General features: G+C 44.7%; 57 protein-coding genes and 1 riboswitch (2 of these 58 only partly in view). Of the genes, 51 read left to right on the top strand and 6 right to left on the bottom strand.

All coding sequences use genetic code 11. The features are described 5' to 3' along the window. The 16 genes from MKY73_RS16075 to MKY73_RS16000 form a co-directional block, all read left to right on the top strand. A protein-coding gene (locus MKY73_RS16075) for an ABC transporter permease (RefSeq protein WP_017688654.1) crosses the window boundary here: on the top strand, positions 1 to 196 show its 3' end. The gene continues 722 nt to the left of window position 1, outside the view; 196 of the gene's 918 nt are visible here — the last part of the coding sequence; its start codon lies beyond the left edge, outside the window; the stop codon is at positions 194 to 196. 16 nt (positions 197 to 212) lie between these two features. Continuing rightward, positions 213 to 1,142: an ABC transporter permease gene (locus MKY73_RS16070; protein ID WP_339302590.1), complete on the top strand. Its 930-nt coding sequence runs from the start codon at positions 213 to 215 to the stop codon at positions 1,140 to 1,142. Positions 1,143 to 1,163: 21 nt separating this feature from the next. Further along, complete coding sequence (locus tag MKY73_RS16065; RefSeq protein WP_339302589.1) at positions 1,164 to 3,182, top strand: S9 family peptidase; 2,019 nt, start codon at positions 1,164 to 1,166, stop codon at positions 3,180 to 3,182. Next, entirely contained in the window at positions 3,179 to 3,658 is a 480-nt protein-coding gene (locus tag MKY73_RS16060) for a hypothetical protein (protein ID WP_339302588.1), read from the top strand. The genes MKY73_RS16065 and MKY73_RS16060 overlap by 4 nt, the downstream gene beginning before the upstream one ends. A 165-nt stretch (positions 3,659 to 3,823) precedes the next feature. Continuing rightward, the gene (locus MKY73_RS16055) at positions 3,824 to 4,186 is read left to right on the top strand and encodes an Asp23/Gls24 family envelope stress response protein (RefSeq protein ID WP_339302587.1); all 363 of its coding nucleotides are present in this window, start codon (positions 3,824 to 3,826) and stop codon (positions 4,184 to 4,186) included. Between the two features lie 32 nt (positions 4,187 to 4,218). Further along, the gene (locus tag MKY73_RS16050) at positions 4,219 to 4,827 is read left to right on the top strand and encodes a GNAT family N-acetyltransferase (protein WP_339302586.1); all 609 of its coding nucleotides are present in this window, start codon (positions 4,219 to 4,221) and stop codon (positions 4,825 to 4,827) included. Positions 4,828 to 5,073: 246 nt separating this feature from the next. Next, positions 5,074 to 5,679 (top strand): pentapeptide repeat-containing protein, encoded by a 606-nt coding sequence (locus MKY73_RS16045; protein WP_339242423.1) that lies wholly within the window; start codon positions 5,074 to 5,076, stop codon positions 5,677 to 5,679. 59 nt (positions 5,680 to 5,738) lie between these two features. Continuing rightward, positions 5,739 to 6,275: a GNAT family N-acetyltransferase gene (locus tag MKY73_RS16040; protein WP_339302585.1), complete on the top strand. Its 537-nt coding sequence runs from the start codon at positions 5,739 to 5,741 to the stop codon at positions 6,273 to 6,275. 385 nt (positions 6,276 to 6,660) lie between these two features. Then, on the top strand, positions 6,661 to 8,139 hold the full coding sequence (abc-f, locus tag MKY73_RS16035; protein ID WP_339302584.1) for an ABC-F type ribosomal protection protein: 1,479 nt from the start codon (positions 6,661 to 6,663) through the stop codon (positions 8,137 to 8,139). Between the two features lie 217 nt (positions 8,140 to 8,356). Next, positions 8,357 to 8,923, top strand: a complete 567-nt coding sequence (locus tag MKY73_RS16030) for a helix-turn-helix domain-containing protein (protein WP_339302583.1) — start codon at positions 8,357 to 8,359, stop codon at positions 8,921 to 8,923. A 353-nt stretch (positions 8,924 to 9,276) separates the two neighbouring features. Next, positions 9,277 to 10,431, top strand: a complete 1,155-nt coding sequence (locus MKY73_RS16025) for a glycosyltransferase (protein WP_150367354.1) — start codon at positions 9,277 to 9,279, stop codon at positions 10,429 to 10,431. A gap of 37 nt (positions 10,432 to 10,468) precedes the next feature. Then, entirely contained in the window at positions 10,469 to 11,776 is a 1,308-nt protein-coding gene (locus tag MKY73_RS16020) for an aminotransferase class III-fold pyridoxal phosphate-dependent enzyme (protein ID WP_339302582.1), read from the top strand. 41 nt (positions 11,777 to 11,817) lie between these two features. Next, positions 11,818 to 12,849, top strand: coding sequence for an alcohol dehydrogenase catalytic domain-containing protein (locus MKY73_RS16015; RefSeq protein WP_339302580.1), 1,032 nt, complete (start codon positions 11,818 to 11,820; stop codon positions 12,847 to 12,849). Between the two features lie 92 nt (positions 12,850 to 12,941). Beyond that, on the top strand, positions 12,942 to 14,186 hold the full coding sequence (locus tag MKY73_RS16010) for an MFS transporter (protein WP_339302579.1): 1,245 nt from the start codon (positions 12,942 to 12,944) through the stop codon (positions 14,184 to 14,186). 79 nt (positions 14,187 to 14,265) lie between these two features. After that, on the top strand, positions 14,266 to 14,859 hold the full coding sequence (locus tag MKY73_RS16005) for a DUF1349 domain-containing protein (protein ID WP_339242439.1): 594 nt from the start codon (positions 14,266 to 14,268) through the stop codon (positions 14,857 to 14,859). 39 nt (positions 14,860 to 14,898) lie between these two features. Then, positions 14,899 to 15,540: an HAD family hydrolase gene (locus tag MKY73_RS16000; RefSeq protein WP_339302578.1), complete on the top strand. Its 642-nt coding sequence runs from the start codon at positions 14,899 to 14,901 to the stop codon at positions 15,538 to 15,540. Here MKY73_RS16000 and MKY73_RS15995 read toward each other — a convergent pair. Beyond that, positions 15,537 to 16,352 carry an AraC family transcriptional regulator gene (locus MKY73_RS15995; RefSeq protein ID WP_339302577.1) on the bottom strand — a complete coding sequence of 272 codons (816 nt, stop codon included), beginning with the start codon at positions 16,350 to 16,352 and terminating at the stop codon, positions 15,537 to 15,539. The genes MKY73_RS16000 and MKY73_RS15995 overlap by 4 nt on opposite strands. Positions 16,353 to 16,645: 293 nt before the next feature. Between MKY73_RS15995 and MKY73_RS15990 the strand changes: the two genes are divergently transcribed. Next, positions 16,646 to 17,788: an FAD-binding oxidoreductase gene (locus tag MKY73_RS15990; protein WP_339302576.1), complete on the top strand. Its 1,143-nt coding sequence runs from the start codon at positions 16,646 to 16,648 to the stop codon at positions 17,786 to 17,788. Beyond that, a complete protein-coding gene (locus MKY73_RS15985) occupies positions 17,785 to 18,072 on the top strand; it encodes a hypothetical protein (protein ID WP_339302575.1) in 288 nt (95 codons plus the stop codon). Before MKY73_RS15990 ends, MKY73_RS15985 begins: the two co-directional genes overlap by 4 nt. A gap of 137 nt (positions 18,073 to 18,209) precedes the next feature. Here MKY73_RS15985 and MKY73_RS15980 read toward each other — a convergent pair whose 3' ends face one another. Then, complete coding sequence (locus tag MKY73_RS15980; protein WP_339308624.1) at positions 18,210 to 19,649, bottom strand: DHA2 family efflux MFS transporter permease subunit; 1,440 nt, start codon at positions 19,647 to 19,649, stop codon at positions 18,210 to 18,212. A gap of 281 nt (positions 19,650 to 19,930) precedes the next feature. Between MKY73_RS15980 and MKY73_RS15975 the strand changes: the two genes are divergently transcribed. From MKY73_RS15975 to MKY73_RS15860, 24 genes are all read left to right on the top strand, one after another. Next, a complete protein-coding gene (locus MKY73_RS15975; protein WP_339302574.1) occupies positions 19,931 to 20,536 on the top strand; it encodes a TetR/AcrR family transcriptional regulator C-terminal domain-containing protein in 606 nt (201 codons plus the stop codon). A 91-nt stretch (positions 20,537 to 20,627) separates the two neighbouring features. Beyond that, on the top strand, positions 20,628 to 21,161 hold the full coding sequence (locus MKY73_RS15970; protein WP_339302573.1) for a GNAT family N-acetyltransferase: 534 nt from the start codon (positions 20,628 to 20,630) through the stop codon (positions 21,159 to 21,161). Between the two features lie 69 nt (positions 21,162 to 21,230). Then, positions 21,231 to 21,905, top strand: coding sequence for a response regulator transcription factor (locus MKY73_RS15965; protein WP_339302572.1), 675 nt, complete (start codon positions 21,231 to 21,233; stop codon positions 21,903 to 21,905). Then, complete coding sequence (locus tag MKY73_RS15960) at positions 21,902 to 23,272, top strand: HAMP domain-containing sensor histidine kinase (RefSeq protein WP_339302571.1); 1,371 nt, start codon at positions 21,902 to 21,904, stop codon at positions 23,270 to 23,272. Before MKY73_RS15965 ends, MKY73_RS15960 begins: the two co-directional genes overlap by 4 nt. Before the next feature lie 217 nt (positions 23,273 to 23,489). After that, the gene (locus MKY73_RS15955) at positions 23,490 to 24,479 is read left to right on the top strand and encodes an alpha/beta hydrolase (protein WP_339302569.1); all 990 of its coding nucleotides are present in this window, start codon (positions 23,490 to 23,492) and stop codon (positions 24,477 to 24,479) included. A gap of 165 nt (positions 24,480 to 24,644) precedes the next feature. Next, positions 24,645 to 25,628, top strand: a complete 984-nt coding sequence (locus MKY73_RS15950) for an alpha/beta hydrolase (RefSeq protein ID WP_339302568.1) — start codon at positions 24,645 to 24,647, stop codon at positions 25,626 to 25,628. Between the two features lie 140 nt (positions 25,629 to 25,768). Then, positions 25,769 to 27,223 (top strand): alpha/beta fold hydrolase, encoded by a 1,455-nt coding sequence (locus tag MKY73_RS15945; protein WP_339302567.1) that lies wholly within the window; start codon positions 25,769 to 25,771, stop codon positions 27,221 to 27,223. Positions 27,224 to 27,246: 23 nt separating this feature from the next. Next, a complete protein-coding gene (locus MKY73_RS15940) occupies positions 27,247 to 29,334 on the top strand; it encodes a serine hydrolase domain-containing protein (protein ID WP_339302566.1) in 2,088 nt (695 codons plus the stop codon). A gap of 223 nt (positions 29,335 to 29,557) precedes the next feature. After that, positions 29,558 to 29,935 carry a hypothetical protein gene (locus MKY73_RS15935; RefSeq protein WP_339302565.1) on the top strand — a complete coding sequence of 126 codons (378 nt, stop codon included), beginning with the start codon at positions 29,558 to 29,560 and terminating at the stop codon, positions 29,933 to 29,935. A 2-nt stretch (positions 29,936 to 29,937) separates the two neighbouring features. Further along, the gene (locus MKY73_RS15930; protein WP_339302564.1) at positions 29,938 to 31,656 is read left to right on the top strand and encodes an ABC transporter ATP-binding protein; all 1,719 of its coding nucleotides are present in this window, start codon (positions 29,938 to 29,940) and stop codon (positions 31,654 to 31,656) included. 424 nt (positions 31,657 to 32,080) lie between these two features. After that, on the top strand, positions 32,081 to 32,503 hold the full coding sequence (locus MKY73_RS15925; protein ID WP_339302563.1) for a MarR family winged helix-turn-helix transcriptional regulator: 423 nt from the start codon (positions 32,081 to 32,083) through the stop codon (positions 32,501 to 32,503). Further along, positions 32,500 to 33,579 carry a low specificity L-threonine aldolase gene (locus tag MKY73_RS15920; protein WP_339302562.1) on the top strand — a complete coding sequence of 360 codons (1,080 nt, stop codon included), beginning with the start codon at positions 32,500 to 32,502 and terminating at the stop codon, positions 33,577 to 33,579. Before MKY73_RS15925 ends, MKY73_RS15920 begins: the two co-directional genes overlap by 4 nt. A gap of 139 nt (positions 33,580 to 33,718) precedes the next feature. Further along, complete coding sequence (locus tag MKY73_RS15915) at positions 33,719 to 34,483, top strand: class I SAM-dependent methyltransferase (RefSeq protein ID WP_339302561.1); 765 nt, start codon at positions 33,719 to 33,721, stop codon at positions 34,481 to 34,483. 11 nt (positions 34,484 to 34,494) lie between these two features. Continuing rightward, positions 34,495 to 35,124: a pentapeptide repeat-containing protein gene (locus tag MKY73_RS15910; RefSeq protein WP_339302560.1), complete on the top strand. Its 630-nt coding sequence runs from the start codon at positions 34,495 to 34,497 to the stop codon at positions 35,122 to 35,124. Positions 35,125 to 35,195: 71 nt separating this feature from the next. Beyond that, positions 35,196 to 35,296, top strand: a riboswitch (guanidine-I (ykkC/yxkD leader). A gap of 103 nt (positions 35,297 to 35,399) precedes the next feature. Further along, complete coding sequence (locus tag MKY73_RS15905; RefSeq protein ID WP_339302559.1) at positions 35,400 to 35,738, top strand: multidrug efflux SMR transporter; 339 nt, start codon at positions 35,400 to 35,402, stop codon at positions 35,736 to 35,738. Next, positions 35,738 to 36,052, top strand: coding sequence for a multidrug efflux SMR transporter (locus MKY73_RS15900; RefSeq protein ID WP_339302558.1), 315 nt, complete (start codon positions 35,738 to 35,740; stop codon positions 36,050 to 36,052). Before MKY73_RS15905 ends, MKY73_RS15900 begins: the two co-directional genes overlap by 1 nt. A gap of 116 nt (positions 36,053 to 36,168) precedes the next feature. Continuing rightward, entirely contained in the window at positions 36,169 to 37,596 is a 1,428-nt protein-coding gene (locus MKY73_RS15895; protein WP_339302557.1) for a DEAD/DEAH box helicase, read from the top strand. 136 nt (positions 37,597 to 37,732) lie between these two features. Then, entirely contained in the window at positions 37,733 to 38,089 is a 357-nt protein-coding gene (locus MKY73_RS15890; RefSeq protein WP_339302555.1) for an MmcQ/YjbR family DNA-binding protein, read from the top strand. Positions 38,090 to 38,145: 56 nt separating this feature from the next. Beyond that, positions 38,146 to 38,835 carry a hypothetical protein gene (locus MKY73_RS15885; protein ID WP_339261034.1) on the top strand — a complete coding sequence of 230 codons (690 nt, stop codon included), beginning with the start codon at positions 38,146 to 38,148 and terminating at the stop codon, positions 38,833 to 38,835. A gap of 171 nt (positions 38,836 to 39,006) precedes the next feature. Continuing rightward, on the top strand, positions 39,007 to 39,891 hold the full coding sequence (locus tag MKY73_RS15880; RefSeq protein ID WP_339302554.1) for an alpha/beta hydrolase: 885 nt from the start codon (positions 39,007 to 39,009) through the stop codon (positions 39,889 to 39,891). Positions 39,892 to 40,157: 266 nt separating this feature from the next. After that, positions 40,158 to 41,315 carry a type III polyketide synthase gene (locus tag MKY73_RS15875; protein ID WP_339302553.1) on the top strand — a complete coding sequence of 386 codons (1,158 nt, stop codon included), beginning with the start codon at positions 40,158 to 40,160 and terminating at the stop codon, positions 41,313 to 41,315. Beyond that, entirely contained in the window at positions 41,302 to 42,021 is a 720-nt protein-coding gene (locus MKY73_RS15870) for a methyltransferase domain-containing protein (RefSeq protein ID WP_339242496.1), read from the top strand. Before MKY73_RS15875 ends, MKY73_RS15870 begins: the two co-directional genes overlap by 14 nt. A 6-nt stretch (positions 42,022 to 42,027) precedes the next feature. Next, positions 42,028 to 43,176 (top strand): NAD(P)/FAD-dependent oxidoreductase, encoded by a 1,149-nt coding sequence (locus MKY73_RS15865; RefSeq protein ID WP_339302552.1) that lies wholly within the window; start codon positions 42,028 to 42,030, stop codon positions 43,174 to 43,176. Positions 43,177 to 43,355: 179 nt separating this feature from the next. Next, positions 43,356 to 44,546 carry a PLP-dependent aminotransferase family protein gene (locus tag MKY73_RS15860; protein ID WP_339302551.1) on the top strand — a complete coding sequence of 397 codons (1,191 nt, stop codon included), beginning with the start codon at positions 43,356 to 43,358 and terminating at the stop codon, positions 44,544 to 44,546. 77 nt (positions 44,547 to 44,623) lie between these two features. On the opposite strand, the gene MKY73_RS15855 is transcribed toward MKY73_RS15860, so the two are convergent. Continuing rightward, positions 44,624 to 45,049 (bottom strand): MaoC family dehydratase, encoded by a 426-nt coding sequence (locus MKY73_RS15855; protein WP_339302550.1) that lies wholly within the window; start codon positions 45,047 to 45,049, stop codon positions 44,624 to 44,626. A 160-nt stretch (positions 45,050 to 45,209) separates the two neighbouring features. Between MKY73_RS15855 and MKY73_RS15850 the strand changes: the two genes are divergently transcribed. From MKY73_RS15850 to MKY73_RS15810, 9 genes are all read left to right on the top strand, one after another. Continuing rightward, positions 45,210 to 46,208, top strand: a complete 999-nt coding sequence (locus tag MKY73_RS15850) for a LacI family DNA-binding transcriptional regulator (RefSeq protein WP_339302549.1) — start codon at positions 45,210 to 45,212, stop codon at positions 46,206 to 46,208. 115 nt (positions 46,209 to 46,323) lie between these two features. After that, positions 46,324 to 47,208: an AraC family transcriptional regulator gene (locus MKY73_RS15845; RefSeq protein ID WP_339302548.1), complete on the top strand. Its 885-nt coding sequence runs from the start codon at positions 46,324 to 46,326 to the stop codon at positions 47,206 to 47,208. An 85-nt stretch (positions 47,209 to 47,293) separates the two neighbouring features. Continuing rightward, positions 47,294 to 48,559, top strand: coding sequence for an extracellular solute-binding protein (locus tag MKY73_RS15840; RefSeq protein ID WP_339302547.1), 1,266 nt, complete (start codon positions 47,294 to 47,296; stop codon positions 48,557 to 48,559). Between the two features lie 104 nt (positions 48,560 to 48,663). Then, positions 48,664 to 49,554, top strand: a complete 891-nt coding sequence (locus MKY73_RS15835) for a sugar ABC transporter permease (RefSeq protein ID WP_339242510.1) — start codon at positions 48,664 to 48,666, stop codon at positions 49,552 to 49,554. Positions 49,555 to 49,568: 14 nt separating this feature from the next. After that, the gene (locus MKY73_RS15830) at positions 49,569 to 50,450 is read left to right on the top strand and encodes a carbohydrate ABC transporter permease (RefSeq protein WP_091016464.1); all 882 of its coding nucleotides are present in this window, start codon (positions 49,569 to 49,571) and stop codon (positions 50,448 to 50,450) included. A gap of 189 nt (positions 50,451 to 50,639) precedes the next feature. Next, entirely contained in the window at positions 50,640 to 52,049 is a 1,410-nt protein-coding gene (locus MKY73_RS15825; protein ID WP_339302546.1) for a spore germination protein, read from the top strand. 40 nt (positions 52,050 to 52,089) lie between these two features. Continuing rightward, on the top strand, positions 52,090 to 53,205 hold the full coding sequence (locus tag MKY73_RS15820; RefSeq protein ID WP_339302545.1) for an endospore germination permease: 1,116 nt from the start codon (positions 52,090 to 52,092) through the stop codon (positions 53,203 to 53,205). Positions 53,206 to 53,223: 18 nt separating this feature from the next. After that, the gene (locus MKY73_RS15815) at positions 53,224 to 54,399 is read left to right on the top strand and encodes a Ger(x)C family spore germination protein (RefSeq protein ID WP_339302544.1); all 1,176 of its coding nucleotides are present in this window, start codon (positions 53,224 to 53,226) and stop codon (positions 54,397 to 54,399) included. A gap of 38 nt (positions 54,400 to 54,437) precedes the next feature. After that, positions 54,438 to 54,656 carry a hypothetical protein gene (locus tag MKY73_RS15810; protein WP_339302543.1) on the top strand — a complete coding sequence of 73 codons (219 nt, stop codon included), beginning with the start codon at positions 54,438 to 54,440 and terminating at the stop codon, positions 54,654 to 54,656. An 88-nt stretch (positions 54,657 to 54,744) separates the two neighbouring features. On the opposite strand, the gene MKY73_RS15805 is transcribed toward MKY73_RS15810, so the two are convergent. The 3 genes from MKY73_RS15805 to MKY73_RS15795 form a co-directional block, all read right to left on the bottom strand. Continuing rightward, on the bottom strand, positions 54,745 to 56,019 hold the full coding sequence (locus MKY73_RS15805) for a stalk domain-containing protein (protein ID WP_339302542.1): 1,275 nt from the start codon (positions 56,017 to 56,019) through the stop codon (positions 54,745 to 54,747). A gap of 226 nt (positions 56,020 to 56,245) precedes the next feature. Continuing rightward, on the bottom strand, positions 56,246 to 56,671 hold the full coding sequence (locus tag MKY73_RS15800; RefSeq protein ID WP_339302541.1) for a hypothetical protein: 426 nt from the start codon (positions 56,669 to 56,671) through the stop codon (positions 56,246 to 56,248). Between the two features lie 46 nt (positions 56,672 to 56,717). Then, a protein-coding gene (locus MKY73_RS15795; protein WP_339302540.1) for an ATP-binding protein crosses the window boundary here: on the bottom strand, positions 56,718 to 57,671 show its 3' portion. It continues 279 nt past the right edge of the window; 954 of the gene's 1,233 nt are visible here — the last part of the coding sequence; its start codon lies off the right edge, out of view; it ends in the stop codon at positions 56,718 to 56,720.

Below are 57,671 nucleotides of genomic sequence, written 5' to 3'. Positions count from 1 at the left end.
GATCGGGGGAACCTTGATTACAGAAACGGTATTCTCTTGGCCTGGACTGGGTCAATTGCTGGTCGTTGCAGTCAACACACATGATATGGCGATTGTACAGGCCGCGGTGTTTGTCATTGCTTTTATCGTTGTGGTAATCAACATCTTGACGGATGTGGCCTACAGGCTGCTTGATCCGCGCATCAAATACGACTAGAAGGAGGTGCAATCATATGACAGGCAGCAATGAAATGCCAATTCCGGGTACAGAACAGGAACAGGACAATGGGCGTGCACCAACGGGACTTCGTTATATCTGGCAACAACTGATCATCAGCAAGACCGGAATGTTTGGTGCTGTGCTTGTATTGTTGGTGGTGTTAATCGCCATAGGTGCACCTCTATTGACGAGTCATGATCCAGCGGCAGTGAATCCGCTCAATCGCCTTAAACCGCCTGCATGGCTTGAGGGTGGAACGGCCGAATACTGGCTGGGGACCGATAATCTGGGCAGAGACATGTGGAGCCGAATTGTATATGGTGCCCGGGTTTCCTTAATCGTGGGGATGGGTGCCGTGATTGTATCAGGCATCATTGGCGCCATCTTGGGGTTGGTATCCGGATTCTACGGGAAATGGCTGGATGCCGTCATCATGCGTGTAGGTGATGCCTTCATGGCGATCCCAACCATTCTATTTATGCTCGTTGTGATGGCGATTGTTGGTCCGGGTATTACAACGCTAATCTTTGTCATCGGAGTGACAAATTGGGTTCCATTCACCCGTGTGGTCAGAAGTGAGGTACTTAGTATCAAGGAGCGGGATTTTGTTCATGCGGCCAGATCGATCGGTGCGAAGAACGGAAGACTGATTGTGAAACACATTCTGCCGAATATCCTCTCGTCTTTTATCGTGATCTGTGGGATGAATGTGGGCACGACGATTATTATGGAAGCTTCACTCAGTTTCCTGGGTCTGGGCATCAAACCACCTGATGTATCCTGGGGAGGTATGCTCAGTGATGGCAGACAATATGTTGCAACAAGCTGGTGGGTCGCTACATTCCCTGGACTAGCCATTACTTTTACCGTACTCGGTGTTATTTTCCTTGGAGATTGGCTGCGTGATGTGCTTGATCCACGTACGGAGACAACCCAAAAATAAACGGAGAAGGGAGCCATCATTATGAATCAAAGACCAATTATGCCGGAGGATCTGCTTCACTATCGTTGGATAAGTCAGCCTGTTGTCAGCCCGAACGGACAAGTGGCTTATGTGGAACAAACCATTGATCAGGATAAAAACGAATATAACACGCAAATAAGAGGGATTTCGCTCGATGGTGATGAAGATATTGCACTTTCAGATGGTACGAAGGATTCTTCGCCTGCTTGGTCGCCGGATGGCACACAGCTCACATTCATTCGCTCTGTGGATGGAGGTAAGGGACTATGGGTGCTCGATTCGGATAAAAAAGAGTCTGTCATGCTGATCTCTCCCGCACGTAAGATATTGAATTATATCTGGTCGCCGAACGGGCATTACATTGCGTTTACCAGCAAAGTGCAACCGGAGGATCAACAGAAGACAGCTGATCCCCAACAGCAGTCCGCACCTGCGCTACGAGGTAAGGTTTTTGAGCGTACAACGCCGAAGGCAGAAGGGGCTGGATGGTGGGATGGTCAATACAGCCATTTGTTTGTATATGAGATCGCCAGCGGGGAGATCACGCAGGTAACTTCCGGGCTATGGAATATCAGTGCTCCGGCATGGTCGCCAGATAGCCAGTATCTTTCCTTCATATCCAAGCAAGTGGAGGATGAGGAACTTGATGCGGATCTGTTGTACTTTACAGATGTATACAGCATTCAATTGGGAGAGAATACGCTCTTCAAAGTGACGGATTCCAGTCTGGCCATTAGCCAGTTTTCCTATTCACCGGATGGGCAGCAGCTGATCCTGATCGCAAGTGATCGTGAGTATGGGAGCGGGAGCCACAACAGCTTATACGCTGTCCCTGTTCAACGGGGGGAACCCAGGATAATTGCACCACAGTTAGATATGCAGATTGGTAACGCAGCACTGGGAGATATGAAGTCAGCAGGTGCATCACCTTCTCCTGTCTCGGATGTCCATCATCCGGAACGTGGTGTATATGTACTCGGAACGCATTACGGAAATGTGGACGTGTATCGCATTCAAGAAGATGGAGCTTGTCAATCGGTGACGGGCACTCGTGAAAAGGATGTGTATCAGTATACCTTGACGCCAGATGGTACGTCGCTCGTTATCGCTGCGTTGACTGATGAACATCCTGGAGAGTTATATCGCGTGAATATGGATAGTGGTGAGATGTTCAGGCTCACCCGGCGAAATGATGAATTCATGGCGGATTTAGTTGTAAATGCGCCTGTGCGTGTAGAGTTTAAGTCTTCCGATGGATGGCCGATTCAAGGTTGGTTAGCTACTCCGGCAATACGTGGCAACCATGGGAAGCTACCACTCATACTTCAAATACATGGCGGACCTCATGCGATGTATACGGGAACATACAGTCATGAGATGCAGACACTTGTCGCGCAAGGTTACGCTGTGCTGTGGATCAATCCTCGCGGAAGTATGGGATACGGTCAGGAGTTTGCCAGAGCTTGCCGTGGAGACTTCGCCGGAGGCGATTACCGGGATCTGATGGAAGCTGTTGATTATGCATTGGCTACGTATGATTTCCTTGATGCATCACGTCTGGGTGTCGCAGGTGGCAGTTATGGCGGTGTAATGACGAACTGGATCGTAGCACATACGCACCGTTTCAAGGCTGCTGTAACCCAACGATGTATCTCTAACTGGTTATCCATGTACGGAACGAGCGATATTGGAATATCCTATGTGGAGGGAGTCATTGGAGGTAATCCGGCGGAAAACGCTGAATTCCTATGGTCTCGCTCACCTCTTGCCCATGCACACCATATTGAGACGCCGCTTCTGATCATGCACGGGGAACAGGACTATCGGACACCGATTGCGCAAGCGGAAGAATTATATACGACGTTAAAACGATATGGCAAAAAGACCAAGCTGATCCGTTATCCGGGCTCCAATCACAGTTTGCTCAAAAGCGGTAAACCATCGCTGCGGATCGATAGCTTCGAACAGGTGAATGCCTGGTTCAATCAGCATCTCGGGAATGAGGAGGGCGAGCAATGAGTCGAACTCAGTTGTCCATTCCTGTAGGGCTTCTTGTAGAGAATGTACTGACAAGTGGTGCAACCAAAGAGAACATTATTGAATGGTTGCGACGTCGTGACTTTTCCCGGTTGCTGCCTCTGGTTAAAGAACCCGCGATGGATTTTGATGAAAGACTACAGACAGCAGCTGATATCGGAGACGACTGGGAGATGGCGATACGTCAAGGTTATGAGTTCAAGTTTTTGCATATTAACGCATTGAAGAGATTGCTCGATTTCCGGTTTGACCGTAAGGTGGATCGGGATTATGTTCAAGACGATCTGTCATTGAAGCATGTTCATCTGACGGAACATGAGATTGAATTGCTGCAATCGTTAATTGGCAGGCAATGGATCGTGCAAGTAGTAGAAGAAACGGAGGCAGCAGAGGAAGGGAGAACAGACACCGTGTCATCCTCCCGCATTCCTGTCCTTATTCAATTGAAATTCCCATAGTATGACCAACAGAAGCCGCCGTGATCGCGGCTTTTTTGCTATGTACAGTTAGAAATGTGAACGACTGAATTCAAAAAGTTGAAATCGAACTCCGTATGATTTATATTTATATTAAATGATATAGTTATCTATCAAAAATGATGGATGTGAAAAGGAGGACATGGGATGTCCATTCAAAATGTTCTGGGGAAAATTCAAATATCGGATGATGTGATCTCCAAAATTGTCGGCAAGATTGCAAATACGACCAGTGAGATTTCCTCCATGTCGACAGGATTTGTAGAAGGGATCACCAAAAAGTGGAGTGGGAAAAGTCTGCAAAATGGCATAGCAATCCGCAATATAGAATCCAGACTGGAGATTGACTTAAAGGTTGTGGTTCGTTATGGAGCAAAAGTACATGAAGTCTGCAGGGAATTGCAAAACAATGTGAGAGTGCATGTAGAACGACTGACTGGTCTATCCATTGAAACCGTGAACGTCATCGTTGAGGGCATATCCTTCAATCAACCTGATGTGAGGATGTAGTCCAATTTCAACTACCTTGAGGAGTGACAGCGATGAATAAGATTTCTATAATAAAAGCCAGTCCACAGTCCTTGGTCGGCGGGCAGCTGAATCAGATGGCACTTGAATATATGGTCTATTCGCTTACGGGTACCAAGGATACAAGCATTATAGAAAAAACCTTCAACAAGTTATGGCGTTCGAAACGAAACCGATTCAGTCACGAATACGCTTATGAAGCCAAAATGCAGAACAAAACGCTGGGCATGATCATGTGTTATCCGACCACTCTAATGAACAAACTCGCTTTGCCAACGTTCACCAAATTGTTTGAACTTCGGAACTGGAGCCTGATTAAGTATAATCTTCAACATTGGAAAGAGTTCTATTCCATGGTGACATTAAAAGAAGCGAAGAACGACGAATATCACATCGGGACACTGGCTACCTTGCCTGAGAGCAGAGGACTTGGTGTAGGGACACAGCTCATTCAATTTGCAGAGGAGCAAGCTGTAATACAAGGTTTCTCCAAGTCTTCACTTACGGTTAAAAGAGAAAATCTACTAGCTATTAAACTGTATGAACGTCTGGGATACCAGAGAGTGGGGGAAATCAACAAACCTTCGCTTTCCCTGTACCGAATGTCCAAAATACTGGTATAGTGTTTCTCTAATACGAATAGATGAAGAAATGGCAGGTTCATATACTTAAGCACACATTGGGATATTCAAAGGTGTGGGATGGGGGGACGCTTATTGCGTTCCTTTTGTAGTTTTAAGATTATTTTAACAAAAAAAGATACTTGACTTTCAGTGGTGTTTAAGCAGGTACTTGACAGGGGTGTGGTATAGTATAAAAAGTTCTTTTAATGAAGAAAGACGGAGAATATATAATGCGGGGTGTAACCAGTGTATCAATATAAGGATCAGGAATATGAAGCAGTACATTTTGAGGGGCGTGATCTGCGCTATGGAGAACTCATAAGTTGTGTTTTTAAACAATGTACATTTATGAACGCTTCTATGGAAGAAATCGAAACGAGTAATTGCCGTTTCATCGAGTGTGACTTCAAAGGGGCTTCCATGAATGGTTCAATTCATACGGAATCGGCTTTTGAAAATTGCTTATTTGGTGGTGCGAATCTATTTGCTTCCAAATTCAGTTCTTGCAAGATGACTGGATCGGACTTTTCGGGTGCGCAAATGGATGGCATTACACTAAGTCACGGCGATTGGTCTTATACGAATCTGAGACATACCCGATTAGGCAAACAGGATTTGCGAGGAATTCGTTTCTTTGAAGCTGACTTTACGGACACGGATTTCACCAAAGCGGATTTGAGAGACTGTGATCTTACCAGAGCCGTACTAAGCAGAGCCAAGCTGCAAGGGGCCGATCTAAGAGGGGCTAATCTGGAAGGTATCGATCTGAAATCACTGGATATCAAAGGGGTACGATTGGATCGTGAACAAGCCGTTCTGTTTGTGCGCTCGTATGGTGCGAAAGTAGATTGAGTTGAACATACGCACAGGAGGCCGCCCTTAAGGCGGCTTTTTAGTAGGAGGATATTTTTTTGAAATTAATTCAAACATATGATGTGGAACTAAGTGAAGAATGGTCAACTCTTCTGCAAGAATTACTTGTTGTCAGCTTTCCAGAGGTTTATCCGAAAGACAGATTGTTCTTTAAGCAGATACCACAGAGTAGAGTATTGGCATTTACCCCAGATAACCAACTCGTTGGGCAAGTGGGACTGGATTACAGGATGATGAATTTAAATGCCAAACCTATAAGAGTGTTGGGGATCATCGATTTGTGTGTTTCTCCGGCTGCCCGCTCTCAAGGAATTGCTTCATTGTTAATTTCCGAAGTGGAGAGGGTGGCTAAAGCACATGTTGATTTTGTCCTTTTATTTGCGGATCATGAGCAATTGTACAGCAAAAATGGTTTCAAAACGGTAAGCAACACATGTAAGTGGTTGAAAATTAATCATGAAACCTTAACTACAGTTGGAGTAGGGACTCAAAAGGTGGAGGGGTTAATGATTAAAGAGGTTGGAAGTCGGCTATGGGAAGAAGGAGAACTCGATTTCTTAGGATACTTATATTAATCAAGTTGGTTGTGCGATGAGGCCCTATCTGCTTTCTCGCCTTGACCCATATCATATTCCATGTTAAGTTTTCTGTATTAAATTTCGGGCTTTTAAAGGGGTGATAAAGTGATGATAGAATTAGAGGTTGTAGATGTTTATGTGGACCTGTCAACGAACTTGAACAATGGCATGGTTCACAATATAGCTAATCAGAATCCGACACTTTATCCTCCTATGCATAGATCTACTTGGCGCTGAAGGTTATATCGCCAGGTTTCTTTATCGTATAAGCGAATCTAAATTCTGATTATGTTCAAATATTAAAGTGAGGGAATCCATGCCAGGTTCAATGGTGAAATCCCGTCAGTTTACTTTTATATTTCACATAAAAAGGATGATCAGCATGTCTTTAATTAACGTTACCAACCTGACCTTTGCCTATGATGGCAGTTACGATAATATATTTGAAAATGTTAGTTTTCAGTTAGACTCCGATTGGAAATTGGGTTTTACCGGCAGGAACGGCAGAGGCAAAACGACATTCCTCAATCTGTTGCTCGGTAAATATGAATACAGCGGACATATCTCTGCGAATGTTAGCTTTGAATACTTTCCTTTCCAGGTAGAGAATAAGGAAGCCATGACAATCGATGTCATCGGCGAGATTCATCCTGAATATCTGCACTGGCAAGTTGTGCGCGAGTTTAACCTGTTGAAGGTGTCGGAAGATGTATTGTATCGGCCTTTCGAGACGTTATCCAACGGAGAACAAACAAAGGTGATGCTGGCTGCCTTGTTTCTGAAGGACAATCGGTTTCTGCTCATTGATGAACCAACCAATCATCTTGATCTTCATGCGAGACAAATCGTAGGTGATTATCTCCGCAGCAAGAGTGGATTTATTTTGGTGTCTCATGATCGATCCTTCCTGGATCAAAGTGTAGACCATATCCTTTCCATCAATAAGAGCAACATCGAGATTCAGAAAGGCAATTTCTCCGCTTGGTGGGAAAATAAAAGAAGGCAAGATCAGTTTGAACTTGCGAGTAATGAAAAATTAATAAAAGATATCAAGCGTTTATCCGATTCTGCCAAACGAACCGGTGGATGGTCGCATGAAGTCGAGAAGACTAAAAATGGTACAAGAAACTCCGGTTCCAAAGTGGATAAAGGATATATTGGGCACAAAGCTGCCAAAATGATGAAACGTTCCAAAAATATCGAACAAAGGCAGCAGTCTGCAATTCAAGATAAGTCTAAACTTCTCAAAAATATCGAGAGTGCAGAACGTCTGCAGATCCATCAGCTGGATTTTCACAAGAATGAACTTGTCGAATTGGAACACGTGTCGATATTGTACGGGGCCAATACGGTGTGCAAGGATGTCAGTATGACGGTTGAAAAAGGAGATCGTATTGCCCTTTACGGTAAAAATGGATCTGGCAAATCCAGCATTCTTAAACTGATCTGTGGTGAAGATATTGCTTACACAGGACTTTTGCAAAAGGATTATCAGCTTAAAATCTCGTATGTGTCGCAGGACACGTCTGATCTCGGAGGGCAATTATCTGAGTACGCGGCGATACAGGGGATAGATGAGAGCCTGTTTAAATCCATACTTCGAAAGTTGGATTTTTCCAGACTGCAATTGGATAAAGATATCTCAACGTTTAGTGCAGGTCAAAAAAAGAAAGTGCTCATTGCCAAAAGTCTTAGTGAAAAAGCTCATCTGCACATTTGGGATGAACCACTCAATTATGTAGATGTCATCTCACGTATGCAGATCGAAGACCTGCTGTTGGAATATACACCGACCCTGCTTTTTGTAGAGCATGATCGTGAATTTTGTACCAATATTGCAACAAGAATTATTGAACTATAAGCAACAGCAACAGACTGCGTTAAAAGGTTACGATGCTAAGAGCCGCCGAATGGCGGCTTTTAAGCTTTATATGTACAGCAAGAGTATAGCAGATAGCGTGTAACGTTCAGACTTCGATATGGTGAGAATGTATGCTATAATTTTATAGTCTAATCCAATCATATGATGGATGAACAGATCAATTGTTGAACTATACTCGCTAAGAGGTGTAATACCCATGAAAAAGGAAATGACCACAATCAAACAAACCAGGCTCAATTCCATTCTGGACGAGGCCACCAAATTATTGATTGAAAAACCGAATGCTTCCATGAATGAAATTGCCGAATCTGCCAAGATCGGAATTGCTACATTACATCGTTATGTGGAAAGCCGTGAACAGCTCATGGTTCATCTGGGATTACGGGCAATCGAGGTGGTCAGTGAGACCATGCGACAGATTCAACTAGATGAAGAGCACTGTGAAAAGTACATACCTGAGCTGATCGAGGCGCTGATTCCATTAGGCGACAAAATTTATTTTCTGGCTCATGACACCACCATTAACTATAATCCCGAGATTGAGGGAGCAGATCTGAAGCTGAGAGAACCGGTACTGCATGCGGTCGGTCTGTTACAACAAAAAGGTTATTTCCGCTCCGATCTTGATAAAACCTGGATTGTCGATGTGCTGTACTCCATCATGTTCCTGACATGGCAGCAGGTTGTAAGTGGTCATATCGCGAGAAAAGCAGCTCCAGCGCTTGTAATAGACACGTTTTATCATGGGTTTAAGCAGCACTAGGTCAGCGCCAATAGAAGGAAAAACATTAGAATTTAATAGCGAAAACACGCTCAAAACAGTCAATCGTATCGTTAGATATGCAGACTCCTTGAGGGTGTTTTTTTGCGTTTGCAACAGCTTTTCCCAGTTTACAGCATTATGGACTTGATTTTTACTAATATTCAAATATTAACAGGGTTCAGAATTTAAGATTTCAAGTTTACAAAAAATGATATAAATTTCTAGTAGATTCAAATCATTACCAAATAAAGACAAAATATTCAAACAAGGAGGCCGGACAGAACTAACCGCAATTGTGCAGTTTAAAATCAGCTCAAGTACTCATTCCATCAACCCAAATCAGGAGGGATTCCATGCTTTACACCATTATTGTGCCAGTCAACCAGGACTATAACATTCTGAACCTGTTCACAGATTCGCTGCTCCGGACGGTAAGCCCATCCACCCAGATTATTTTCATCAACGATGGTTCCGGCTCAGCAGTCTTTCAACATCTGGATAAACTGAAGCAAGAAGTAAGAGAAGGTGTGACCATCGAGATTCTTCAGCATGATTTTCCACTCGGTTGCGCCGTGTCGATTAATAGCGCACTGAGCCTTGCCAAGGGAGAATACATTTTCTTCCTGGATTCGGACACGATTCTACAGCCGAACTGGCAACCGATGATGAAAGAGACACTGGACAGCGATATTACGATCGGTATGATTGGCGGGGTTCTGTTGTATCCGCAAACCGGGGGCGTGCAGCACTGCGGCATTGCTTTTGCGGACACCATCGGACGACACCTGTTCCTGAACGCATCCCCTGATGATATCCCGAAAGAAACCTTCTCTGTTCAACTAGTGGTGTTTGCCATGTTCGGCATGAAGCGGGAGGTCTACGAGACCATCGGCAACCTCGATGAGAAATTTTTTAATGGGTACGAGGACTTTGATTATCAGATGCGGGCACGAGCTGCCGGATACGATACGGTTATTAACCCGAATATTCAAGCGTATCACTGGGAACGCAGCAGCGGCATTCACCGCAACTTCAACCGTAAGAACAATCTGGCACGCTTCTGGAAAAAGTGGGGCGGTCAAATTGAGGCTGATGTGTGGCCATTCGTTTTCAGTCATCTGAAAGCGCAGCTGGAGAGCCAAGGGGAATACCAGCATCTGCCGATTGTTGGCATTGACCTTGCCGAGGTTCGAAGTGATGCGGATACATTCTGGACCAAGCTGGAGGAAGCTGAATTTGCAAATGTAGCCGAGGTACGTGACTATTCCAATCGCTTCAACTCCAACGGGGCTATCTGGCTGCCGCAAGTACTGGGCAAGGAACTGATTCATAGTGAGAACCGGTTACTGTTTTTGGTAGACAATTTCGCCCGTTTGTTAGAGAACCGCTACTGGATTGAGATGAGACATGCTCATCGAGCCAAGGATCTGATCATCGATCTGTATGGCAATGTAATTACGATGGATCGCATCTACGATGGATGCTGGCCTGGAACCAAAGTACGGTAATTCACGCACAACGAAAATAAACAGGGAGGTACTTAAGGTGAAAGAAAAAGAGAGCACGCTCGATCGTGCCGTAAGATTTACCCGGAATCTGGAGTGGTTGGAGCAAGTCGAAAAGGTAATTCCGAGCGGATGCAGCACTTTAGCCAAAGCACCTGAACGTTTATTTCCGGGGTATACACCCGTATGTTGTGCAGAGGCCTACAAATCCCGATTTACAGATATCGACGGTAATGAATGGCTGGATTGCGAAATGGCCATGGGTACGGCGTCTTGGGGCCATGCGAGGCATGAAGTCCAACTAACCGTCATTCACCAGCTGAAAAAAGGGACAAGCTTTTCGGTACCGGCCGACATCGAGCTTGAATGCGCCGAGTTAATTTTGGAGCGGTTCGAGGGTCGTTATCCGTCGCTGCGTTTCACCAAGAGTGGTGCGGATGCAGTGAGTGGGGCCGTACGACTTGCTCGTGCCGCAAGTGGCAAGAGCAAGGTTATTGCGACGGCTTATCATGGGTGGCATGATTGGTCCGCATACGGTTATTATGGTGGCCAGACGAAAGAACGGGGCATTCCAGTAGATATCGAGCGTTCGACAATCTGGGTTAACAAACCTTCTGCAGAACGAATTGAGGCCCAGATTACCTCATCTCCCGAGGATATCGCATGTATTGTTTTATGTCCCAACGAGTGGAAAAGGGACGCACTGGAGGAAGTCGTGAACCTATGTCGGTCTCTGGACATCATTATCATATTTGATGAGGTTACTTCCGGTATTCGAATGGGCAAACAGGCTACAGCAGGAGAATATGACATCTGGCCTGATCTGCTCTGTATTTCCAAAGGTATGGCCAACGGTTTACCGCTCGCAGCGGTTTTGGGGCCTGAGCACTTGATGTCTCTGTCGGGACAAGTCCGATTCAGCAATGCCCATTCCAGCGAAACAACAGCGCTCGCGGCAGCCATTGCCTGTGAACGATTAATGAAAAATGCGAAAGTTTGGCCGACCTGGCGTGATCCTGCAACCCGGATCATGGATCGTCTGGAATCTGAACTTGTGTTACTCGGATTAACGGATCAATTGGAATTAAAGGGGACGTATGCAAGCTTTTGCATTCAATCCTTGGCCGAGGATAACTTCCAAACGGACCCTTTCCGCGAGTTCATGGTGAAGAGAATGGCTCACTTCGGCATCTTCACCAAAGGTTACTTTATTTTCTCGGATGCCCATACACGGGAAGAATTGCTGTGGGTTGAGGAAGCACTGTTACAGACCTTGTCAGACTGGAAAGAGATTCAGAAGCAGGAACATCTCCATTCGATGCAATTATCGAAAACGTTTGAAGTCTAATCCATAAATTAGAAATTACAATCAACTAGGAGGAATATTCAATGAAAGCACTCGTATATCAGGATCTCAAACAGGTGACTTATCAGGAGATTGAGGAGCCAACCATTCAAAAGCCAAACCAGGTGAAAATCAAAATCTATGGTTCAGGTATCTGTGGTACAGATCTGAATATTGTCAAAGGCAAAGTACCTGCCAATAAAGGCACGATTATCGGTCATGAGGGTGTGGGCACCGTTGTTGAGGTGGGTGAAGAAGTTCGCGGTTTCAAGATTGGCGATCGGGTATTGGTTGATCCCACGCAATCTTGCGGAACCTGCTCCTATTGCCGTGAAGGTCTGTTCATCTACTGCGAGAATTTTGATGACTATCAGGTTGGGATGACGACACATGGAACCTTTGCTGAATATTTTGTTGGGGACGAAAAGTATATCTATGCCATCCCGGATTCCATGAGTTGGGAAACGGCCATGATGATCGAACCACTGGGCTGTGTGCTTCAGACGTTCATGAAAGCAGGGACTAAGCCAAGCGACGCTGTGCTGGTCCTCGGTTCGGGTGCAATCGGTTCCCTGTGTCAGCTTGTGAGTAAACGATTGGCAAGGCTTACTGTAGGCACGGAAGTTGATCCATATCGCAAAGAGTTCGCTTCAGGGATCGCAGATCATGTGTTCTATCCTCAGGATCTGACACTGGATAAAGTATATGAGATCAATAATAACAAGAAGTTTGATATTGTGGTGGACGCGGTTGGTAACCAGCTTCATGTGGGATTTGAGATGATTGCCAAAGGTGGAAAGATTATTCCGATGGGATATGACGACAGCTATGAGGTGACTTTCAAATCAACAGCCGTGATTAATGATGGCATCAGTATCATCGGTGCAGTTGCTAACCACTCGATGATCAGCACGGCACTGAAATTTGCCCAAAGTATCCCGGAGCTGGAACAAATGGTGACAGCAAAAGAACTGCTGAGTGATTATGAACGGGCCTTTAATGGAACGATTGGTTATGACATGCATACTGGAGAGAAATTGCCGATGAATTCAGTCAAAACAGCTCTTATCCTATAAGAAGTACTATAGGCATGTAGACATTAGCGGGTTTGCCGCTGCGAGAAGTTGGGATTCGCAGCGGTGAAAACCGCAGAAGGAAGGGATATCGATTGAAATTGCTTCAAGATTTGCCGAAGAATCCACGCTACTCCATTTTACTCGAACCGGTATGGGCCATTCCGGGCACGATTGTTCTCTTTTACGCTCCTTTATATATGAAGGAAGCCGGACTTTCGGATATCGAAATCGGTTTAATCAATTCGGTGAATCTTTATTTTGCTTTTATCTTTCAATTGTTTGCGGGTTCTATTACCAATAAGCTGGGGCGTAAACGAACAACGCTGATCTTCGACCTGCTTGCCTGGAGTGTTCCCATGTTCATCTGGGCTTTCTCCCAGAACTTCTGGCTGTTTCTGATCGCCTACTTGCTGAACGCAACATCGAAGTTTGTAACGGTTGCCTTTAACTGTCTGATCATAGAGGATGTTGAGGAACACAAACGATCCAAGGTATTTGCTATTCTCAACATGATTATTACAGGAGCCGGGGTACTTACGCCAATTGCAGGAGTTGTTATAGCTGAATTCGGGATTGTACCTACACTGGCCAGCATTTATTTTGTCGGGGGCATCCTCATGACGGCCATGTTCTTCATTCGTAATCGATACACGGATGAGACCGAGGTTGGCAAGGAACTTATGGGATTGCATAGTAAAACCCGCGTGCTTCAGAGTTTGGGAACCAGTCTGCGCCTGTTCGGCAAATCGTTCTATAAACGAAGACTGTTCCCGATCATTCTGATTACGGTGTTGTCGAATCTGATTTTGCAGCTGAATTTTTTTCAGGTCATTTTCTTCAAGGAACAGTTGAAATTCGATGACCGTGTCATTTCGTTTATCCCAGTGGTGACTGCGGTCACTGTCATGCTGCTCTATCTGGTCATTATTCCGCGACTGAAACGGCGTTCGGAAGAGAAGTATGTTGGTTTTTCCATTGTGCTTAGTACGGCGGGGGCCATTCTCTTTCTGTTGATTCCGGTGGGGAATATAGGCATGTTGTTTCTCACGCTAATCGTGCTCGCTGCGGGCAACTTCATTTTGCAGACGTATCGAGATTCCCTGCTGATGAACCGATTGGGTACGCACGAGAAAGCCGACATGTTCTCGGCTGTGCAGACGGTTATGACGTTAACAGCTATTCCATCGGGTTACCTGACGGGCTTGCTCTACCATCACAATCCAACGCTGTTGTTCAGTGTCATTCTTGGTCTATACATCGTACTCATGATCATCATGTTCTTCCTGCCTGATCCACAAAAGCACTCCCAAGTGCTGAAACCTTACAAAAATATGTAGAAGAAGGGGTTATATGTATATGAATCGAATATGTAGTACAGAAAAAACTAAAAATTAACTTCACTTGGGAGGATACGGAATGACGAACATAATGACAACAGAAGCGAGGAATCAGTGGAGCTGGATGAACGAGCCCGAGAGCTGGTCCTACACGGATCAGGGAGGTGTGGTGGTAGAAGCGAAAGCGGATACCGACTTTTTCCAGGACCCTGCGGGCAAGCATATTCGTGCAACTGCACCCTTCCTGTCCATGCCTGTACCTAGCGACTTCGAAATCACAACCCAGTTAACCGTAGATATGAAAAATCAATACGATTCCGGATGCCTGATGGTCATGGCGGATGATCTCAATTGGTGTAAAATTTGTTTTGAGTATGATGGAAAAGCACCTACCATCGTGTCGGTGGTCACACGTGATGGTTCATCCGATGATTGTAATTCGGTTGAAGTCTCTGTATCTAATCCCTATCTGCGTATACGCAAAGTAGAGGACTGCATATCATTCTTTTATTCTCCTGATGGGGAAGAGTGGAAACTAATTCGATATTTCGGCATGCCGACACAAGGGGAACTTCGAGCTGGATTAGTTGCACAATCGCCGACTGGAACGGGCTGTACATGTCACTTTTTGTCTGTCAATGTTACTCGTCCGGACTTGACTGCACGCTTCTAATCCGCTCCCCCGGCCGATCATTGGAGGGAGAACAGGTTCATGGTAAAAGCTTTCATATTTGATTTTGATGGACTCATTGTGGATACAGAGACGCCGTGGTATTATGCGTTTCGCGATATCTATGAAGAGCACGGTGTTGAACTTGGTCTGGACCTATGGTCGAAAAATGTGGGAACATCCTTTGAGGAATTTCATCCTTTTTTGTATCTGGAGCAGGCGCTTCAAAGAAAAATTGATCATGAGCATATCAAACTGCTCTCAGAACAGAAATACGAAGCTTATTTGGGACAGGCGGCTATTCTTCCAGGGGTGACTGAATTGCTTCAGTCTGCGAGGGAAAAGGGGATTCAGCTTGCTGTTGCTTCCAGCTCCACACGGGACTGGGTTCTTGGTTACTTGAAGAAATTAGGCATTTTTGATTATTTCAAAGTCGTTCATACATCAGAAGATGTGAAGCGAGTCAAACCTGATCCTGAACTGTACCTTCTTGCTCTCCAGAGTCTGGGAATAAAGGCTTCGGAAGCGATTGTATTCGAAGACTCTCCTAACGGACTGAAGGCAGCCAACGCCGCAGGTATTCGTTGCATCATCGTGCCTAACGAGGTAACGCGTAGTCTGGAATTCGCCATGCATGAACTGCGGTTATCCTCGCTGGCCGAGATGGATATGGAGGCCCTTTAACCCTGATACTGCTTGCGCAGCTCGATGGGGGAGATCCCTTCGTATTTTTTGAACACCGATCCAAAGTAACTGGCACTGTTAAATCCAACGGCATGCGCTATTTCATGAGCCGTAGTTGCATCATTTTCAATAAGCATTTCCTTGGCTTTCAACAACCGATATCGCATCAAATACTCCAATGGAGTCATTTGGAATTCTTTTTTAAATATCCGATTCAGGTGTTGTTCGGTCACGTCCATATGCTCAGCCAACATGGGGAGAGAGAGATCCTGATGATAATTTTGTTTGATAAAAGTAATGAGTTCATCCAACCGTAATCGGGCATTGGAACGTTCGTAAGCACTATAGCGTTCACCTTCAATGGTTAATCTGACCAAAAGCATGTACAGTAATGCGGATACGTGCCAGATCTGATCCTTGTGCCGGGACTGCAGCGCCAACGTAATTTCATGCAACAGGATATGAAGCATTCCATCCGGCTTGAAGGCGCGCAGCTCCCCGATCTGCAAGGTATGCAAGAATCGTGGTAATAAATAGCCATTGAAAGACAGACAATCAAATCGTAATGAATCACTCAGATTGTGGTAACGATAGGTTACCTCCGGAAACAAAATGAGAGCTGTCCCTTTTTTGATCGAAAATTCATGATTCTTAGCTGCGATTCGCCCTGTTCCTCCGATGCACTGTACAATGCTGTAATCCCGTGAATGGTCGCTCCAATTCATCAATTCATCAACGGTCAACTGGTTTTGCCCTGTAATCATGAGCGGCATATCGGTATCCAGTGGATTCCCCATGCTAGGTTTCGGCATCGTTGTGTTATTCCTCTTTTCGTTAAAGGATCATGTGCGTAAGTGGCGTGGTTACAGAGTTAAAAGAAACCTAGAATGAATTATATTACATAAATGGAATAATTTTAATTAAATGGAGAGCGATAATAAAACGTTTTCAAAAAAACGATGCAACTGTTTTATCTGGATGGACTAGCATGAACCGCAGTCAGATCAGTCTCCATTTATGCACCTGAAAGTACGCTTGCCTTGCCAACAGAATGCGAAACAGTATACGCTATAACAGATGAGTGATTAAGGAAAGGGATGCAAACATGAAGAAAGTCATCGTAGTTGGATCGGGTATTCTGGGGGCATCAACAGCCTATCAATTAGCCAAACGGGGCGCAGAAGTAATCATCATAGATCGAAAAGATATAGGACAGGCAACCGATGCAGCTGCAGGTATCATCTGTCCATGGCTGTCACAGCGACGCAACCAGGACTGGTATCTGCTCGCCAAAGCTGGTGCGCGATTCTATCCTGGTATCATAGCGGAGCTTGAGGAAGAAGGAGAAACGGAAACCGGATATGCTCAAGTGGGCGCGCTCAGCATTCATACGGATCAGGATAAAATCAACAAAATGGAAGAACGGGCACAGCTTCGAAAAGCAGATGCACCGGAGATTGGTGAGATTACACCTCTTGATGCCAAAGGAACCCATGATCGTTTCCCATTGCTGGATGAACGTTATCAATCGGTACATATCAGCGGTGCTGCACGTATAGATGGACGGGCACTGCGGGATGCCTTAATCCGGTCTGCACAGCGTAATGGAGCGAAAGTGGTCCATGGAGACGCCACGCTTCAATTCAAAGCAGATCGGGTCATTGGTGTTAGTGTTAATGATCAAAGCTTTCTCGCAGATGAAGTCGTTGTATGTGCAGGTGCATGGGCCAATACACTGCTGAAGCCTCTCGGCATACACTTTAAAGTACACTATCAGAAAGCACAAATTATGCATTTACATGTCACGGAGGAGGCGGATACAGGCCGCTGGCCTGTGATTATGCCCCCGTCAGATCAATATCTACTGGCCTTTGATCAACAGAAGATTGTGATTGGGGCCACTCATGAAAATGATGTGGAAGGTTATGATACAAGAGTAACCGCAGGAGGTATGCAGGAGGTTTTGAATAAAGGCCTGGAACTGGCACCGGGTCTTGCAAACAGCGCATTCCAGGAAGTGCGTGTTGGATTCCGTCCGTTCACACCCGGATTTCTGCCCGTATTGGGAGTTGTGCCGGGGTGGCAGGGGCTGATTACCGCGAATGGCCTGGGTGCTTCTGGCTTGACCATGGGTCCTTTTATCGGGAGTCAATTAGCGAAACTAGCTCTCGGCATGGAACTGGATATTGATATTGAACCGTATGCGGTTGGCAAAGCAATGGATGAAATGGAAAGAGGTGAGTTATGACCTATTCACAACGTTTATCCGATGGAGCGAACTCGTCCGACATCATATATCTGGAGCATCAGATCGGTACGACAAAAGAAGAACTGCGAATCGCTATGGAGAAACAAGAAACATACAAACGCGAATTGGCGGAATTGAAGTCATCACCAAACGGTAAAACATCCAAAGACGGTTCGGACGTACAAGTTTTGATGGAGAAGGCAAGCGATGCGCAGAATCGGATTAGAACCCTATCAGAGCAGCTGGAACAGCTAGAGGAATCATTGGCGAAGCTTGGCGATTGATCAGTTCATTTTACTCGGATTGAACCGGTGGGAGAGGAACTACTTCATCCGGGATAACAACCTAACAAAGCGGCAGATCAGACGTAAACGTCTTGATCTGCCGCTTTGTTATGCAAGTAATTATGAGGCTGGATACCTTAATTAGAATTCATGGAAACTTGTTGTCTGACAACCTGTTTGACTTCTTCCTCTTTGGCTTGTTTGGTACGTTTGATAAAGAAGGAAAGAACCAATCCTACAACCGCGATACCCACGATAACAACATAGGCGTCATTAATCCCCTGAATCATGGACGCTGTAGCCAACTGTTGTTGACTGAGGCCATTGGCTGCACCCGTTGCCATCATATCCTGTATGTGTGCCGTTGTACGGGAGGTCATGACACTCACGAGCAATGAAGTACCTACAGCGCCAGCAACTTGTCTGACGGTGTTGGTGATGGCGGTACCATGTGCACCAAGTCTTGGAGGCAGTTGATTAAGCCCCGCAGTCTGAATCGGCATCATGAGCAAAGCCATACCAATACGACGGCCGGTCGACATTAATACCAGGTAACCATAACTGGTTGAATCCGTTAAGTCGATGAAACCAATGGTGGTCACAATGGTGATAACCATCCCGATAACAGCGAGCCATTTTGCTCCAAATCGATCAAACAGTTTTCCGGCTACAGGCATCAGGAAGCCCATAACAAGGGCACCCGGAAGGAGTAATAATCCGGACTCCAGTGCAGTGTAACCACGTGCATTCTGGAGGTACAAGGGAAGCAACATCATGTCAGCATACATGATCATGGTAATTGCGATACTAATGACCGTGGTCAGGGAGAACATGTTGTACTTGAAAGCCCGCAAATCGAGCAATGGATCTTCCGAAACGAGCTGACGCCAAGTGAACAGCGCAAGTGCAACAAGACCAGCAGCAATACAGATAAGTACTTCTGCGCTTGACCAACCCAGACTTCCTGCTCTGCTGAATCCATACAGCAATGCGCCGAATCCGATGGTGGACAACACCACGCTGATCGTATCGAACTTGGTGTTGACCCGTTCGGATACATTCTTCAGGTATACAAAGGCAAAGGCAATGACAATAAGTGTTAATGGAATCATGCCGTAGAACATCGTTTGCCAAGAGTAGTTCTCCAGAATATAACCGGCAAGGGTGGGCCCGATGGCAGGAGCGAAAATGATCGCAAAACCAACCATACCCATAGCTGAACCTCGTTTCTCAGGGGCAAATAAGGTCAAAATAACGTGCATCAAGAGTGGCATGATAATCCCAGCACCCGCTGCCTGAATCATGCGTCCTGTCAGCAATGTGCCGAAGTTGGTTGCAAGAGCGGATACGATGGTACCGATCAGGAAAATAAACATGGAAGCTTGGAATAACTGCTTGGTTGAAAAGCGTTGCATGAAGTAGGCCGTAATGGGGATTAGCACCCCGTTCACCAGCATGTAACCAGTCGTTAACCATTGTGCTGTTGCGGCGGTGATGTTAAAATCACCCATCAGCTCCGGTGTAGCGACACTCATGATCGTTTGATTCAACGTTGCAAGGAAGGCTCCCAAAATCATGATAAACAGAATAGGGCCCTTCTTAATGGATAATTCATCTTGCACTCTAACCTGACTCAATCCTTTTCATCCTTTCAAACCACGCGTGACTAAATTTACAACGTGTTGTATAGTTTACATTGTATTTATTGAATTATATACATATTCGGACAGATTACAATTTACGTTATGAGGTGTTTTCGTCGTTTATTTTACAAATGTTATAATATTGTTGTGTAAATCGATAATAAACGACTGATTGTTTAAAATTGTAATGTTCAACATTTGAAGGAGGGATACACGTGAAAGACGAGAAGAAATCAACCGTGGACCCAAGAATATTGCGAACACGTCAGTTGATTCGAGGTGCGTTTGTGGAGTTGCTGCAGGAAATGGATATTGAGAAATTGTCAGTGAACAAAATTGCCGAACGAGCGACGATTAATCGGGTAACCTTCTACCTGCACTATCGCGATATTACGGATATGATGGAGAAGATGGCCGACGAAATGATTGAGAATATTGAACGGATCGTGGATGAATATGCCCCGCATTTTGAGAAGCAAAGAACGGAGGAGGCTTGGCCAGTTCTCGTCAAGTTACTGGAGCATTTTGCAGAGAATGCCTCGTTCTATCAGGTGGTACTTGCAACGAAGCGCACACCCATTTTCACTGAACGACTCCTGAAACTGTTAAGTACCTTGGTCAAAGCTAAGATAGATCGTGCCGAAATGGAGGACGTTCTGGAGGATTCCGGGATTCATAAGGAAATCGCCATCTGGTATGGTTCATCCGCCCTGATCGGCACCATTGTGGCTTGGTTACGTAATGATATGCCTTATTCACCGCATTTTCTGGCGAAACAATTCTCGTTAATTCGCTCCTACTCCTATAATGACCTGATATAATTAGACTGCAATACGCAGGCGTTAAACCGGGTCCAATGAATAGCAAAGGTCAGCTCTTTGCACCTATACATAATAGAGGAGGTCTAATGTAATGAAATATAGTTCAGAACGTATCTATGTACGATTTTGGAAGGTGGAAGACGCCTCATTGCTTCTGGATTTACAGGTTCGAAATCGTGAGGCAATTGAGAGAACTTCAGGAAGTAATCGGGATGACTCTTACTACAACTTGGAAAAGCAAAGGGCTCTTATCGAGAGCTGGGATAAGAAGAGAGAAGAAGGAATTCGCTATTCCTTCGGTATTTTTCTACATACAACGGATGAACTTGTGGGCGAGATATCTTTGTTCAAGATCATAATGGATTCCAGCCCCAAATGGCTTGTCGGTTATGTAACGGATGTGCTGCATCAAGGTAAAGGTTATATGAGCGAAGCCCTGCAATGTGTGCTGGAGTTTGCGAAACATGAGACTGAAATTACTCGCATCGAAGCTGGCGCGGTACCTGATAATACAGGTTCCATCCGTGTACTTCAAAAGGCAGGATTCACAGCATGTGGGTCACAGCCTGTCCCAATTCAGGGAACATTGAAAGAACATACGATGTTTGCTGTGGATATACAATGAGCAGGATTACTACTATTTAGTATAAGTTGAATGGTACATTTAAACGTAACGGAGAGGACAGGAAAACCTATGGCTACAATACTCGTGGCAGACGACGATGCAAACATTCGTGAACTCGTCTGTCTCTTTCTCAAAAACGATGGGTTCACGACGGTGGAAGCTGCGGACGGTAAGGAAGCTCTTACCGTGTATGGCGAAACTCCAGTGGATCTGGTTGTGCTTGATATTATGATGCCTGTTATGGACGGCTGGGCATTATGCAAGGAACTCCGCAGAGCCAATCCGGATCTCCCGTTACTCATGCTGACGGCGAGAGGAGAGACTTGGGAGAAGGTGAAAGGATTCGAATTGGGTACGGATGATTATTTGACGAAACCGTTTGATCCATTGGAGCTTACCGCACGTGTCCGAGCATTGTTGAAACGATACAAAATTGGCTCCACACATACAATCCAGTTTGGCAACGTTATTCTGGACCGTCAGACGTATAAGGTGGTGAGAGGCACGGAGTCGCTTACGTTACCGCTTAAAGAGTTCGAATTGCTGTATAAGCTTGCCGGAACACCAGGCCAGGTCTATACACGTGAGCAGTTGATCGATCAGATATGGGGTATTGATTACGCCGGAGATGATCGAACGATAGACGTACATATTAAGCGCCTGCGTGAACGATTCGCGACGACACCTGATTTTCGGATTGAAACGGTGCGTGGGCTAGGATACAGACTTGAGGTCCATGAATGATCAGATCATTATACATTCGTGTGGTGCTCACCTTTCTGATCTCTGTCATCGCTGGTACAGTTATTTCTTTTTTTATGTCAACCTGGATATTTGAAGATAAATTGAACGAAAATGCCCGAATTAACATACGCAACTTTGGCCAAGACGTAGTGCAGATATATAAGACGATGCCTCTGGATGAAGCAGAATTATTCGTTAGCAATATGAAACAGCTTGATTCATATCATATTCGAATTTATGATGCAACGGGCAAGCTCCAGACTTATGGGAAGCTTAATGGACATAAATCAGCTGCTGTATCGAAAGAGCAACTCAAAAAAGTGTTAAATGGAGGGGTTGTTCAAGACACACCCAAGGGGATCGCTACCGTTCTTTTGGGGTTACCGATCAAGACGGAAATGGGCACAAAAGCGATGTTTTTGGAAACACTCGCACCGCCCTCCGCCTCTTTTGTAGTCCAGTTTGGCTTAATCTTTGCAAGCTGTTCGTTGATTGCAGGAAGTCTACTGATTCTGATTGCTTCTGTATACCTGGTTAGACCAATCAAAAAATTGACCAAAGCAACCAAACGGATTGCAGCTGGAGATTTCAATGTCAAGCTAAACATCACGCAAAAGACTGAAATAGGTACGTTGGCTCGCAGTTTTGAAGAGATGATGCACGATCTGCAGCAGTTGGAGCAGATGCGCAGGGAATTCGTTACGAATGTTTCGCACGAGGTTCAGTCTCCGCTCACCTCGATATCCGGTTACGCTTCGGCACTGAAGCAGGTAAACCTCTCAGAACAAGAGCGGAACCGTTATCTGGATATTATTATTGCTGAAGCCAAGCGAATGTCCAAAATGAGCGACAGCCTGCTCAAGCTGAGTTTGCTTGAATCGCAGTCACAGCAACTTCGGCTCAATACCTTAAGTCTGGATGAACAGATTCGAAGGGTTATCGTTGCACTCCAGCCGCAATGGTCTGCGCGCAATATTCATTTCGAGCTTGATCTGGAGAACGTAAAGGTGACGGCTGATCACGATCAGTTAAATCAGGTATGGACGAACATCATCGGCAACAGCATCAAGTTTTCCAAGGATGGCGGTATGATTAAAGTTAGTATCGAAGAGGACAGCAAAAATGTGACTATCCGAGTGTCCGACATGGGCATCGGTATTCCCCTTGAAGACCAGAAGCGCATATTCGAGCGCTTTTTCAAGGCAGATCGTTCCCACAGTCGTAAATATGAGGGGAGCGGTATGGGACTTGCTATTGTTAAACAGATCGTGTCCCTTCATCAGGGTGACATTCGAGTGGAAAGTGAACCTGGTCAAGGCACGGCCTTTATCATCACGTTGCCAATCCATCCACCAACGGATAGTTAGGCTTGCAGGATAGGTGAATGAATTAGAATATCCATCGCAGTATTTAAACCGAATTTTTATGCCATGTGTAACATGCAAGCTTCCTTGTATGTTACACATGGCATTTTTTTTGCTTATTCATATTCCGTTCATATTAAAGTCATAGAGAGTACATCTTTGTTAGTTAGGCTTGCAGTAGCGGCCTGTTAGGCCAATATACAGATGAGGATAGGAGCAGATGAATGTGAATCAACAATTAGACAAAGAAGTACAGAGTAAAAGCAAAATAAAGAAAGTGTTAAGCATCTTGTTAAAAGTGCTTGCAGCAATCATTTTAGTAATTTTACTTTTTGTAGCTACCGTATATACGGTTAACAAAATCAGTAGTTATTCAGAGCAAAAAAGAATGGAGCCGTATGGTCAACATGTTTCCGTGGATGGGAAAAATATGAATGTGTTCATTCAAGGTGAAGGCGAGGAAACGATTGTGCTTTTGCCGGGTTTTGGAACAGGTTCACCTGCACTAGATTTTAAGCCACTTATCTCGGAGTTAACCCCATATTATAGAGTCGTCGTGGTGGAACCTTTTGGTTATGGATTAAGTGATCAGACCGAAAAGGAACGCAGTACAGCAAATATCGTCAGTGAAATCCACGAAGCGTTACAGAGTTTACATATTGACCGTTATATCTTGATGGGTCATTCCATATCGGGGATCTATAGTCTGGATTATGTGAACAAATATGCTGATGAAGTGAGTGCATACGTTGGGCTTGACACCAGTGTTCCAGCGATTAGTGAACAGAAGGTTGAAGCATCAGAAATCGTACCGATTAAATGGTACCGTAACTTGGGTTTCCCACGTTTGCAATTGAAAATGAGTGATGATCCATATGCTGGGCTTCCGTATGATGAACAAACCAAAGAACAATTGAACATTTTGATACAAAAGAACATGTTTAATTCAACTCAGTTAAACGAAATTGTAAGCATGTATTCCAATTTTAAAGCAGCTGAACAGTTAACGTTCCCAGTTGATCTCCCGGTTCTTTTCTTTGTTCAAAAGAATCATCCGGCAGTGGACAATTGGGTTCCCGAACACGAGAAGTTAATAGAGAACTCTGCGCGTGGTGAAATGGTGCTGCTGGAAGCAAATCATTATCTATACCGTTCCCATGCCAAAGAAATCGCTGAGAAATTCAGGGGTTTTATGGGAGGGATTCAATAACTCCATGATTTACAAGTGCCTGTGCCGGTAACGTCAACAATATTTTCTTACTTGTTCATATTCAGTTCATATTGACGTCACGGAGAGTACATTTTGATTGGATAAGATTTCATTAGCAACAAAGAAGACAACCGAACAAACAGTTCAAGACAGGAGAAGATCAGAATGACACACCCCGAAGGAAAGAAAGCCAAGAAGGGAACGAGGGCCAAAAAAGTACGAAATATTATACTTAAAGTATTAGGAGCAATCTTAATCGCTATTATTTTGTTTCTAGGTATTGTTTATATCACAAATGTAATTAGCAGTAATTCTGAGGCGAAAAAGATTGAGTCTTACGGTCAGCATGTATCTGTAGACGGAAAAAATATGAATGTGCTCATTCAAGGTGAAGGCAAGGAAACGATTGTGCTTCTGCCCGGTTATGGAACAGCAACACCAGTGCTTGATTTCAAGTTGCTTATTGATCAATTATCACCATATTACAAAGTGGTTGCTGTTGAGCCATTCGGTTATGGATTAAGTGATGAAACTGAAAAAGAAAGAACGACAGAGAATATCGTAAGTGAAATTCATGAAGCTCTGCAGCAACTTGATATTCAGCAGTACATGCTCATGGGTCACTCCATTGCAGGCATTTATGGCATTGATTATGTGAACAAATATCCGGATGAGGTAACTGCTTTTGTCGGTATTGATAGCAGCGTCTCTACCCAACCAAGTATTACAGATGCGAAGTTCCCCTTAAAAACGTTTGCTTTTCTCCGAAATACAGGTCTCTTAAGATTAATGATGAAAGTGGGTGCAGATCCTTATGAGGGACTTGCATTCGATGAACAGACAGTTGAGCAGATGAAGATGATCTCGAATAAAAACATGTATAATCCGACGTCATTAAACGAGATGGATCATATTTATTCCAATTTTAAAGGTGCTCAAGGTTTAAGCTTCCCTAAAAATCTTCCACTTCTTCTCTTTGTACAAGCGAATAATGAAGGGGTAGAAGGATGGATCCCCTTGCATGAAGGACAGATCAAAGACTCGGTTCATGGGAAAGTAATTACAATGGATGGTTCCCATTATTTACATCATACGCAATTCAAAAAAATTGCTGAAGATGTTAGAGCTTTTATGGCTGAAGCGAAATAAATAGGGGTAAACGTACAACCTTTGAATAACAGATCTGTATGAACGAATCTATATGAACGAATATGAAAAACCGTCCTGTGTGGCGGTTTCTACAACATGGTCAATCCGGACGTTGCTGTGATGAGAGAGAGGAAATACAAATGAGATTATTTGAGATACTTTTAGTTCTATCCTGCTTCGCTTTACTCGCAGACTTACTGTTTATGAAAAGAAGTGCCAAGAAAATAGGCTTGGGTATGGGTATAGGAAGTGGCGTTATATTAGTACTTCAATTGTTGGTTGAGGGATACCGATGGCAGTTGCTTGTGGTATATATCATGACAGCTCTATTCATAATCATTGTTTTACTCCGACATTCCGACAAGATGGTGAATCTGAAAATAGGGAAGCTGTTGAAATATAGTTTATCTTCCTTAATCGTCATTCTGCTTGTTGCTTCTACCCTTTTCTCCGTATACTTACCTGTCTTTGATTTGCCGAAACCAGAGGGTCCTGAGAAAGTGGGGACTCAAACCTTTCATTTTACAGATCAGAACAGAGACGAGATCTTGACAGAAGATCAAACCGATCAGAGGGAGTTAATGGTCCAACTCTGGTATCCGACTGAGAATATCAATAACAACAAGCGTGACACGCTGTTTCCTAATGATAAAGAAATGTTCAAAAAATATATTCAGAGCTTCTCTGCTTCTTTAAAACTGCCCGAATTTGTGCTCGACTACTGGAAGTATAGTCGGACCAACTCTTATGAAAATGTAGAAATAATACCTTCTGCAACTCCTTATCCCGTGGTACTGCTATCTCATGGTATGGGAACCAGTAGAGTTCTACAAGCATCACAGGCGGAGAATCTGGCCAGTCATGGGTTTATCGTAGTGACGATCGATCATACGTACAGCACCTTTGCTACCCTTTTTCCGGATGGCAGTGTAACGGGATACACAACTAAGATGACTACCATAGATGACCGCAAGGAAATTGGAGATATATGGACCAAAGACGTGGAGTTTGTAATTAATGAAATCGAAAAGCTGAATTCTGGTGCAATTGAAAGTCAATTCAAAGGGAAAATGGATTTAGATAACGTCGGCACGATGGGGCATTCTTTTGGGGGTGCAACGGCGTTTAATGTAACGTATTTGGATCATAGAATCAAGGCCGGGGTTAATATGGACGGGTCACTGAATGAAGTGGAAAATAGAGATGATATCAACAAGCCGTTTATGTTCATCAGATCGGGAAGTTTCGAAGACTGGTTAGCCAATTTTGAGAATGATACAAATTCGGATGACGAAGTAACTAAATTTCTTTCAGATGAGCTGCACATTATGAAAAATGTTATCGAACATGGGGGAAATGTGATTTATATAGAAGGAACCCAACACTTCAATTTCACAGATCTTCAATTCTATTCGGAGCTGGTTAAACTGTCAGGGATTACAGGAGAGATCAATGGTAAAAGAGGTTCAAATATCGTCAATCAATATGTACTCGATTTCTTTAACAAGCAATTGAAAGGAACGGGTGGAAACCTGATTCAGGGGCCTAGCGACATCTACCCAGAGGTGAAATTTGTAGATCCGAAAGAACTCTAATTTGAACTCAGGAGATGATGGGAATGGGACGACAAACGGGAAAACGAACTTCAATCACCGCCTTAACGCTGGCGTTAATGATGTTAGCTCCAATGTCAGTCATGGCCGCACCAGCTACGAGTAACAACAGCCATCTAACGTATGAACCAACCAAGAAAATTGTAGCGGAGAAAGCGAAGATCCTTACTGGGACGTACGGTACGACCAGTGTGCAATATGCATTAATCGATGCTGGAGAGATTGTGGTGTCCGGTCAAACGGGCAAGAACGATCTAGCGGGTAAAGTACCGCTTACTTCAGATACAATCTACGGCATCGGCTCAACAAGTAAAATGTTTCTTACAGCTTCTGTTATGAAGCTTGTTGATGATGGAAAGATCGATTTGGATGTGCCAATTGTAAACTATTTACCTGATTTTAAGATGAAAGATAACCGATACAAGCAAATTACACCCCGGATGCTGTTGAATCATTCCTCGGGTCTGTTAGGCAGCACCGGAAGCAATGCCACATTATACGGGGATAACGATACGTATTCACATGACACGTTTCTGGAGCAATTGGCGAATCAACGCTTGAAGGCTGATCCTGGCGCATACTCGGTGTATAGTAACGACAGTTTTACATTGGCCGAGATTATGGTAGAACGTGTTAGCGGCATGGGCTTTACAGCTTTTATACACCACTATTTTACGGAACCTCTGGACATGAAACATACCAAAACACCACAGGATGTCTTTGACCCAGCAGCAATGGCGGGAATCTATTCTCCTTTGGTTGAAGGCCAGCTTCCTCAAGAGAATTACAATATCATTGCTACTGGAGGCATCTATTCCACTGCTGAGGATCTGGTGAAATTTTCACAAATCTTCACGGGAGAAGTCGATGGCATTTTATCCAGTAAGTCTGTAGAAGCCATGGCGCAAGAAGAATACAAAAGAGGCATGTGGCCCGAGGATAGCGACACGTCTATCTCTTACGGGCTAGGGTGGGATAGTGTGAACTTGTTCCCATTCAGTGAATATGGCATCAAGGCCGTGACGAAAGGTGGAGATACGATATCGTATCACTCCTCTCTAATCGTACTGCCGGGATACAATCTGGCTGCAGCCGTTAACTCATCAGGAGGAACGAGTGCCAGAGATCAGTTCATTGCAAGTGAATTATTACTCAGTGCACTTGAGGAGAAGGGCATTATTAAAGAACGGAAACCGGAAAAATCTTTTGGCGTGCCAGTGAAGGCAGATATGCCTAAAGAAATATCCACGTATGCGGGTATATACGGTTCTAATAATTCGGTTAAGAAGATCGAAATGAATGCTGGGAAAATGACTGTATCCGCGCTGACAGCTCCAAATAACCCGGCTCAAGAATACACATATACCGCGGATGGTACGTTTGTTAACCATAAAGGCACAGAAAAGCTGAAATTCGTTACGGAACAGAATGGAAGGACGTATCTGTGGTCTCGATCTTATATTTCATTGCCGGGACTGGGACAGTTGGCGTTCTCCGAATATACGGCGGAGAAGCTGGAAGCCAATGAATTATCCCAGGATATTACCGCCTCATGGAAGCAGCGTGAAGGTAAGAGATATTACGCAGTGAATCAGAAGTACACATCAACTGTATATCTGCATTCATCACCAATCCTTTCTTACCATATGAATGAAGAGACCCCAGGGTATATGACCAATAGTAAGATTATTGGAGCCAACGAAGCAGTCACGGATCTGCAAATTCCTGGTATGGCAGGACGGGACGCTAAGGAAATTTATTTCGCTGAAAAGAACGGAGTGGAGTACATTACAGCTCTAGGTAGTGTGTACGCCAGTGAGGAAACAGTACAATCCCTCTATTCGGGTAAACAATCTGTGACAACGATTCAAGCAGATGGTTATGCCAAATGGTTTTCGGTGCCAGCAACGGTGAATGGAAAAGTCATGACGGTTAAACTGCCTTCAAATGGTGCCTTTGCCGTATATGATCAAAAGGGTAATTGTATTAATCACACCGTGGTCAGCGGTAAGAATCAAGTTATTTTACCAGAGAACGGCCGCATTGTATTTGCAGGTGAGATGGGTTCAAAGTTTGAAATTTCATTGAAATAATAAATATTTATGTAGTACATGGATGATGATTTTCGAAGGAGCAAGAACAATGAAGAACAAAAAGCCGCAAAAATGCGGCTTTTTTTCTGTTAAGAATAAGATAAAACGGATATACACGTATATCTGCCATATGGAAAATTTAGGTTGACACCTCTTTTTATTGCGTATACAATCGTATGCATGAATATGTTGTATACAAACGTATACACATAATGGAGGTGGCATGATGAGAGATCGTCATATTGAAGAATCGGATGGAATTGTAAGTCAAGGTGAACGTCCGAAACGTGATGTGAGTGACAATGAGCAACGTGGAGAGCGTTCCAGACGTGGCAGAGGACATGGTGAACATCAGGGGAAACGGGGCCATGGTGCGCAAACATTCCGTCGCGGCCGGATTCTTGTATTTCTGGAGCAGATGCAGAATCGAAGAACAACACTCGCCAGACAACTTGGTCAGGAGGAGTATGAACATATTCGGCCGATGATCAGTGGGGAGTTGAAAGCCATTGATCAGGTCATCGACGAGTATATCCATCTTTTTGAACTGCAAAATGAAGATGTAAGTCCCAATAAGAATCTGGAGAGTGAGAGTGAATAAGTATGATTCGTCGTTTTTTTTCGTATTATCGTCCCTATAAAAAACTGTTTTTGATTGATTTTGGATGTGCTGTACTCGCAGGTCTTCTGGAGTTGGCTTTCCCGCTTGCCGTCAGTAAATTCATTAATGAGTTGTTGCCAGGGCAGGATTGGCCTCTTATTTTGCTTGCCTGTATTGTGCTGTTATCCATCTATGCACTTAATACGGTATTGAACTATGTAGTTACATATTGGGGACATATGCTGGGCATTAACATCGAGACCAACATGCGTGAGAAGATGTTCGCTCACTTGCAGAAGCTGTCTTTCCGGTTCTTCGATAATCGTAAAACGGGCCACTTAATTGGTCATCTTACGAATGATCTGAATGACATCGGAGAGGTCGCTCACCATGGACCTGAGGATGTATTCATCGCAGTAATGACACTGATCGGTTCGTTCTGGCTGATGGCTAACATTAATCTTGAGCTTGCGCTGCTTACCTTTATTATTATCCCAATTATGGCTTGGGTCATTATCGTATTTGGCGGTCGCATGACCAAGACGTATCGGCGACTTTTCGGAGACGTCGGCAATTTTAATGCGCGCATTGAAGATAACGTTGGTGGTATGCGTGTTGTGCAATCGTTCGCTAACGAAGAACATGAGAAAGAACTTTTTGCCGTGGACAATCAGAATTTCCGTAAAACCAAACTGCTTGCCTACAAAACGATGGCAAAAAGTATCTCGGTCAGTTATATGATGATGCGACTGGTTACGGTGTTTGTCATGATCAGCGGGGCTTGGTTTTTTATCGATGGCAGAATCAATATGGGTGACTTTATGGCCTTCCTGCTTCTGTCCAATATCTTCTTCCGTCCAATCGAGAAAATCAACGCTGTCATTGAAAGTTATCCGAAGGGGATCGCCGGTTTCAAGCGGTATCTGGAGATCATTGACACAGAACCTGAAATTGCGGATAGCAAAAACGCCGTTGAATTCGAAAGTGTTAAGGGTGATATTCGCTTTGAGAACGTCTCGTTTGGATATGAATCCAGTCGGCGTATCTTGAATGATATCAGTCTGACTGTTCGACCAGGGGAAACCGTTGCTTTTGTTGGCCCGTCAGGCGCAGGTAAGACAACCATCTGCAGCCTGCTTCCTCGATTCTATGAGGTAGAAGAGGGACGAATCACTGTAGATGGTGTGGACATTCGGGATGTTAAGCTTCAATCGCTGCGTAAGCATATCGGGATCGTTCAACAGGATGTATTTTTGTTCTCGGGTACCATTAAGGAGAATATTGCTTATGGTGACCTGAGTGCAACGGACGAACAGATCTGGGATGCCGCTCGCCGTGCCTCATTGGAGGAATTGATTCTTACGTTGCCGGACGGTATGGATACGGTCATTGGCGAGCGTGGAGTCAAGCTATCCGGAGGACAGAAGCAACGGTTATCCATTGCTCGTATGTTCTTGAAAAATCCACCCATTCTTATTCTGGATGAGGCAACCTCTGCACTGGATACGGAAACGGAAGCACTTATACAGCAATCACTCGCTGAATTGTCGGTGGGTAGAACGACACTTGTGATCGCACACCGATTGACAACGATCAAGAACGCGGATCGAATCATCGTAGTGAACACAGATGGCATCGCTGAACAGGGTAACCATGAGGAATTGGTCGCCGCAGGAGGTATATACAGCCGTCTTCATCAGGTGCAATATAGTCACTCTTAATCCATATAAATTGAACAAAAAATATTTTCACACTCGTCACTCCGATGACAGAACAACCTTCCGATCGCTGTTATCCCCAGATTTTTTTTATTCCTTCTATAAAGGGGAAATCCGGGGATAAAGGCGAGCGCTGCGCTTCTTCAGGTTTTTTCTGTCCTCTCCGTTTTGTGTAAATGTTTAGTTCAATTTATATAGAAACTTAAGCAGCTGACTAAGTATCTAAATCAGTATCTAAATCAAACAAACCTTGGCCGCGCATATGCGCGGCTTTTTGGTTTGGATTAAAAATGAGGCTGTGAAATACTAAGGAAAAAATAATGTTGACAACGTCCACTAACCTGATTATTATAATGTTGACAATGTCCACTAAAAAGGAGGGTTTGACATCGACTCTCAGTACATAAATCCAGATATTCTGGCTGACATGCGACGTTTTAACCGTTTTTATACCAACATACTTGGTGTACTCGACAAGCATATTCTCGGAACAGGGTATTCCTTTGCTGAAGTACGGGTCATTATCGAGATTGGAATTCGGGGAGAGAGCATCGCGAACAATCTGGTGGATACACTGACCATTGATCGCAGTTATATGAGCCGCATTGTGAACAAGCTGACCAAGGAAGGTCTGCTGGTGAAAGTGGATTCTGCAGCCGACAGCCGGGTCAGTCTGATTCGTCTGACAGCCAAGGGTGAGGAGCTGTATGCCCAACTGAATGATCGATCCAATCAACAGATTCTGAAATTAATGCAAGAACTCAATGAAGAAGAGATTCAAGAGGTATACACCTCCATGATGAACATACAAGAGAAGTTGAACAAGAAGGCAGGAGAGACAGCACGATGATACGATTTGAATGTGACTATAACGAAGGTGCGCATGAACGCATTTTACAAAAATTGATGGAAACCAACATGGAACAGACAAGCGGGTACGGCACGGATGAACATTGCGAACGCGCGAGAATGCTTATTCGTCAGGCTTGTGACAACGAACAGGCTGATGTTCATTTTTTGGTTGGCGGTACACAGACGAATACAACGGTGATTGCCTCTATTTTGCGTCCATATCAAGGTGTGATAGCAGCGACCTCGGGACACATTGCGGTTCATGAGACTGGGGCTATCGAAGCAACGGGCCATAAGGTACTCACGGTTCCAAGCGATGACGGAAAGATCACGCCTGAACAGGTTAGAGTAGTCTATGATGCGCACATGAACGAGTCTTCACCGGAACATTGTGTACAGCCAGGTATGGTCTATATATCTCAGCCAACGGAGAACGGAACGATGTACAGCAAAGCAGAATTGCAAGCATTGCACGCAGTCAGCAGAGCATGTGGTCTGCCATTTTTCGTGGATGGAGCACGCCTTGGATATGCACTTGCCTCCCGTAATTGCGATATGACACTTGCTGATCTTGCGCGCTTGTGCGATGTATTTTACATCGGCGGAACCAAGATTGGGGCGTTGATGGGAGAAGCGGTCGTTATCCTGAATGATGCGCTCAAACCAGATTTTCGTTATATGATCAAACAAAAAGGTGGCCTGCTTGCCAAAGGCAGATTGCTGGGGATTCAATTCGAAACCTTGTTCGAAGACGGTCTGTATCTTGAAATTTCCCGTCATGCCGTGGATATGGCGTTGAGAATTCATGATTCACTCGAACAGCAGGGAGTACGCTTCCTGTATGACTCACCAACCAACCAGCAGTTTCCGATTCTGCCTAATCTTTTGCTTGAGAAATTACGGAATGATTATACCTTCTCCTTCTGGGAAAAGGTTGACGATACACACAGTGCGGTGCGCTTTTGTACCAGTTGGGCAACCCGGCAGGAGAATGTGGATGCACTGACTCGTGATATTGCTCAATTATTGCATGAAGAGACTCGGATTGAACAACGACTCGAAGTATTGGTATAACTTTGCAAATATTAATGTTAATTAAGGACAACCGCGACAGGTTGTCCTTTTTCGTATGTTTTTCGTGAATTGACAGTTCTCTTATATTAAAGCTATTATAGATATAATATATCCTTAATTGAGGAGGAGATTGTATTCTATGAATAACGGACATTTATCCGGTCAAACGAACGAATCGTGGAGTGGTCATTCTGCTCCTTTTACAGCGTTACAGGAAACACCGATCTTATCCTTGCTTCAGCCGTCCCATGGAGAACGAATCCTTGATGTGGGTTGCGGGAATGGGGATCTGACAGCCAAAATTGCAGCCGCAGGAGCGCTGACAACAGGCATTGATTTTTCGAAGGAGACAATTAGGCAAGCTAAACAGAAATATCCTGATATGAATATTCAAGTCGCTAATGCCTGTCATTATCGGTCTGAAGAGCCGTTTGATGCGGTCTTCTCTCATGCCGTTCTGCATTGGATAAAGGATGCCCCAGCTGTAGTGCAATCCATATACTTAGCGCTTAAGACGGGCGGACGATTCGTGGCAGAGTTTGCCGGAAGTGGCAATACGGCTATTTTAATAGCAGCGGTACGGGAAGAACTGCATTCCCGTGGATACGAATGGGAAGGCCGGAATCCATGGTATCACCCTACCATTGGCAAATATGCTAATCTTCTGGAGCAAAACGGATTTCGAGTTAGTCTCGTCCAGCATGTTGACCAATTTACTCCGTTCAAGCCAGGAGCCAGAAAGTGGTTGGACAGCTTCGCGGAGTATTTATTCAGTGGTATCGCACCTGAGGAACAAGATGTTATTATGGAGGCTGTAGAGAAAAAAGTACAGCCACAACTGATGCGGGATGGACAATGGTATTTGGACAGAAGCCGACTGCGAGTGGTAGCCATGAAGGAATAGGGGAATACGGTATGAAAGTGGACAAACCCAAGCTTCAGGAGCAGTTGCTCGAACCGGAAACGATTGGTTTTCTTGAATCCAAAATGGAGTATAAACACAAACTGATTGAGAACATGACTTTGGATCAACAGGAAGCGAGTAAGGTTTCCTTTGAAAATGTTGTATTTAGACATGTGACGATCTCGGAGTCTGCCTTGGAACAATTCGAATTCACGGATGTCCGGTTCGAACACTGCGACTTCTCCAATGTCAATCTTGCTGGTGCCTTCATGCACCGGATCGAATGGCATAACTGCAAGTTTGTCGGAACGGATTTTTCCAATAGTCGCTTGCAAAATGTCAGTTTTTTTCATGGTCTAGGGGATTACAGCAATTTCCGTTTTGCCCATCTGAAACAGGTCTCCTTCTCGGAATGTACCTTGATTGGTGCGGACTTTGCCTATCTAGCTCTTCAGAAGATGGAGTTCACTCAATGTAATATCGACCAAGCTTCCTTAACGGGGACCAAAATGAAAGATTTGGATCTTAGCGATTGCCAATTTGACTCCTTGGTGTTAACCATGGAAGACCTCAACGGTTGTGTGATTTCACCACATCAAGCCGCTACATTTGTAGGATTAATGGGCATCGTTATTAAATAAATAGAATGATCATAGGATCGGGGTTGCCAAGATAGTAGAAGTGTGTATAATTGGAGACACATTAGAATAAAAACTAGGTTTTCTAGGGTTCCGCGACGTATGTGTCGGTCTGGTCCGAGAGAAAACCCGCAACCTGTTGGTTGTGCCACGGAGGGATAAAAGCCTGGGAGATGAACTGCGATATGCAGTTTGTTTCCCGGGCTTTTTTTGTTTTTTCCTAATGAACGCCCTTAAGGGTTGTGCAAAATATGTAGAAGAGAAGGAGTGTTACAGGTATGAATAAAACGTGGATGTCAGTTGTGATTGCTGCTTTGTTTGAAGTGGGTTGGGTCATTGGATTAAAACATGCCAGTAGCGTGCTGGAATGGGGCCTTACCCTGGTTGCCATTATGATCAGTTTCAGCTTAATGATTACATCTTCTCGTACCCTGCCAGTAGGAACCGTATATGCAGTATTTGTTGGCCTTGGTACCGCTGGAACGGTACTTGCAGAGATTCTTTTGTTTAATGCACATGTACAAACCGGAAAAATGATACTCATTGGTACACTTTTACTGGGCGTCATTGGTCTTAAAATGTTAAGCAAAGAGAAGAATAAGGAGGTGCAACTATAATGAACTGGGTATTTCTTATCTTGGCAGGGGTATTTGAGATGATCGGTGTGCTGATGATAAACAAGTTGCACAAAAACCGTAATTTCATTTCACTGGTTCTATTAATAGCGGGGTTTGGTTTAAGCTTCTTGTTCCTGTCCCTTGCAATGGAAACTCTTCCGATGGGGACAGCATATGCGGTATGGACGGGAATCGGAGCCTCCGGCGGTGCCATTCTGGGCATGGTGTTTTACGGAGAACCCCGAAATGCCCTAAGAATTCTGTTTATCGGTATGGTGCTCGGATCGGCAGTCGGTCTTAAATTGGTTAGTTAAATAAGTGGAATTAAAAAGATAATGTACAGATTGCGTTTTTAATGTTATCCTTATACGTTACGTGTGAAATAAAAGATGCGTCTTATTGATAGATGTGCGTAAATGAAGGAGATAACATGACATTTAAGGACCTAAATATTATTCCCTCTATTATGGAAGGGTTAAGCAAAGCAAACTATACTAATCCTACGCCTATCCAGGAACAGGCCATTCCAGCTGTATTGGCTGGCAGAGACTTGCTGGGATGTGCACAGACCGGAACAGGCAAGACGGCAGCATTTTCGGTGCCGATCATTCAATTATTAAGCGAAAGATCCAAAGGACAAGGATCAAAGTCCGCTCGACATATTCGTTCATTGATTTTGACACCAACAAGAGAGCTGGCAATTCAGATCGCCGATAATATCAAAGTATATAGTCGGTATACGGACATCCGTTGTACGGCTATCGTTGGTGGTGTTTCGCAAAAAGTGCAAGAGCGGGCGCTGAATCAAGGTGCAGATATTATTATCGCAACACCTGGCAGATTGAACGATCTCATTAACCAGAAACGTATTGATCTGAAGATGGTTGAGATTCTCGTTCTGGATGAAGCAGACCGGATGTTGGACATGGGCTTTATTCATGATGTAAAAAGAATTATCGCCAAGATGCCGAACAAGAAGCAAACGCTGTTCTTCTCAGCTACCATGCCTCCTGAAATCACCAAGATGGTTAAAACTTTACTGGTTGATCCAGTCAAAGTCGAAATCACACCCGTATCTTCAACAGTAGACCGCATTGAGCAGTCTATATATTTGCTGGAGAATGGTAAAAAGCAGCAGATGTTGAATCAGATCCTAGAGGATAAATCCATCGTCACGGCATTGGTGTTCACACGCACGAAGCGCGGCGCTGACCGGGTTACACGTGATTTGGCCAAAGTGAATGTTACGGCACAAGCCATTCATGGCAACAAGTCTCAGAACGAGCGCCAGCGGGCACTGAACAATTTCAAGAGTGGGGCTACGCGAGTACTGGTGGCGACGGATATCGCAGCAAGAGGAATTGATGTGGAGGAACTGTCACATGTCATTAATTTTAACCTGCCTAACATTCCGGAAACGTATGTTCACCGTATTGGACGTACAGGTCGAGCAGGGAAAAGCGGGATGGCCATCTCATTCTGTGAGAAGGATGAACTACCATTCCTGAAGGATATCGAGAAAGTAATCAAGAAGACGATTCCTGAAGTTAAAGGTCATCCATATCCGATGACAGGTGTACCTGTGTTTGAGAAAACCAGCAAACCATCGGGCAGTAAACCTGCGTTCAACAAATCAGCTGCGGGCAAACCAGCCAAATCCAAGGCGAACCCGGCACGCAAGCCCAAATCCGAGTGGTTTGCCAAGAGTGGCAAAACGACCAGTAGCCGTTCTAACGACGGTAGATCCAATAGCAATCGTTCTAACAGCAGTAGCAGTCGATCGAACAGTAGTAGCAGTAAATCAAATAATGGTTCATTCAGCCGCAGCAGCAAAACAAGGAATGATAGAGCCAATTAAGACCTAAATAAACGCAGATAAAACCTTCTTCATTCATATGGAGGAGGTTTTATTATGTATGTACAGAAAGCTTATTTACATACGAACTTACATTCGATATCATTATATCGTTCACGGGTAAAAGGGAGGTACTGACTTGAAGGATACGATAATTAAGTACTGTTTGAACAAGAATGGAGCGACCAAGGATTATCCATTTGGACCTGATCCAGTCGCGATCAAGGTTGCGGGTAAGATGTTCGCGCTTATTTTTGAAAACAAAAAAAAGAACTGTCGCTTGAACTTAAAATGTGACCCGATTATTGCAGAGAATCTGAGAGAGCAGCATGAAGCTGTTCAACCAGGATATCATATGAACAAAAAACACTGGAATACCATTACGTTGGATGGCTCCTTGTCAGATGAGGATGTCTACGTCATGATCGATCACTCGTATGATATGGTTATCCAATCCCTTCCAAAAAGGGTTCGGGAATCTCTGGCCGAATCGTGAGGCATTTCGCTCATATCAATGCCGATGGTCTGCTCGCCTAGTAGAATGAATATCTTATGAAAATGAAGACATACTTGAAGCCCATATGGGACCGTTATCTTGGAAATAAGCAAGATCGAACGGCCTTGTTCAACGTTGCATCCCTTGTTATCAATGCCTGGATTGGGATAGGCAAGCTAGTCTTGGGGATCTATCTCCTTTCCGGATGGTTCATCACAAATGCAGTGTATTATTTGATTCTGTGTATAGCCAAAGGCCAGGTGCTTCATCAATATAAAGTTGCCAAAGGTATGGTGTCTCCCCAAGAAAGATATTCTTTGGAGCTCGCGGTGTATAAACGCGGAGGTCTTTTTCTATGTTTTCTGGGCGTATCCTATTCGATCGTCTGTCTGCGAATGTATCTGATCGGTGATGCCTTTATATATAGCGGACTTATTGTATATATTGTAGCTATAGTCGCTTTTACCAAACTTGCTTTTGCCGTGTATGGTACCTGGGCTAATCGTCATCTACATAACCCAATTATATCTACATTGAAAATGATTAACTTCACCGATGCCATGGTATCCATCGTCGTGACACAAGCGACACTACTTACCATGCAAGCCTCACCTCTCGCTTTAAAAACCAGCAGCGTGTTTGGCATGGGGTGCAGCGTTTTATTTTGTCTGATGGGGGTCTGGATGATGTTCCACAAGACAAAGCAGTCAAGTATGGAGCAGGAGAGCGCATCCAACGAACAGTGAGAAACTGGGGGAGCTTGATATCTCGCATGAACATGCTGTCACAACGGAAGGTGGACTGGCAACGACAGTGAGGGAGGAAAATTACATCACTGTCTTGAATTCATTGGAGAATGAATGATTCAAATTTCCGATTGTCGGATTCATTCTTAATGCAAATAAGGAGTGATATCTATGGATCAACAACAACAACTGGCCATGGTACAACAAATGCGTCAAAATGTCGTCGGTACAGATGCATCTTTTCAACCCAGTTCCACGTATGCCGTCACCGTAGAAGAAGTTATGATTCCTACGACGAAAGGTGATACGCGTGTACTTGTGTATACACCGGATCGGGATCATTCCGCACCTCTGCCGGTTTTCTTCAATATGCATGGGGGTGGTTTCATCCTCGGACAAGCAGAGATGGATGATCCGTGGTGTCGTCTGATCGCTGATCGTGCTGATTGTGTGGTCGTGAATATTAATTACCGTCTTGCACCAGAGCACAAATTTCCAACCGCAGTCCATGAATGTTACGACGTTGTAAAGTGGGTCCACGACAACCCGGAATCCTTCTCAGCGAACCCGTCTCTATTCGCCATTGGTGGGCATAGTGCAGGGGGGAATCTTGCAGCAGCAGTGTGTTTGCTGAATCAGCAACGTGGTAGCGAGCTGCCGATTGTGCTTCAGGTTATCGATTATGCCGTGTTGGATATAGCTACAGATCCGGCCGAGAAACCGAGTTATGAAGAAGCCATTCCTGCTGATATCGCCAGAACGTTCAACGCGATGTACCTTGAAACCCCAGAAGATGCGCATGATCCGTTAGCGTCGCCTGTGCTTGCGACATCATTGCAGGGTCTCCCGGAAGCGTTGATCATTACGGCGGAGAAAGATTCACTGGCGCAAGAAGCAAGAACATACGCAGCAAGGCTGGAAGAAAGCGGTGTGAAGGTGACCCATAAGGAGTATAAAGGAGCTGCTCATGGATTTACACATTTTGGCGATCTCCAGATGGCTGAGGATGCCTGGTATCGGATGAGTGACAAGATCAGAGAAGCATTTTCCAAATAAAGTACATTAGAATGACGTGCAGAAAGAACTGGGAAGTGGTTAGATATCATTTGAGCAAGTTGTATAAAAAGTTACCTTAAAGTCGCCTAATGGCGGCTTTTTTTGAGTTCTTTGGCGTGATTGCTCAATTGCTTGGTGAAACCAAGCTTCTGATCTTGCAGATGTGTTAATAAACTGGATTAGGAGCCGTCTTGAGATTATAACGATATCTTTAAGGGTAAGAGTGTTAATTAGAGGAAATAATAACCAATACCAGGAGGTTTATTATGAACCCATACAACAGTCCATCCGATATCGCCATTCTTGGCATGGGAACGGCTCTCCCTGCTCACCCCGTAGCGCAGTCAGATATTGCGGAACTAATTGCTTCTTCTCTTCAGGATCGGCCGGATTTGGCCCGGTTTGCCAGGCGAATATTCAAGTCCTGTGGTGTTGAAACTCGATATACCGTAGAACCGAGTTATCTGGGCTCACTGGAAGAATGCCGTTATCTGCCCTCTGGTGAGAGATCTGACATCCCGACAACTGAAGAAAGAATGAATACTTACAAGCGAGAGGCGCTTCCGCTCGGAATCGAGGCGGCAGAGAAAGCCCTCTCGGATTCAGGTGTATCTCCCAAGAGCATCACGCATATCATCACCGTCAGTTGCACCGGTCAATATCTGCCAGGTCTTGATGTTATGCTCATCCGTCACTTGGGTCTGTCTGACCGTGTTAACCGACTGCCGTTGATCTTTCAGGGCTGTGCCGCAGGGTTGAAAGCCATTCAGATGGCACGAGATGTCGTGCAGGGTGCACCGGGATCACAGGTGCTTATTGTTTGTGTAGAGTTGTGCACAATACATTTTCAGCCGGTGCAAGATCGGGAAGCGCTATTTGCGGCTTCATTCTTCGGAGATGCAGCTTCTTCTTGCATAGTGGGCACACCAGAACCTCAGCACAAAAATATTCTGAGCCTGGGTACGGGTTATTCTGTGCTTCTTCCGGATTCAACTGAAGATATGACCTGGGAGGTTGGGAACCTAGGGTACGACCTTTATCTATCACCTCGTATTCCGAAGCTGCTTGGTGTTCATCTGGAAGAGGAACTTCGTCTCTTATTGCCAAGTGAAGAGCTTCCTGAACTGTGGGCCATTCATCCGGGAGGACGCGGGATTGTGGACACTGTGCAGAATGTAATGAAGCTGAGAGATGAACAAACAAAGTACAGCAGGGAGATCCTTAGAACGTATGGTAACCTGTCTTCCAACACGATCCTGTTTGTACTGAATGCGATGCGTGAGGACATGAAGGTGCAGGGTCAATCCTCGATAGATGGGGTAGCGATGGCATTTGGACCGGGACTCACCGCGGAATTGATGAAATTCACATATGTACGCTCATTATCTTCAGTGATGGAGGATCACGAACATGTCCTTCTTTAGAACATTGTCCATTCGGGCCAAGGAAGAGGAACTGATGGATGACTTCTCTATGGGAGGGGAGGAGCTGCGTGAAGCACTCAGACATCTGAGACGTCTTAACAAAATATTCGCGGCACCCGGCCCAACGCTGGCTGGTGTAGAGAAGTTATGGAACTCTGTCGGCAGGCCAGATAAACTGTCTCTTCTGGATGTGGGGGCAGGTTCAGGGGATGTGAACCAGAAACTGCTGCAATGGGCGGACCGTCAGGGCATTCAGTTGGAAATTACATTGGTTGATCTGACGGAAGAGGCGTGTGAGGAAGCAAGACAACTATTCCGTGACGAACCCCGAGTCAGGGTACAACGTGCCGATCTTACACAACTGCCGGATGCTTCAGCAGATATTGTGACAGGTTCCCAGTTTGTGCATCATTTTGACGGAGATCAGTTGGTTGATATGGTTTCTCATATGCTGCGAGCATCGAGATATGGTGTCGTCATTAACGATATTCACCGCCATTCCGTGTCCTATAAAGCCGTCTGGATTACAACACGAATGATTTCGCGCAATCGGTACATTCGTCATGATGGCCCTCTGTCCGTAGCCAAAGGCTTTACAGGCAGGGATTGGAAGGAACTTAAACAACGGCTAAATCATGATACGATGACTTATGAATGGAAGCCTTTGTTCCGTTACTCTGTTGTTATTCCCACAAAGGGCAGGTGATCTGACGTGACGAATTCGATAGATGTGATTGTCATCGGAGCCGGGATTGCCGGTAGTACGTGTGCAATGCAACTGGCAGGAAAAGGTCATCGAACCCTTTTGCTGGATCGCCAAGAGTTCCCTCGACACAAAACCTGTGGTGAGTTCATGTCACCCGAAACCAAGGAAATGCTGGAGGTTCTGGACATTCACCTTCTGGACCAGACGAAGAAACCCAGCACCATGGATCATGCCAAAATTGTTATGCCACAAGGTGGAGTGATTGAAGCACCACTGCCGGGATTTGCATATGGCATAAGTCGATATGAGCTGGACCAGATTTTGCATCAGAAGGCTCTCGCAGCCGGAGCCCAGATTGTTACCAAAGCGACCGTAACGAGTATTGAGCAGCTTGAGGATGCCAGTTATGAGGTTCAGGTGAAACAGGGAGATGAGCGGATGAGCTACAGAGCCAAAGCCGTCATCGGAGCACATGGTACCAAGAAGCCGCGTGGGATGGCTTCCGCACCTGATCTGCGGGACCAAACCGTATATGTTGGGGTTAAATCCCACTTCAGCGGAATTGAGATTCCTGCACGGGTCGAGTTATATTTTTGCGAGGGTGGTTATGTGGGGATTTCCCCCATTGAAAATGGCAATGTGAATGTCGCCGCATTGTTGACACTGGATACCGTACAGGGAAGCGGCAAGTCTGTAAACGATATTTTACAGTCGGCATCCCTGAAGAACGTCAGTTTGGCAGCCCGTTTAGCCGAAGGAGAGCCTGTTGACGGAACGCAAGTGTCGATTGCGCCTCTGCATCTGTCCAATGTTCCTGAACCGTGGTCCCAATATCCGCATATTGGAGATGCCATGCTGATGATCCCGCCTTTATGTGGAGATGGGATGTCCATTGCCCTTCGCTCCTCACTCCTGTGTGCAAGGTGGACCGACAAGTACCTGCAAGGCGACATTGAACATGCCGATTGGCAGAGTAATTACACGCTGGAAGCAAGCCGTGAATTCACCCAATTGCTCAGACGCGCAAGAAGAATTCAAAAGCTGGCTTTTGCCAAAACCAATAAATTCTATCCTGGTCTGGTTCGGATGATCCCCGGTTTAGCTGCTTATGTCGTGAAGGCCACACGGTTATCCGAGATGAACGCAGCGCGCTAATTCATTGAAACTTTGCTCAATATTTATATAAAAGAGGTTGCTGACGGCGGCCTCTTTTTTTGGTGTATACATATAATTTTGTGGAGAGAGTTTGGAAATTCGGCAAATGCTCGTATAATAGAATCTAATGTAACGATAGAGAACTAAGTCAGATGAAATGTCGGGAGGCACTATTTAAGATGAACTATTCATTTTCCAATCGTATCGCAGCACTGCAACCATCCATTATTCGCGAGATTCTGAAAGCTTCCTCGGGACAAAATGTGATTCCCTTTTCTGCGGGAAACCCCGCACCGGAAACCTTTCCCATTGAAGCGATTCGCACGTTCACCCAAACCATTCTGGAGCAAGACCCGGTCACAGCTCTGCAATATGGAATTACCGAAGGATATGTTCCCCTCAGGGAAGCATTAACGCAACATTTGAAGACAGGTTTTGATACGGGTAAGTCATCCGATCAATTGTTCATTGTATCTGGAGCGCAGCAGGGGATTGAACTTGCCTGTAAAGTGTTTTGTAATGAAGGGGACACGATTATCTGTGAGAGTCCGAGCTTTATCGGTTCCCTGAACTCCTTCCGGGCATCCGGTGCGAAACTTGCGGGTGTTCCGATGGAGATGGACGGCATGGATATCGAGAAGCTGGAACAGGCGCTGCAAACGGAGCCCAATGTGAAAATGATCTATGTGATCCCAAGTTTTCAGAATCCTACTGGTGTAACGACAAGTCTAGCGAAACGTAAGGCCATATACGAGTTGGCTAAGAAGTATGGCGTCATGATTTTGGAAGATAATCCGTACGGAGAACTTCGATTCAATGGAGACGATGTGCCAACCATCAAGTCTATGGATGATGAGGGTCTGGTCATCTATGTTGGATCATTCTCCAAAATTTTGTCGGCGGGACTACGTGTCGGTTTTGTACAAGCGCCACATGAAGTGGTGGAGAAGATGGTTGTTGCCAAACAGGGAGAAGACGTACATACCGCCATGCTCCCACAGATTCTGGCATACAAGTTCATGACAGAGTATGATTACGCGGGGCATATTAACAGCATTCGTGAGGTATATCGGAGAAAAGCTACATTGATGATGGACAAGCTGCAAGAGCATATGGGTGAGTCCGTTACCTATACTCAACCGGATGGTGGACTGTTCCTCTGGTGTGACCTGCCAGCACATGTGCCGATGCTTGATTATGCCAAGACAGCGGCAGCTCAAGGGGTTGCGGTTGTACCGGGAAATGCATTCCTGGTGAACGAGCAAGACCCTTGTAATGCCATCAGACTTAATTTCTCAACCCCGTCAGACGAACAGATTATCAAGGGTGTAGAGATTTTGGGGCAAGTATTGAAGGGCTACAACGCTTAATATTGCATAAAAAGTAAAAAGCAATACATCCATGAGAAGTCGCCAATGGGCGGCTTCTTTTTGGCCTTTCACAGCCCTTAATTATCAATTAATGCACTTAATTCTGCTTGAAAAACTTTTTGATTCTTCTGATTAAAAGTATTCAGCAGCACGGTAACAATCCCATTACCTTTTCGTCGGGGCTTTAGTCCAATAACTTCTGCAATGACATGAAGTTCATCATCCGGAAAGACCGGCTTCAGAAATTGAATGTTATTCATTCCGGTTCCTGCCACGACATGTTCTCCATAGACCCCGACCTCAATCCATAATTTAAAAGAGATATTCATCGTTTGCATGCCAGAAGCAATGATGCTGCCAAAGCGGCCTTGCTTGGCCTTCTCCTCATCCAAATGCATGTACTGTGGATCATAGATCGTGGCAAACTCCATAATATCGTTCTTGGACAATGCCAAGGATGTGGTTTCGTAGCGCTGACCTATTACATATTCACTGAATCTCATGAAGGCACCTCGGTTTCTTTAATATGTTTATCGTAGTCGATGTCTTGGAAAGAGACATGACTGGACTGACGTGTTAAAATGCTAGTGAACAGTCCGGTATGTTTTGCTGTGTTACCGACATAATGAAATAAACAGATGAAACTGTCTTTGAGGAGTATATATGATGATAACGATTAAAGATGTAGCCAAGATGGCGGGAGTAGCCAGTTCAACCGTATCTTGTGTACTCAACGATAAAGGGAATGTAAGTGAGCCAACAAGACTCCGAGTACTTGAGGGAGCGAGCCAACTTAATTACGCTAGGCATGGTCCTGCATCTGAATTAAAACGAAATAGTACACAAACCATTGGTATTATTGTCCATGACATGTCCAGTCCGTATTTTTCCGATTTGGTGAATGGAATAGAAACCGTCGTCATGAGTCATGGATACGATATGATCGTTTGTAGTTCGTTGGGTGGAGAGAAATCAACAGCCCATCGTTACATCCGAGAAAGAAGAATTGATGGAGCTATTGTTATCGCTCAGAATATTCAAGATCAATTGCTGATTGAAGCATCTGAAGCCGGATTTCCAATTGTTGTTATGGATCGGGATCTGGATGCTCAACATATTGTAAAGGTTTTGATGAGTGATAAGCAAGGCGGATACCTGGCAACCCGTTATCTGATCGATAAAGGCCACCGGACAATAGCATATATCAGTGGTCCGTCACAATCGGAATGTAATCTCCATCGTTATCAGGGTTATTTGAAAGCCTTGAAGGAGGCAGGCATTGAAGAGAATCCCGAGTGGAAAATTGGCGGACAATACATGAAGCAAGATGGCTACATTGCAGCCAAGAAACTGCTTGAAGGAGAGTTGCCCTCCGCGGTTTTCTTTGCAAATGATGAAATGGCGATCGGCGGCATGGAAGCTTTCAGAGAGCATGATATTTCAATTCCCGAGCAGTTATCCGTGATCGGCTTTGACAATATACCTGCATCACAGTACATGAATCCACCACTAACCACCTTTCGTCAGCCAAAGAGGGATGCAGGTCAGCTTGCAGGTCATGTTCTCTTTCAATTGCTGAATGGAGAGGTAGTTGAGACGTTGTATACACTGGACATCCAATGCGTGGAACGCGATTCTGTTCGGCTCCTCAACCTGAGTTGAGGAGTTTTTTTTATTCTATAGAATTTTAAATACTTGAAAAGAAAGGAGAGTAGCCATGAATGCATAATATAAAGACGAGGAGTTTATTTTTTGGGAATAGATGGAGGGTGATACGATGGGCGTACCTACGTTTCTGGAGACAGGTCATATGCAAGAAGGTTTTCCCATTCGGGTAATTCACACAGGAAATCAATTCAATTATGCCGCACACTGGCATGATGAGGTTGAACTGATTCTTGTCAATGGTAAGAGCGCCAGAATTGGCGTGAACGACCACGTTTGTGAGTTGGAAAAAGGGGATGTGCTGCTGATCAAACCAGGGGATGTGCACTGCTTTTTTCCAGGGACTGAACAGCTAACCATTATCTTGTTCCGACTCGAATTGTTAACGGGAAGTTTCACGACCGAAGCTGAAATTCAGGATCTCGGACAACTTTTTAACAAAACAACAGTTATTCCCTCAAATACGGGGAGTCAGAGCAAACTGGCTCATTATATAGATGTCATCATTACCGAGAAGAAAAACCAGAAGCCGGGATATCGATGGTTAATGGTATCCAGATTATATGATCTCATCATACTTTTACTACGTACCATCGTACCGGTTACCACCGATGAATCAACATCTTCAGGATGGCCCTGTACTTCCTCCAAAAAATTTGAATTCCTTGAATCAGTTTGTGAATATCTGGAGGAGCACTATGCTGAACCAATCAAGCTGGAACAGGTGGCGGAACATCTTAAGTTCAGCAAGTTCCATGTCTGTAAGCTGTTCAAAGAGATCAAGGGCGTAACATTGATGGAATACTTGAATCATTTTCGAATTATCAAATCAGAGTGGGCCTTATTGTTCCGTCAGGATACCATTCTGGAGATTGCAATCGGTCATGGTTTCAACAATGTAAACTCCTATAACCGTCTTTTCAAAAAATATAATGACTGCACACCCTCCGAATTTCGTAAAAAACACCGTACGAATATCACAAAATATGGAGGGTAATGCACAATATTTGTGGAGAAAGCCCTCTCCAAAATCAATATACTCTAATAAATTGTAAGCGTTTCCTTTTTGAAGGAGGGGGCCTATGAAGAAGTGGTTTAAGCCAACTATTGTATTTGTATGTGCAGCTCTGTTGTTAGCTGGTTGTCAGTTCAGTCCATCCAATCAAAGCAAGCAACAGGAGATTACCGTGTGGAGTTTTACGGATGAAGCAGAATATGCCATCGAGAAATTCGAGCAGCAATATCCTGACATCAAAGTGAACTTTGTCAACATCCCCGGTAACTTCTATATCACCAAGCTGAAATCTGCGCTACAGACGACCTCGAAGGCTCCGGATGTATTTATGATTGAAAATGCGAATATTCGAGAACTGATTGACGTTCCATATCTGGAGAATCTATCAGCTTCGCCGTATAACGCCAATGAACTTATTCAGGAACAATATGCTTTTGTGCAGGCCAATGAAAAGGACAGTGAAGGAAATGTCAGAGCGATAGGTTACCAGGGAACACCAGGAGGCATCTATTATCGTCGGGATTTGGCGAAGGAATACTTGGGTACCGATGATCCTGAGAAGGTGGGTTCACAGATCGATACATGGGAGAAGATTTTCGAGATTGGAGAGAAGGTGCAGCAACTTAGCGGGAATAAAGTACATGCATTGGCGAATTGGAATGCGATATCGAATTCATATGATGGTATACCTTGGGTGAAGGAAGGCAAACTTGTCATCGACCCAACCTACTTGAAAGTACTCGATCTTGTACGTGAAGCACGTGAGCGGAAAGTACTTGCCGAGTATGATGATGGAAGTGCCGGTTACGCTGCATCCATGCAAAAAGGAGAGGTCATGTTCTATCCCGGGGCAACCTGGGCCCTGCAATTTACGTTCAAGGCAAATGCCCCGGATACCGAAGGCTTGTGGGGATTGGCACAGGGACCGTCAGCGTTTAGTGCAGGCGGAACTTATATAGGGATGTATAGTAAAAGTGACAAAAAAGATCTCGCCTGGAAGTTTATCGAGTTCTATAACTTTAACCATGATTTTCTGTCGGAGCTCGCGAAAGAGCAGGATTATTTCACGAGCAACATGGTTGTGAATGATGGACTTGCTCCGTCTCTCTCATCGTCCTATCTGGGAGGACAGAAGCATTTCGAATTTTTCTCGGAGGCTGCGAAACGGGTTCCTGTATACGAACGCACCAAATATGATGCGATTATTAACAACGATATCTACAAGAATGTACTCCAGTTGTATCTCAATAAGGACATTCAGACCAAGGAAGAAGTCGTAAAGCGAATCAAACGTGATGTCACCTTGAGATTTCCGGAGCTGGAAGTGGAATAGCTTAGGACGGTCTGAAAACCTTCCTTCGGAGTTTTCAGACACGCCCTCGAAGTAAGCGATGGTTATACACATCACACATCCGATGATAACTGGGGGGATAGAACATGTTTGCCAAAACGATTCGCAAGGACCATTACGGCTACTATTTCATTGCTCCGTTCTTTATTATTTTCACCATTTTTGGGCTTTATCCCATTTTATATTCGCTCTATATCAGTTTCACCAACTTTGATGGCATCACGACGCCTGACTTTGTAGGGATCGGTAACTACGTGGCTGTACTACAAGATCCGTTGTTCTACAAAACCTTGTTTAATACATTATTTATCTGGGGCGTATCTGTCGTTCCGCAGCTGACGATCTCCCTGGTGTTGGCCTTTATCCTGAATGATAAGCTACTCAGAGGACGGGATTTTTTCAGAGCCGTATACTTTTTCCCGAATATCGTAACGGCTGCATCACTCGGGTTACTTGTCAGCCTGATCTTTGACTGGCAATCCGGAGGACTGAATCATTTTTTGGTGCAAACTGGCATCATACAAGATCCAATTAACTGGAAAAATGATCCCTGGTTTATGCGTCTGATTGTGTCCTCGATTCTCTTTTTCCAATACTTTGGCTATTCCATGGTCATCTACCTCGCAGGTCTTCAGGGGATCGATCCGTCGTTATTGGAGGCTGCGCAGATGGATGGAGCGAAAAAGAAACATATTTTCATTCATATCATCGTGCCAATGCTCCGTCCAATTATTCTGTTTCAGATGATTACCTCCATTATTGGTGGCATTCAGATTTTTGATCAACCATTTACATTAACCAATGGCAATGGTGGTCCTGACCGGGCAGCCATGACAAGCATTATGTATCTCTATAATGTCGCATTTCAGAGCACTCGTTTTGGTTACGGCGCTGCAATCGCATTTTGTCTGTTTATTATCATCATACTGTTGTCCGTTGCATCCTTCATCATGACCAAGCGGAAGAGCCGTTCATAGGGAGGGGAGTTCTCATGCAAACTGCAAAATCAGTTGAACAACCAAATGCAGCGATTCAGCAATATGCCACCACAAGGCGACTGACGGCAGGCAAGATCATCATCTATCTGTTATTGATTGGTCTTGCCGTGCTGTGCATTATTCCATTTTATCTGATGCTCATTTATTCAACACATAACAATGCAACGATTGCTTCAACATTCACCTTTCTTCCCGGATCATTTTTGGTGGATAATTATATGAACATGGTATCGAAAATCAACATTTGGCGTGGGTTTGCCAACAGTATTTTCATTGCAGGATCATCAACTGTATTATCTCTGTATATTGGTGCTTTGACCGCATACGGTTTTGCCAAATTCAAATTCAAAGGGCGCAACTGGTTGTTCCTGTTTCTATTAGCAACCATGATGGTGCCGGGTCAGCTGGCCCTGATTGGGGTATATCGCCTATTCAGTATGTTGGGGCTTCTGGACAGCTATGCCGCGATTATTTTGCCGGCTGCGGCTAACGCGTTTAATGTATTCTTTATCAAACAGTTCATGGAGAGCAGTATCCCGGATGAGATTATTGAATCTGCACGTGTGGACAGTGCCGGTGAGTTCCGGACGTTCAATCAGATTGTATTGCCTATTCTGGGTCCGGCCATCTCAGCCCTTGGCATCTTCACGTTTATTGGTTCGTGGAATAATTTTCTAACACCGCTTGTACTGTTTTTCTCCCTGGATAAATATCCACTTCCAGTACTGGTTGCGTTAGTGCAGGGTTACTATGGGATGGACTATGGGCTCTTATACTTGGGTGTAGCAATCTCCATCCTGCCGATTATTGTTGTATTCTCTGTATTTTCCAAACAGATTATTGGAAGTGTTGCTTTGGGTGCTGTGAAAGGATAATGACAAATTGCATAATGGAATATCAGGAAGATGCAAAGGGTCCTTTATTCTGATTATATTCTTCAGGGTCGCTCAAGAGGGCGGCTCTTTTTGCTATTCACTATTTTGCGTATATATCCCAACTTATAAGTAAAGGATACCTTTAACTGAGAATATCTGGACGAGCTTGCGCAGAAAGGGGAGGGCGGTATGGACACATCACCGATAACACAACAGAACCTGCCGTTAACCGGACAGCTTGCTATTGATCAGGAAATGTTAAGCTCCGTTTTTGCAGGTTGCTCGGATGTTGTGTTTCATACATTCCAAACCGCATGCCATACTTCAGCGCTATGCGTATATTGTGTGGGTTTATGCGATACAGAACGGTTGGAGAGACAGGTACTAACGCCTCTTCAGGAGATGGGGATTGAAGCTGCGCAGGTTCCTCTGGCTTCTGTTAAGAGTGTTGAGACAACCACTCAGGCGGTACAGGCGATATTAGAGGGGGAAGCATTATTACTGCTGGAAGGTTCAATGATTGGAACTACATACCCTCTATACAAAGCTGAAAATCGTTCAACCGAGGAACCGTTAGCTGAATCGACCGTGCGCGGTGCACGAGATGGATTCACAGAATCGTTAACGATGAATGTGTCTCTTCTGCGCAAACGTCTTAAGACACCTGCATTGAAGATTCATACACGTAACATGGGAGATCGAACCAACACCAGTATTTCACTTGTATACATGGAGGGAATTATTGACCCCAAGCTGGTAAAAGAAGTGAAGAAACGACTTTCGGATTTAAAGCTTCGTGACGTACTGGAGAGTCAGTACATTGAAGAAGGCATTGTCGATCAGCGGTACTCCCCATTTCCACAGATGATTGCGACGGAGCGTCCGGATGTTGTCGCTTCCAACTTGCTGGAAGGTCGCTTTGCTATTTTTGTGGACGGAACGCCATTCACTCTTATTGCGCCAGTGACCATCTTTTCCATGTTACAATCCCCCGAAGATTATTATCAAAATGTGTTTATGAGTGTTTTTGTACGCTGGCTGCGATACATTTTTTTTGTGTTATCCATGCTGCTCCCATCAGCCTATGTAGCGATTACGACGTTTCATCAGGAGATGATTCCGACCGTATTGCTTCTCAGTATTGCACGGGCGAGAGAAGAGATCCCTTTTCCTGCACTGGTGGAAGCGCTCATTATGGAAATCGCCTTTGAAGCACTGCGGGAGGCTGGCGTCCGATTGCCGAAGCAGGTCGGATCTGCAGTCAGTATCGTGGGAGCTTTGATTATTGGTCAAGCGGCGACGAGTGCCGGAATTGTGTCAGCCCCCATGATTATCATTGTTGCGATTACCGGTATCGCTTCTTTTATGATTCCCCGTTATGCTGCCAGCATCGCGACCCGATTACTGCGTTTTCCTATGATGTTTCTGGCGGGAACGTTAGGACTAACAGGTGTTATGTTGGGAGTCATCCTGGTTGTCATTCATCTGAGCAGCCTTCGTTCCTTCGGAACACCTTATCTGTCACCTGTTGCCCCTACGATGAGCAAGGAACTCAAGGATGTATGGTGGCGGCCAGCACCAAGGAACAAACCGGAATAGGACAATCCATACTCAAGCAATCAAGGGAGAGGGATTACACATGTTAACTGACAAAGGAAAAATATCAGAGACTCAATTGGCATTCATGATCTTTCCTGCCATTCTCGCAACAGCCATCTTGTCTGTTCCTGGAATTACTATGCATTATGCAGGTCATGACATGTGGCTCTCTCCGATTATAGGTTCCCTTATTGGTTTTGCAGCGGTAGCGATCTCTATAGGACTGGATCGCTTGTACCCCGGAAAAACGCTCATTCAATCGAGTGTATCGATTGCGGGGCGTATCTCTGGAAAATTAATAGGATTGGTGTATATCATTTTTTTGCCCCATTTGACGGGCTTGATTATACGGACGTACGGTGAATTCATCGTTAACAATGCACTTCCGCGGACTCCGCTATTCGTTGTAATGGGGACGATGGTTGCGGTGTGTGCGCTTAATGTCAGACTGGGAATCGAAGTGGTTGGACGTACGTCTCAAATCTTTGTGACCCTGCTTATCGTGTTGCTTAGTCTAATCTTCATTCTATTGATTGGGGAACTGAATCCAGCGGAATTATTCCCTTTCATGGAGAACGGACCGTTACCAAGCATTAAAGGAGCCCTTGCTCCTGCTGCATGGTTTAGTGAATACATCGTAATTGCCTTCTTGCTTCCTTATGTCAATCGTAGAAAACGCACAACACGAGTTATGTTGGGTTCCCTTATACTAACGACAACCGCAATGACGGTAATCAATCTGTTTTGCCTGTTTTTAATTGGAGATCTGACGGATAGCTTTGTATATCCGGTTATGATTGCCGCAAGATACATAACCATTGCAGACTTTCTGCAACATATTGAATCCTTGATTATTGCGGTTTGGATTTTTGGAATTTTCGTCAAGATTTCTGTTTTTCTTTATATTTTTGCGACATCCACAGCAGAATGGTTCGGTTTGAAGGATTACAAACCCGTCGTTGTACCGCTTTCGTTTCTATGCATGGTTTATGCCTACTGGGTTGTGTCCGGCGGATCGGGTACATCCAGTCTGATTGGCCCTTCAGCTAATTTGTATACGATCAGCATTTTATTAATCCTTCCGGCTATGATCTACGGTGTCGCATGGCTGAAGAAAGGGTGGGCACATTTTCGAAAGAATCAAGCGAACACCTGATTGATGGGGGAGGAGCACTTGCGAATATACAGAGTACTACTAATGCCAATATTGTGTTGTGTACTTTTAAGTGGATGCTGGGATCGCATTGAGATTAACGATTTGGCTATTGTGCTGGCTACGGGTATAGATTACGAAGATGGCAAAGTGCAACTGACTTCACAGATTTTCATTCCGCGAAAGGCCAGTGCAGGAGATAGCAGTGGGAGCGGAGGCAGTCCAAGCGGGGTTACGATGATTCGAACAGCGGAAGGACTTACAATTGCTGAGGCATTGAATCGATTACAACGTAAGGTTCCCCGGAATATGTTCTGGGGCCACTGCGAAGTCATCATCATTAGTGAGCAAGCCGGTAAACGCGGTATCCGCGAGTACATCGATTTCTTCCTGCGTTATCCCCAGTTTAGGGAGCATGCATATGTCTTTTCCAGCGAAAAGGCGGCTAAAGATATCCTTGCCTTGCTTGATCCTCTGGAGCGAAGTTCTGCTGAATCGCTGCGTGAGATGGCCAATATGAAACTGGGTACACGGATTACGGCGCTAGAACTAGGCAAATCGATTGAAGGTCCTGGTAGCTCTGTCATCTTGTCTCGCATGTTAATCTTACCCCCGGAGCCCGATCAGGATAAACTGACAACCACGCCGTATGTAAAAGGTTTGAGCTTGTATAAGGAGGATCGCTACGTCAAGACGGTCAAAGAACCATTAACTGTAGGTGTATTATTACTTGCAAAAGAACTGAACAACATTATTATGCCTGTTGAATTTAAGCCTTTAAAAGGTTCTTTTTCGATCCAGCCCCTTGAAATCCAAACGGTCTTGAAACCTCGGATTGTAAACCAACAGTGGAGTATGAAGGTCGACATCCAAACCCGGGGAGAAGTGGTGTTAAATACGACGGAGGCCGATCTGACTGATCCTGCTGTGATAACTAAATTGGAACAGGAGTGGTCGGCTAAGCTCACTTCATTGGCACATGATGCTTTAGTCATGTCCCAGAAGGAGCTACGCACTGACTTTTTCAAATTCGCCGTTGAATTCCGCAGATATTATCCGAACCAATGGAAGAAGCAGGAGAAGAACTGGGAAACCATCTATCCTGAATTGGACGTGGAAGTCAAAGTGGATGCACATGTAGTACGTACCGGGAAATCTACAGGCCCGCAGGGGATACCTGATGAGGACGAAAATTGAACAGAGATCGCTCCTGTTATAGAGAATGAGGTGATTGTATGAAAATAGGCTCAATCCTTGGAATTTTGATGCTGGCGGCTGCGATAATGTATGGAGAGTGGAAGAGTAGCAAAGAGAAGCGAGCCAGAATAGTGAGTGCGGGGATTACTGCAGTGGCGACAGTTATTGGGATCATCCTTCTCTTTCAGCCCCGTTTTCCTGGTCCTACTCAGGTTATGAAGCTTGTATTTGGAAGCGTGGATAAATTAATGAAGTGAGAATATGGAAACAGAAGGACCACGTCTTTACGTACCATAGATGAGGTCCTTCTTTTGTTTGAAGTGAGCTGCATCAGCTCAAAGATGTCTATTCTTTGATTACTGAAGCGTTCACGGCATCTTCCATCTTTGTATTGTAGGAACGGAACAGACCCAGACGCCAGAACGCGGCTCCTTTGAGGTCATAACGTTTGGCAAGACCGAGCTTGTCATCTACAGAGGAGGGCGTTTCACTGCTTAGACTGATCCCGAGCAGAAGCTTGCTCTTCGGAACACCGGCCTCTATAGCTAATTGAATCGCCTGATTAACAAGACTATTTGGCTCAGGTACCTGAGATTTGGTGCCAACCGGATTATACTGATAGGCCATAATAATAAGATCATCTGCAATAGAGGCAAGTGTCTTGTAATCATACCCCTTATAAGCACTATTTAGAGGTGGGACCGCTAGTGATAAGGATGTATCCTGGGGCAAGGAACTCTTTAATTGCTTCACGTATACATTGAGCAACTTCTGTTGCTGAGCCGCATCCAGTTTAAAACCGAGTCCTTCAAAATCCAGAACAACTCCACCAAAACCATGCTCTGTGACAGCAGCACTTATGCCTTCAATTGATTTTTGCCGCAACTCAGCGTTACTCAATACTTTGGTCAGTTCGCCGTTTCCATCCAAGGCATACACCATGAGCAACGGTTGGATCTGCTGATTTGCCGCGTCAGCAACGATGGACTGCGGCGTAATATCACCCGAAGCAGCAGGAAGACGGTACTCATCCCCCTGAAGTGTAAACTGACCTTCGCGATCAATGCGGCTCCATCCAAATGCTACAGAATTCATGGAAGGAATAATATCCTTTTCTTGAAAGGATTGCAGTGCATAGAAGGCCCTCAGGTGCATCTCGCGTTGTGGAGATACGAGGGAGACCGTCTTGGTTGCCTGATTCCAGCTTACTTGTACACCGAATTGGTTACTGAATGAACTTAGTGGAATGAGCACGCGTCCCTCCCGCTGAACGGGTGCTGCAGGAAGAGTAACTTTTTTTCCATTTACGGTCGCTGTGGTGCTACCCACTTGAAGCAGTACCTCTGTCGTCTGTCCTTTTACAATGTTCGTAGCTTTTACAGTCTGTGATTTGCTATTCCAGGTAATATCGATCCCAAGGGCTTCCCCAACCGTCCGAAATGGAACATAAGTGACACCCTTATCAACTCGTGGAGCAGCATCAAACTGTAATGGAACATCATCCAATTGAACGGTAATGGCCGGAGCAGCATAGGCTCCACCGATATTTGGGGTACCCCCGATGATAGAGAGAGCAATCACCGTAACCGCAGCAATTTTTCCTGCACGTTTAATAAGCATCGTTTGTTTCCTCCTACTTCTTACATAATAATAGAATCATATTTGATAACAAAATCTAGTAATCTAGCATATGTAGCATAACAAAATTTTCATATGGTTCCAATATAAGAGTCTGAAAACTGCAGGAGAAAGAACAAAATCCCTGTTTTCAATTGAAAGAGAGGGGCCCAAATAACCCCATACCTCTAATGGGAAACAGCTTAGAGGCATGGGGTTATACGTGTTTTTAATCTGAAACAACAAATCCTTCGAAATTCTCAGGTCCGACCCGTGTTGTACCGAGCAGGTTTGTACTGATAAATGCGGTGTAGGTTAATTGGGGCATGAGCGGGGGGTTAAAGTCAGTGGTAGCGAAGACAATCACCTCTGGGTTAAGCAGACCATCTAGACCATAGGTGTGGTTTCCCGAGTACACGATTGGATCGGTTGCGATTGTACCTCGTACAACAGTAATCCTCACTACAAAAAGTGCACGCGGCAATTGCACCGTGATGGTTCCTTTTAATGAAACTCTTAGATTGGTTCCGGCTCCAGCAGTTATGAGACCAATCTGGCCAAATAATTGTGGCGTAAGAATCACTGGAATCGGTATGGAAATGGAATTAAACAAGGCGGCATTCTGTGATGTCCGTGCATCTAGAAATTGCGTCAATGAATATACCTCCTATCTGTTCCAGATAGAATAATATATTCATCATTCAGAATTTCGCATGGACGGTGGGTGCAGGGCTTGAAATATTAAAGACAAACTGACTGCCCAAATCACTGGAATCTTTAAGCCATACCACGCCACCCATGAATTCAGCAAGCTGTTTACAGATGGACAGGCCCAATCCCGTTCCACCATACTTCCCTGAATTACCATGAATCTGAGAGTAGGATTTGAACAACAGATCCTGACAAGCCTGTGGGATGCCGATGCCCGTATCCTGTATTTCGTAGGTTGCATGGAGAAGCCCTTCTGAATCAGCAATTACCTGAGTGAAGATACATACTTCGCCTTTCTCCGTAAATTTAAGCGCGTTCCCAACGAGATTAATGAGAATCTGACGAACTTTGTGCTGGTCGCCCATAAACATCACATGACCATTAATATTGTATTTTGCGTACAAACAAACTCCTTTTTTCTGTGCTTCAGAAGAGAATAATTGTATTACATGATCAACTGTTTCAGTAATACTATAGGGCTTGATCTCCAGAGATATCGCACCAGCTTCTGCTTTGGAATATTCCAGAATTTGATCCATCATCGATAGAAGGCTGGCGCCACTTGACTCAATGACATTAACATATAACGATTGATCCTCACTCAGCCTGGTCGATTGTAACAGATTGGCCATGGCAAGAACACCATTCATTGGCGTCCGGATTTCGTGGCTGAGGACGGCCAGCAGATTTTTCTTTTCTTCAAGTACTTTTGCAGCGGTCTCTTCCGCATGTTTTAACTGTCGCAGCGTGGTCTCCATCTCAAGAAGACTTGTAAAGAATGAAGACAAGGAGAGAAGCAGATCCACGTCTTTTTGTTGATAGCAGTAGAAATCCTGATCAAATGAGCAAAGGGAACCGTAAATTTCTCCGTTCTCATTGTATATAGGCACACCGACAAATGAACAACCGCCCACGAATTTTGTAGCGTCCATATGTTTGGTTAA

The organism is Paenibacillus sp. FSL R5-0519 (assembly GCF_037974275.1).
Classification (GTDB): Bacteria; Bacillota; Bacilli; order Paenibacillales; family Paenibacillaceae; genus Paenibacillus.
Note: the sequence above shows the minus strand (reverse complement) of the source record. Positions and strands in the feature narration are given on the sequence as shown.

What these genes read in the sequence shown, in the direction of transcription:
- MKY73_RS16070 (WP_339302590.1), top strand. Translation starts at nt 213, where the DNA reads ATGACAGGCAGCAATGAAATGCCAATTCCGGGTACAGAACAGGAACAG.
- MKY73_RS16065 (WP_339302589.1), top strand. Translation starts at nt 1,164, where the DNA reads ATGAATCAAAGACCAATTATGCCGGAGGATCTGCTTCACTATCGTTGG.
- MKY73_RS16060 (WP_339302588.1), top strand. Translation starts at nt 3,179, where the DNA reads ATGAGTCGAACTCAGTTGTCCATTCCTGTAGGGCTTCTTGTAGAGAAT.
- MKY73_RS16055 (WP_339302587.1), top strand. Translation starts at nt 3,824, where the DNA reads ATGTCCATTCAAAATGTTCTGGGGAAAATTCAAATATCGGATGATGTG.
- MKY73_RS16050 (WP_339302586.1), top strand. Translation starts at nt 4,219, where the DNA reads ATGAATAAGATTTCTATAATAAAAGCCAGTCCACAGTCCTTGGTCGGC.
- abc-f (WP_339302584.1), top strand. Translation starts at nt 6,661, where the DNA reads ATGTCTTTAATTAACGTTACCAACCTGACCTTTGCCTATGATGGCAGT.
- MKY73_RS16030 (WP_339302583.1), top strand. Translation starts at nt 8,357, where the DNA reads ATGAAAAAGGAAATGACCACAATCAAACAAACCAGGCTCAATTCCATT.
- MKY73_RS16025 (WP_150367354.1), top strand. Translation starts at nt 9,277, where the DNA reads ATGCTTTACACCATTATTGTGCCAGTCAACCAGGACTATAACATTCTG.
- MKY73_RS16015 (WP_339302580.1), top strand. Translation starts at nt 11,818, where the DNA reads ATGAAAGCACTCGTATATCAGGATCTCAAACAGGTGACTTATCAGGAG.
- MKY73_RS16005 (WP_339242439.1), top strand. Translation starts at nt 14,266, where the DNA reads ATGACGAACATAATGACAACAGAAGCGAGGAATCAGTGGAGCTGGATG.
- MKY73_RS16000 (WP_339302578.1), top strand. Translation starts at nt 14,899, where the DNA reads ATGGTAAAAGCTTTCATATTTGATTTTGATGGACTCATTGTGGATACA.
- MKY73_RS15995 (WP_339302577.1), bottom strand. Translation starts at nt 16,352, where the DNA reads ATGCCGAAACCTAGCATGGGGAATCCACTGGATACCGATATGCCGCTC.
- MKY73_RS15990 (WP_339302576.1), top strand. Translation starts at nt 16,646, where the DNA reads ATGAAGAAAGTCATCGTAGTTGGATCGGGTATTCTGGGGGCATCAACA.
- MKY73_RS15985 (WP_339302575.1), top strand. Translation starts at nt 17,785, where the DNA reads ATGACCTATTCACAACGTTTATCCGATGGAGCGAACTCGTCCGACATC.
- MKY73_RS15980 (WP_339308624.1), bottom strand. Translation starts at nt 19,649, where the DNA reads ATGATTTTGGGAGCCTTCCTTGCAACGTTGAATCAAACGATCATGAGT.
- MKY73_RS15970 (WP_339302573.1), top strand. Translation starts at nt 20,628, where the DNA reads ATGAAATATAGTTCAGAACGTATCTATGTACGATTTTGGAAGGTGGAA.
- MKY73_RS15965 (WP_339302572.1), top strand. Translation starts at nt 21,231, where the DNA reads ATGGCTACAATACTCGTGGCAGACGACGATGCAAACATTCGTGAACTC.
- MKY73_RS15960 (WP_339302571.1), top strand. Translation starts at nt 21,902, where the DNA reads ATGATCAGATCATTATACATTCGTGTGGTGCTCACCTTTCTGATCTCT.
- MKY73_RS15955 (WP_339302569.1), top strand. Translation starts at nt 23,490, where the DNA reads ATGAATGTGAATCAACAATTAGACAAAGAAGTACAGAGTAAAAGCAAA.
- MKY73_RS15950 (WP_339302568.1), top strand. Translation starts at nt 24,645, where the DNA reads ATGACACACCCCGAAGGAAAGAAAGCCAAGAAGGGAACGAGGGCCAAA.
- MKY73_RS15945 (WP_339302567.1), top strand. Translation starts at nt 25,769, where the DNA reads ATGAGATTATTTGAGATACTTTTAGTTCTATCCTGCTTCGCTTTACTC.
- MKY73_RS15940 (WP_339302566.1), top strand. Translation starts at nt 27,247, where the DNA reads ATGGGACGACAAACGGGAAAACGAACTTCAATCACCGCCTTAACGCTG.
- MKY73_RS15935 (WP_339302565.1), top strand. Translation starts at nt 29,558, where the DNA reads ATGATGAGAGATCGTCATATTGAAGAATCGGATGGAATTGTAAGTCAA.
- MKY73_RS15930 (WP_339302564.1), top strand. Translation starts at nt 29,938, where the DNA reads ATGATTCGTCGTTTTTTTTCGTATTATCGTCCCTATAAAAAACTGTTT.
- MKY73_RS15925 (WP_339302563.1), top strand. Translation starts at nt 32,081, where the DNA reads ATGCGACGTTTTAACCGTTTTTATACCAACATACTTGGTGTACTCGAC.
- MKY73_RS15920 (WP_339302562.1), top strand. Translation starts at nt 32,500, where the DNA reads ATGATACGATTTGAATGTGACTATAACGAAGGTGCGCATGAACGCATT.
- MKY73_RS15915 (WP_339302561.1), top strand. Translation starts at nt 33,719, where the DNA reads ATGAATAACGGACATTTATCCGGTCAAACGAACGAATCGTGGAGTGGT.
- MKY73_RS15910 (WP_339302560.1), top strand. Translation starts at nt 34,495, where the DNA reads ATGAAAGTGGACAAACCCAAGCTTCAGGAGCAGTTGCTCGAACCGGAA.
- MKY73_RS15905 (WP_339302559.1), top strand. Translation starts at nt 35,400, where the DNA reads ATGAATAAAACGTGGATGTCAGTTGTGATTGCTGCTTTGTTTGAAGTG.
- MKY73_RS15900 (WP_339302558.1), top strand. Translation starts at nt 35,738, where the DNA reads ATGAACTGGGTATTTCTTATCTTGGCAGGGGTATTTGAGATGATCGGT.
- MKY73_RS15895 (WP_339302557.1), top strand. Translation starts at nt 36,169, where the DNA reads ATGACATTTAAGGACCTAAATATTATTCCCTCTATTATGGAAGGGTTA.
- MKY73_RS15885 (WP_339261034.1), top strand. Translation starts at nt 38,146, where the DNA reads ATGAAAATGAAGACATACTTGAAGCCCATATGGGACCGTTATCTTGGA.
- MKY73_RS15880 (WP_339302554.1), top strand. Translation starts at nt 39,007, where the DNA reads ATGGATCAACAACAACAACTGGCCATGGTACAACAAATGCGTCAAAAT.
- MKY73_RS15875 (WP_339302553.1), top strand. Translation starts at nt 40,158, where the DNA reads ATGAACCCATACAACAGTCCATCCGATATCGCCATTCTTGGCATGGGA.
- MKY73_RS15870 (WP_339242496.1), top strand. Translation starts at nt 41,302, where the DNA reads ATGTCCTTCTTTAGAACATTGTCCATTCGGGCCAAGGAAGAGGAACTG.
- MKY73_RS15860 (WP_339302551.1), top strand. Translation starts at nt 43,356, where the DNA reads ATGAACTATTCATTTTCCAATCGTATCGCAGCACTGCAACCATCCATT.
- MKY73_RS15855 (WP_339302550.1), bottom strand. Translation starts at nt 45,049, where the DNA reads ATGAGATTCAGTGAATATGTAATAGGTCAGCGCTACGAAACCACATCC.
- MKY73_RS15850 (WP_339302549.1), top strand. Translation starts at nt 45,210, where the DNA reads ATGATGATAACGATTAAAGATGTAGCCAAGATGGCGGGAGTAGCCAGT.
- MKY73_RS15845 (WP_339302548.1), top strand. Translation starts at nt 46,324, where the DNA reads ATGGGCGTACCTACGTTTCTGGAGACAGGTCATATGCAAGAAGGTTTT.
- MKY73_RS15840 (WP_339302547.1), top strand. Translation starts at nt 47,294, where the DNA reads ATGAAGAAGTGGTTTAAGCCAACTATTGTATTTGTATGTGCAGCTCTG.
- MKY73_RS15835 (WP_339242510.1), top strand. Translation starts at nt 48,664, where the DNA reads ATGTTTGCCAAAACGATTCGCAAGGACCATTACGGCTACTATTTCATT.
- MKY73_RS15830 (WP_091016464.1), top strand. Translation starts at nt 49,569, where the DNA reads ATGCAAACTGCAAAATCAGTTGAACAACCAAATGCAGCGATTCAGCAA.
- MKY73_RS15825 (WP_339302546.1), top strand. Translation starts at nt 50,640, where the DNA reads ATGGACACATCACCGATAACACAACAGAACCTGCCGTTAACCGGACAG.
- MKY73_RS15820 (WP_339302545.1), top strand. Translation starts at nt 52,090, where the DNA reads ATGTTAACTGACAAAGGAAAAATATCAGAGACTCAATTGGCATTCATG.
- MKY73_RS15810 (WP_339302543.1), top strand. Translation starts at nt 54,438, where the DNA reads ATGAAAATAGGCTCAATCCTTGGAATTTTGATGCTGGCGGCTGCGATA.
- MKY73_RS15805 (WP_339302542.1), bottom strand. Translation starts at nt 56,019, where the DNA reads ATGCTTATTAAACGTGCAGGAAAAATTGCTGCGGTTACGGTGATTGCT.